Below are 57,671 nucleotides of genomic sequence, written 5' to 3' on the forward strand. Positions count from 1 at the left end.
TTATTAGCTTTCGAGACTTTGGAGCTTGTCTGCATAGACAGCCGCTCTGACGTCCCAACTGTTCTGATCAGCCAAGGTACGTAGCCGCTCACGATATGCCTGATCGTTGCAGACGTTAAGGGCTTGGCGGATCGCCACGGTGAGCCCGGCGGCGTCGCCACCGGAGAAAACCTCTGGATAAACCGTGCACTCGTTCATATCGGCAGTCACGACAACCGGCTTCTCAAGCGCAAAGTACTCATAAAGCTTCAGAGGAGATGTAGAGCGCGCGACATCGCCAGGCTTGAACGGAATGAAGCAGGCGTCAAACAAGCGGGCGGACGCAGGTAGCTCGGCATAGTTGACCGGGCCAAGATAAAGCACATTCGCGCGCTGCGGTAACAACGGGACGCAACCGCTGTAGTCTGGTCCGATAAACACGAACCCCACATCCGGCATGTCCGCGCACACCTGCTCCACTACTTCATACCAGAGCCAAGGGGCAATGGCCCCGAAGTAGCCGACGATGTGCTTGTAACGGCCTCTGAATTGGGTGAGTGCCGGGGGGACAGAGACGTCTTGTTGTGCAGCACGATAATGCGCCACATCTACGCCGTTGGGGACGCACACACAACGTTTGTCCCCGCACTCCGCCAGCGCCTCCTTGTGGAGTGCCGTAGCCGAGGACACGATGACATCGGCCTCCCCTTCAAATGCTGCAGCTTTCAGGTCAAGCAGTCGACGGATAGCGCCCTTGCCACCGGAAATCGAGGCGTCTATATGGTCGATGTACTCGTAGACCACCCGACCCCGAGTACGCGCAGCCGCCATCGCCTCACGCGTGGCCAAAAGCGATGTGCTGTAAAAGCAGCGCACCGCATCGGGAATGGCATTCACGCCCGCATCATTTGCGATCCATACATTCTCGGCCACTTGCCTGAAACCGAGGACGTCATCACCCATGGTCCGAAAAACCACCAGACAGTTGAGACGTCCCATTGCCATTGCCATGTGATGAGGACGCTGAAAAAGCGTTATCCCCCAATCGACATTCGCTTCGAAAATGATAATAAGACGATCACTGGCCGCGCTCAGCACCTGGCTCTGAAACTCGGCGCCCGTCAGATCTCCGGCTCGGATCGACGTGCGAACGCTACGGCTGCGCAGCCAGCGAACAATCGCATGCCGGGCACCATGCAGCCGGTTACGCAGGGTAGCCGGCAACAACCAGAAACAACGGCGAGCCAGTGAGTGCACTGAAATTCGGGAACGATTGGCCATTTAACCGAGCTTCACCGCGAGAGATTCAGTCACTTGGAGTGTTTGATCACCGATCAGTCGCTGGACCAGGTTCACATAACTTTGATAGGTGCGCTCTTTGTCAAGTGCGCCAAGCTCTGCTCCCGACAGTTGCGGACGAGCGCCATTGTTCAACACACGCAACATGGCATCGGCCAGACGCTGTTCAAACTGCGCGCTGGAACGCATCTCGGTAACGCTTCCGGTGAATCGCGTCATGTCATAAACAGGATCGACAAGCTCAATACCAGCATGCTTTGCAAAGTGCGACGCACAGCCAACGCTGGACATGGCAACCGGGATATCCGCCTTGATCGCCTCAAGCAAAGTCAGTGGCCCCCCTTCGAAAAAGGTTGCTGAGACAAAAGCATCAGCCATGGCCAAGTACTCAGGAATATTGTCCGTCGTACCGACATATGTCACGCGATTGTGCAAACCATGCGCCTCGATATAAGCGACCATCTCGGCGAGCAACTGTGGTTCGTAAACCGGCCCCAGGATGAGCAGGCGGAGCTTGTCACTCGAATGTGTCGCGATCTCGAAGGCCTTGATCGCACCCAGATGATTTTTCTGGTGGTTGATCGACCCAACGTCGATGAATGCAAATTCATCGTCAGTAATACCATACTGTGCACGCAAGCGAGCACGGGGGGCGTCCCGATTGAGTTCTTCGAATGGCTTGAAGTCAATGCCGTTAGGAATGACCACGCAGCTCTGTGCGGGCACGCCCAGACGCGAAACGCTGTAGTCCTTCACTTGCTGCGATACCGCCACAAAGGCACGGGTCTTCTGCGCTACCGAAGCGAACTCCTGACGCTGCTGATCGTTGAACCACATGTAGATATTGTGGATGACCTGCACAAAACCGATGCCTTTTTCGCGATAGACATCCGTACCGCTAAAAGAGTAATGAGCCAAAACAAGTTTGGGTTGCAGCTGATCGATCAACTCACTGTGGGATTGCGCTGAGTAAGGGCAACACACCACCACCTGCCCCATATCACGAGCCCGCTGGACCGCAGCGCCCTGTGTGCCCTGAACGAGCAGCACAACACGCAGTCCGGCCTTGATCATTGTCTCGTTCAAATCAAGTACAACATTTTCCAGTCCGCCAGCCTCAAAGTTATCAACTTGAACCAGGACGTCGCAGGTTGGCAGCGTCTCATGCGCAACGTCGTACGCACGATTAACGTCTACTGTCTGGACCAGCGGTTGGGACTTTCCCAGCATTGGACGCAAAACGCGCCACCCCTTGCGTGCGGCACGCCCCCGAAGGGTGCCTGCTGGCAGCACGCGGCGCGCAATGTCGGCAACGAACTGGCGCACATTCAACGTTCCAATATTCAACTTGCGCGTGTTACTGACCGGTGGAGTGAAATAGCTAAAGATTTCATCAGCACCGGTCTGGCGCACTTCCTTCAATCGATCGTAAACAGATAGGTTGGCTTCTGCCAACGCCACACGCTGTGCTTCATCAGGCAAGTTTCCGGCGAGGAAATATTCCAGGGTGATGTAGCGCATACCGAGCGCCTTGAAATCGCCGATATCTTCGCAGTCGACGATCGGCACGATACCCATTGCAAGATATTCAACAAGCTTCGTCGGGCAGGCCGCGCGGTTGACGATGATGTCTTCCCGAAGAATAAAACCGTAGTGACATTGCGGATAAAGCGTCATCAGTTCAGCATGGGTTTTGCCCTCCACGATCACAGACCCCAGCAGCTCTGCCGGCAGCATGTCTTTGACGATCTGAGGTTCTGGGCAGTAAAACCGATGATTGCATTGGTCGGCAGTGCGGATGATTGCATCAATCATCTTCGGAACCTGCTGCCACTTGTGCAGGCCACCCGCGTAAACCACAACCGGCTTGCCATCGATGAGCGGACGGGTCGCGTGTGTCGGAGTAAAGCGAGGGAAGATCGGGAAAGAAACCGAACGAGCTTTCAGCGCCCCGCGAAACTTCTGCTGGAGATAGTTCTTCATCGCTTCAGTTACAACGATGACGATACCCGCCTTCTGCACAGCAAGTCGCTCTTCCTTCTCATAAAGAACGGCACTGAAGAAATCGTTGTGCATGCGGAACTCTTCAGGCACAACACCGTGAATATCCACAGCCTTGCGAATGAATGGCAGATGCAGAAGTTGGCCAAAGCGGTTGTCGTACATGCGCAATACGCTGTGGAAATAAATCTTCCGACAACGTAAAACAGCCATCAAGGCCAACATGCGCACCAGCATTCTGCGCTTCTTGGACCCGTTGATACGCAGGACCAGCACATTCGGTTCAGGCCGATCAAACCAGATGTTGCGCCCTTTCAGCTCGTCACTTTCGACATAGACGCGCCACCGATCGGCAAACATACGATCGACAATCTGGATACGCTGGAAATAACCGTCGCTTTGACGCTCAGGGTAGAAGTACCCTCCGAAGAAAACGATGCCATCGAATTTCAGTATAAAGTCCAAACTGCGGCGTACGAACCACAGCAATCTGGCCAGCCGTGTTTCCGGGCGCGCAGAAAATGCTGCAGAAGTAGCAGGCGGCGGGATGTCGACACCGCTGGTACCGTCCTCGGCAGGGGAAGTGATGAACGTGTGAATAGCGAAGTTGCAATCAACCCGTTCGTAGACACCGCTCGTGATCGTACCCAAGTCCGATTTGAGTGCCACAGCCTCGTCGGCGTCGACGACCCCACCCGTCAATGCACGCTGTATACGTGCGACGACTTTATCCCAGAGCGAGATCAAATCCCCATAGGAACGTGCAGAAGACACGGCCTTCAGGAGCGTCTCAGGCACAACACGCCCCTGAGCGGCCAACGCCTCGGTCAGTTTGCTGAATTCTGACTCAAAGTAGCTGATCTGTTTGCCAAGACTGTCTACATACAGCTCAAGAAAAGGAGCCTGCAGAGAAAGCAGCTCTTGATGCGACAGCGCGAATTCGACGTCCATTGCAAAAGAGACAATCGGTTTCTCCGGTCGGCGGCGCCAGGTTATACCGTGTTTCTGCTCGAGGTATGCCTTGTTGCGCTGTGCTCTCTCGCTGAAATACTCATATTGCAACTGGCCGAAAGATGCCGATCCCCAGTGGTGGATAAACACATCTCGGGCCAAATGAATTTCGTAGCCGGCGTTCCGGGCGCGCAGGCAATAATCGTCATCTTCAAATCCGCCCGGGAAGAACGTATCGTCAAGCAGACCGATTTTTTCAAAGGCGGCCTTGGACACCAGAACGCAAAAGAACGTTACGTCCGTTTCAACCAGATTGCCTTTCCAGGCTGCATTCCAGCGCTCGGCAAAATTGGAAACGCGCTGATATACCTTATCGTGCAGAGCCTCTGTGCGATGATCTAAACACTCAGCAAACTCCAACTGATAGTCGACAGGAACACATTGTTCGCCGTCAGCCTTGTTAGTGACCGCACTGATAAGGTCCGAACCGCTTGCCAGCAGATTGTCCAGCCAGAAATCCGTAACGATGACGTCGCTGTTGAGCAAACAGATATGAGTAATTTCTTCGTCGGCAAGAAACTCGGAAATACCGACGTTGTTCCCGCCGGAAAAGCCCAGATTGGTATCTTGCTCGACATAGCGCCACGAGGGGCCTACTTCTGCAATGTGATGGGTCATCGCTTCGCGAATCTTGTCTCGCTCGCCAGACTCCGAAGCGTTATCGACCAGTAATACTTTGTAGGCGGATTCGTTATAGGCGCGTCGCATGCTCGCCAACGTGATCCTGACTGCCTCGGAGGCATTGTAGGAAACAATGACAATCCCGGTTTTCGTGACTTTGTTACTCATTTCCCTACTCTCCGAACAGTCCCACGCAGGACTCTCTTCCATAACGACCGCAACGAACCTTGGCTGCTCAGCCTCAGCAGACGATTGATCTCGATATCTCTTTTCGTAATTTCCTGCAGAAGATCCCGCGAAATTGGTCCCTCATCTACATTGGCCTCAGTCAGCAGATGAACTATTTCTGCATCTCTTTTGACAACTTCTTCTGCAAGCATCTGGGCGTGGGCATCTAGCTTTCTCACTTCCTGAGCAAGACTTTGGGCACTGGCATCTTGCTGCATCACTTCCTGAGCAAGGCTCTGGGCATGGGCGTCCTGCTTGATGACCTCCAGAGCTAGACTCTGAGCATGCGCGTCCAGCCTCATCACTTCCTGAGCAAGACTCTGGGCGTGTTTGTCTTGTGCGACAACTTGCCTGGCCAGCTCGTGAGTTCGGCTTTCCAACGTGTTGACCTGCTCAACCAGCACCCTGCACGCGGCATCTTTCTCCTCCAACGCAGCAAGGAGGCTATTAACGGAGTCGCCGACATCGTCCAGCTTCTGATCACGCTCAGCTAGCTGGCGCTCAAAAAAGCCGCTGGATTCCTGGTAAACCATGCCAGGGCGTAGCGCAACACTGTCCAAAACGGACAGCCTGTAAGCCGCTCGCGACGCCTTGTCCAATAATTGAGCCGCTTCAGCCAAACCAAAGGGCAGCGGCGACCGCGGATCACCACTGATATTCAGCCAGGTGCCGCTGACTAGACGTTGCACCTCGGCTACCGCGCGAACCAGATAGGCTCGTGCCGCGAGCTCATCGCCGCTTGCGACGGCAAAATCCGACAACCAGTGCAATGCATCGACGATTTTGTTGCCCAGCAATGGGCTGTAAGCGAGTACATCAATGCCGGCACAAGCCGTGAAGCACTCGATCGCATCCTCGAAACGACCGTGGATCCGCGCAAGCTCACCGCCGGCAAATAGCAAGGAGACCTGCCAACGCAATTGGTGTGGCGACGGATTGGCAATCGCAGCGAAGCGTCGAATTTCGGCCAAAAGCGCCTGGTAGCGCTCGATGGGCAGATCAACCGCTTGGGACTGGATATAGACCTTTCCGCACAGCGCTGCACCGTAATCAACCGAATCAGGGGCAGCCGTGGCCAACACCCGATCCTGCATCGACTGCAACAAAGACGCCGAACGCGCGCGCTGGCCCTGAGCAACCATTCCCCGTATCAGCCACGGATTCTGGTAGTCGCGGGCAAATGCACTGACCGAGAACTCTGGCGAGTCCGGCAGTTGCCATTGAGTTTCCTCGTACGGCACCGACACCCCTTCAAGCGGATCGGCCATACCTAGCAGCAGGACCCACTCCGCTTCCTGTTCCGGAGTGCGATCGACCGGCACAGTCTCCCACTTACGCGGTGAGTGGTGGCACTTCATGGCGCCACCCGCCGTTTGCAACATGCCTTGCTCCAGAAGGAAATGCGTACCGCACTCCTCTACCAGCCGATCCCAGGTATAAACATGCAAATGGTGCGGGTTAGGATCTTTACCGGTTTCGTCCGCCCAGTTATTCGGTGCGCAGACCATCACGCGACCACCCGGCTTGAGCACGCGCTTCAACTGGAGCAGATATTCCATTGGCTCGGGAACATGCTCGATGGTTTCGAATGCGGCAATGAAGTCGATGCTATTGTCTGCAATCGAACTGAGCGCCTGAGCGTCACCAACCTCGAACTCGACCTTGCCAGGGCGACCGTAATGGGCATTCGCATAAGCGATACCAAAATCACTCAGGTCAACGCCTAATACCGATTGGGCCTGCGAAGCCGCGTACAACATGTAACTGCCGTAACCAAGGCCGCACGCAACATCCAGCACACGATCGCCCGGGCGCACGAACTCGGCGGCCTTCTGATACCGAATACAGTGCGCGTCACCGCGTCGCCCGACTTCACGCAGCATGTCCGTATGGAGCAGCCGCTCTTCAACCAGAACCGACAAATCGTAGTGGCGCAACGCCTCGACAGGCACCTTCTCCAGCAATACGAATATCTGCCGTCCGTCTTCGTTCAATGCTTCATAAGGATTGATCTGGTAGTACAACTCATGCTTTCGAAAGCCGGCCTCGAAACACTGGGCTTCCCACCAGTCACGCTTGGCCGTCGTCAATAGCGAAGGCTCGCCCGCTTCAGCAGATGTCGTTATCTGCAGAAAAACGTACCGGGCTGATACGCGGTACATCTCGCGCAAGGCTTGCGGCACATCTTCAGGATCAAGATGTTCCAGACAGTTAGTGGAGACGACGGTGTCAAACTGGCCGTCAGCAAAGGGCAACGATACCGCGGAGCCTCGGCTGAAACGACCAGGAAAGCGTTTGTTGGCAGCTTCCACGGCAAGGGACGAAACGTCCACCCCTACTGCATTGATGCCCAACGACAGGAGTTCTGAAACCAGTCCGCCCAGACCGCAGCCGATATCCAGCACCGAGCCGGTACCGCAGGTTTTGGCGACCCATCTGGATGTCTCGCGAAAATCGCCATTGCTCTCACCCGATGCAATGACAGCTTTCCAGTAATCGTTGTTGAGCAAGCTGTAATCAATCGAATTGATTGGACTCATCGTTACCACCTGGCAGCCATATGTAAGTCGGCTATTCCACCGAAAAAGTATTCATCCTGCCGCACCAGTGTCTGGAAAAATGCTGCTTCATCTTTCCAGTGCAAAATTCTTTGGGCGGTATAGTCAGGCTTGCCTTCATAGGAAATGGATGCCTGAATCTCATAGAGATTCGAACCCAGGGAGCAGTCGCATTCCAGCCAGACATGGAATTGTTCTCCGGCCTTGAGCTGGCGCTTCCAGAACAGTTCGCCTTCACGCAGTCCGGCCAGAATCTGCATATCCTGGTTCAAGGTGCCCCAAGAATATATTTTTATCCCTTCACGACTTCGGATACGCACACCGACGTTGATGCTGTCGGTATCAATGTGTGAAACACAATTGACCCGGATGCGAATGACGTCGCCCGGATAAAAAACCGCGCATGGTTCGTCATCAACACCAAACGTACCGACGGACAACACTTCAACACCACCATCACCGAAAGACATCTGATCAGCGCGTCCCGAGACGGCAGGCGCCTGGCTTTGTTCCGAGACTTCGCTCGACTCAGGTACGGTGGCTCCTTCGCTGGAAGCGTCAGAGTCAGCGGACTGAGGAGCCGAAGCCGGAGCGGGAGCCTTGTCTGCAGCAGGCTGCATCAGCTTGGAGAAATAATCCGACTCTTCCTGATGCAGCAGCTTGCGGTAATCGAGCAGGACCTGGGAGGCAGACCCCATCGAAACCTCTCGGCCACCCTTGAGCAGGATCGCCCGATTGGTCAGCGTTCGAACCGACTCCTGATCATGGGAGACAAACAACAGGGTCACGCCATCAGAAAGCAGCTTTTCGATCCGGCCGAAGCAGCGTTTCTGAAACAGCGCATCACCCACAGCCAACGCCTCGTCGACGATCAGAATGTCTGGCTCGATTTGAACCTGTACTGCGAACGCCAAACGCACCAGCATCCCGCTGGAGTAGGTCTTGACCGGCTGATCGAGGTAGTCGCCGATATCGGCAAAGGCGGCAATCTTGTCAAAGCGCTCGTCGACCTCATCATGGGTCATACCGAGCAGCATCGCATTCAGATAGACATTGTCACGGCCGGTGAACTCGGGGTTGAAGCCCGATCCCAGCTCAAGAAGTGCGGCGACTCGGCCACGGGTTTCAACAGTACCTACCGTCGGCGCGATGGTTCCTGTGATCAACTGGAGAAGCGTGCTTTTCCCGCTGCCGTTGCGACCGACAATACCAAAAGCCTCGCCTTTGCGAATATCGAACGAAATGTTCTCCAGAGCCCAGTACTCGCGGCAAAACGATGACGGCTTACATCCTGCCAACCGTTGAATCGGAGGAATAATGAACTGCTTTAAGCGGTCACGCGGCGTCGCATAAATCTCGTAGCATTTACCAAGACCATTTACGCGGATCGAGTACTCATCAGAGGACATCTGCAAACCCCTTTCGTGTCTTCTGGAACCAAACAAAACCAAACCATGCAATTGCGCAGGAGATCAACAGATAAAGCCCCCAAACCCGCCAGTCCATAGACTCTCCCCAATACATGAGGCCTCGTGTTTGCTCTACCGCGACAGTGATGGGGCTGACTTGCACCACTGCCTGGAATCGCTCAGGCAGGCTTTTCAGCGGATAAAAAACCGGCGACAGAAACATCAGGACGGGAACAAGGGTACTGATCACCTGCGCCACATCACGCAGGTATACCCCCAGGGAAGCCACGAACCAAGTGACCCCGAGCGTCAAAAGGGCCAGCGGTAAAAGTATCAGCGGGAAGAACAGCACACCCAGATGAGGCACGCCGTAGAAGATCACATAGAAAACCAGCCAAACCACAAAGTTCACCATCAGGTGAAAAAGTGCAGACCCGAGTGTAACAATGGGCAATATTTCCAATGGAAATATTACTTTTTTTACATAGTTGACATTCGACAGAATCAAACTTGGCGCGCGATTGATACACTCAGAAAACAAGTTAAAAACCATCAGACCTGCAAACAAAACAAGTGCAAACTCAGCTTTTGAATCACTTCCACCCACCCAACGAGCCTTGAATACAACACTAAATACAAAAGTGTAAACAGCCAACATAAGCACAGGGTTAAAGAAAGACCACAACAGCCCCAGAACCGAGCCACTGTATCTTCCGGCGATGTCTCTTTTAATCAGGCTGTATATCAAACCGCGATTTTGACGGATAGACCGATACAATGTAAGGGGGGATGTTGAGCGAACAGCGTGCGGGTTCATGCGTAGCCCTTTGTGTTTTCTGTCAATTTCATTTTTCTTTCGACCATCGAGGCAGGTTAACAGCAGCAACCGCTACGCAAACACACCGAAATCGGGGGGCTCCTGGAAGCCATTCCCTGCATGGGAACCGGCCCCGGACATAAAATGTGACCGATATTAGCTTCCTTGACCAAAATCGAACATCCTACAACTTTAACGACAAGACTCATGAGCAACAGGATCAACCTCGCCGAAACGTTTCCACCGCACGCCCTTGCGATGCGAGCAGAAAAGAGAACCCGGGAATATTCGTGCAAAAACGCCGATAAACGGGGCCATCCACAGCAGCAAAATAGTCGTCAATCCTAACAGGTTTGGCCGTCTCCGGACAATGGCAGGACGGCAGTGGTCGCCGACTTGGCATAATCATTATTCCGTGACACAGACGAGCCCCGCAGGAATTCATTTCTGTAATTCGGTTTTCCCGGCAGTAAATCGGAAAGCGAGAAAAACCAATGGCAAATAGGCTGCAACCAGACCTGTGAGGCCATCGAGGTAGCCATTCACGACAAGAACCGCCACGGGAAATACCCAGAAAACATTTATACAAGTCACACCCAATGTAACAACCTTATGGCTGGAAAAATGCCGGGCTGCATATTGATAAGCGTGACTACGATGAGCCTGGTAGATCTTTTCTCCTTGCACCAGCCGCCTCAACAAAGTAACAGTTGAGTCCACCGTAAAAACGGCCAATAAGATAAGCCAACTCCATAGCAACGCAGAATTACCCCACGCGGCATAAAGCGAAAAAATCCCCAAGACAACACCCAGGAATCCGCTTCCTGCATCCCCCATGAAGATGCGGGCAGGTGGAAAGTTCCAAAGCAGGAAACCCGCCACCGCGCCGGACAAGAACAAACTCACCCATAAAACAGATTGATTTCCAGCTATCAGGGAAATAAGACTACCTGCCAGACAGACAAAAACAGCCTGAGCACTTGCAATCCCGTCGATGCCATCCATGAAGTTGTATAAGTTCAGCATCCATACGAGATAAATCGCCGCCAGCACACTGCCTGCCCAGCCAAGCTGGAATTCCATGCCAAACATGGAGACAGGCGCTATGCCTCCCATCCAGTACAAAGCCCAGACAGCCGCAACGAAGTGCCCCAACAAACGCCATCTGGCCGCGATATGCCCATGATCATCGGCAAAACCAATAAGCGCCACCAACAGACCAGAGCCAAGCAAAGCGCAAAAGAGATTGAGGTCAAGCAACCCTGAACTGTAAAGCGGGGGAAGAGCCAGAATAAAGGCAACTACAATTGCTACTCCTCCTCCGCGAGGAGTAGGAACCGCGTGAGAACTACGCTCGTTGGGAATATCCATCAAACTCTTGGCCAGCGCATAACGGCGCAAAACGAAGGTCAGCCCCCAAGAGAGAATAAATACTGCCGCCAACAGCCACCACACATTCATTGGGTGTTTGCATCCAGATAATGATTAACAGTTTGGCGCATCGCACGATCTACACTGACCGGGGGCAGCCAACCCAACAACTCACGATTTTTGTCGATATCGACCTGCAATGACCCACACAAGCGCTGAGCAACTGCCTGCATGCCGAACATTGAAGCCGCAAGCCTGAGCAACCATTCAGGGATGGGCATCAGTCGGGTCCTCCCCCCGAACGCCCGGGACAATCGATTCAACAGCTGCGTGGTGGACAGATCTTCCCCATCACTGACGAGAAAAACCTGATTGGCTGCCGCCGGATGATCGATACAAGTGACGATGAGACTGATCAGATTACCTATCGACACCAGACTTCGCCGATTCCGCACAGCCCCCAAGGGCAGCGGAATCCCCCTGCGCAGCCACCCCAACATACTCATGAAGTTGGCCTTTACGCCCGGCCCGTACACCAGCGGTGGACGAATGACGACGATCTCCATACCCGTTTCACGCGCCAGCAGCTTCAACGCCTCCTCGGCCTCGCACTTGGAGATACCGTAGGGATCTATGGGAGAAGGAAGATCATCCGCCCTGAAAACGCCCCCAGGCGGCGTGCTCTCACCATTCACCTTGATTGAGCTGATGAAGATGAAGCGCTTGACCCCCGACTCCGCAGCCTGCTGGGCCAGCTTCAACGTTCCCTGCACATTGACGTGGCGAAACTCAGCCAGCGCATCAGCAACATCCTCACGCATGACGTGCACCCTGGCCGCCGCATGAACCACAACCTGGATATTTTCAAAAGCAGGCAAGACGTTGCTACGAGTCAGATCGAAGGGCAACACGCGGCACAGTCCCTGTAAGCGAGTAGCACCACGCGCTGCCGCCACAGGACAAAAGCGCTTGCCTACCAATAAATGCAAAACCAGCGCCTCGCCCACAAATCCGCCGGCCCCAGTCACCAAAACATTCAGGGGCGTCATCTGACCTTCGTTCCTATGAGAGCTGTTGCCCAGCAAATACAGAAGAAAAACACCTTGTCACGCCGCCGTCGGCGGCAACGCCAGGCACTAAATGACAGACGCAACATTTGTGTGCGACGCAATCCCAGCCACCCCCGCACAAATGGATCAGCTTCCCGCCCCACGAGCCGAGCTATCAGTTGAACCTGACTGAACCACCATCCGTCATGAATCGTTTTGTAACGAGATATCAGGGAGTTAAGCCCCTTATTGGCACCAACCTGGTTACGCTCGTGCTGGCGATACTCCATGGACGGCTCGGGATCGATAAACCAGCTGAAACCATGACTGCGGGCAAAAGCATAGCAATACCAATCGTGCAGACTGACATTTTGCAGCTGCTGCCAATTGGTACGCATGGACGACTTGAGCGCTTCGATGACTTTTTTGCTCATCACGTAAGTACATCCAGGCCCGGCAGCCTCGAACAGGAAGTCCCATTCGACCTGCGGCTGAGCCTTGTTCAATAGATGAGTGCTGCCATTCGACCAGAATGCCGTGACGTTGCTGGAATAGGCATCAATGTGGCAGTTACGGATGATAGAAGTAGCACGCATCAACTTATCTGGATGCCAGATATCATCTTGATCAGCAAACGCCACGAAGTCGAAGCGCTCCAGCTCGACATCGCGAACCAAGCGAAAAAAGTTGCGAGCAGCCCCCCCAAAAGTGCCCGCTGGCGGTAAAACGATCACAGACGCGTGATCGCTCGCATATTGCTCGCACCAGATTTGCGTACCATCTGCGGAAGTATCCACACTGATAAAAACAGTGAGGTCGACGCCTGTCTGAGCAAGGATGGAAGCCAATTGCTCTTCGATCCAATGCATACCGTTGTAGGCCGCCAGTAAAACCGCAATTTGAGGAAGTTTTACTGACATGCAGTTCCTGCCGCAATTGAGCGCTTCATCTTGAAGGGGTCTCTCTTCCAGTCAGCGAGAAGATGAGTCCAGCAGCTTCTTCAGATATTGCCCATATCCGGTCTTTTTCAACGCATCAGCCTGGGAAGCCAGCTGCGACGCAGTGATCCAGCCAGTGTGGAAGGCGATTTCTTCCAGGCACGCCACCTTCAACCCCTGACGCTGCTCAATGGTATGCACGAAGTGACTCGCCTCCAGAAGCGAGTCATGGGTCCCCGTATCCAGCCAAGCAAAACCACGCCCCAACATTTCGACGCTAAGCATCTTCTTGTCGAGGTAAGCCTGGTTGATGTCGGTGATTTCCAGTTCGCCGCGGGCCGAGGGCTTTATACTCTTGGCAATATCAACTACTTGGTTGTCGTAGAAGTACAGCCCTGTAACGGCGTAGTTGGACTTCGGCTTCAATGGTTTTTCCTCGATGCTCAAGGCTCGCCCTTGCGCATCGAACTCGACAACACCAAAACGCTCCGGATCGGAGACGTGGTAACCAAAAACCGTCGCCCCATCAGCCTGATTGCTTGCTGCTCGCAGGTTATCCGAGAAGTGCTGACCATAAAAGATGTTGTCGCCCAGAATCAGGCAGCACGGATCATTGCCAATGAACTCTTCACCAATTATAAACGCTTGCGCCAGACCATCAGGACTCGGCTGTTCAGCATACGTCAGTTTTATGCCGTACAGACTGCCGTCGCCCAGTAGCTTCCTAAAACAAGGTAAATCTTCCGGCGTGGAGATGATCAGAATTTCACGCATCCCCGCAAGCATCAACACGGACAAGGGATAGAAGATCATCGGCTTGTCGTAGATCGGCAGCATCTGCTTGGAGACGCCTAACGTCAGCGGATGCAATCGGGTCCCCGAACCACCCGCGAGGATGATGCCTTTACGATTTGTCGTGGTCATTTGTTTAGAACTTCCCTAAGCATTCGGGTTACGCCACTTTGCCAATCCGGCAAGTGTAGAGAGAAATTGTCGCGCAGCTTCTGAGTATTCAAGCGGGAGTTCAGAGGGCGACGTGCAGGTGTCGGATAGGCAGTAGTTTCGATAGGATTAACCGTTGTCACCGCTAACTCCTCGCCTTGGGCTTTTGCGAAGTCAATGACGTGACTGGCATAGCCATGCCAAGACACTTGGCCCGCAGCAGCCAAGTGATAAAGGCCAGCTAACTCCGGTCGCTTGGTAACTTGCTGGATAGCCAACGCCGTTACGTCTGCAATCAGATCAGCCCCGGTCGGCGCTCCGATCTGATCCGCAATCACGCTCAACGTTTCGCGATCTTTGGCCAAGCGCAGCATGGTCTTGGCAAAGTTATTGCCGCGAGCACCATATACCCAGCTGGTGCGGAAGATCAGATGCTTACAACCCGATGCGATGATTGCCTGTTCGCCGGCGAGCTTGCTGGCGCCATAATGGTTCACCGGCGCAACAGGGTCTGTCTCCTGCCATGCCGTAAAGCCTTGGCCGCTAAAAACATAATCCGTTGAGTAGTGAACCAGCCATGCGCCCAGCGATGCGGCTTCTTCCGCCATCACGCCACTCGCAACGCCATTTACGCGATCCGCCAACTCGGTTTCCGACTCAGCTTTATCAACCGCAGTGTAGGCGGCAGCATTGACGATAACGTCAGGCCTTACCTGACGAATCGTTGCACACAAGGATTCAAGATTCGACAGATCACCGCTGAGGCCATCAACAAGGTGACGATCAAGAGCGACCAGTTCGCCAAGCGGAGCCAGGGAGCGTTGCAGCTCCCAGCCCACCTGGCCGTTCTTTCCTAAAAGCAGGATCTTCATGCTTTGCTCGAACGATCTGCATAGTTCTGATCAATCCACTGCTGGTAGCTGCCGCTCTTCACGTGCTCAACCCACTCAGTGTTATTCAGATACCACTCGACAGTCTTCCGAATACCAGTCTCGAAAGTCTCTTCCGGAGTCCAACCCAGCTCACGCTGAATCTTGCTGGCGTCGATTGCATAACGCACATCATGACCAGGGCGATCCTGAACATAGGTAATAAGGCTGGCGTGCGGGCGATGGGCAGAATCTGGACGCAACTCATCGAGCAACGCACACAGGGTATGCACCACTTCGATGTTTTGTTTTTCATTATGACCGCCGATGTTGTAAGTCTCACCGATAACACCTTCGGTCACGACTTTGTACAACGCTCGCGCGTGATCTTCGACATACAGCCAGTCACGAACCTGGTTGCCTTTGCCGTAAACCGGCAGCGGCTTGCCTTCCAGTGCATTGAGGATAATCAGCGGGATCAGCTTCTCAGGGAAGTGACATGGGCCGTAGTTGTTCGAGCAGTTGGTGACCAGTGTCGGCAGGCCGTAAGTGCGCGCCCAGGCACGAACCAAGTGATCCGAACTTGCCTTGCTCGCCGAATAAGGCGAGCTTGGCTGGTAAGGTGTGGTTTCGGTGAAGAGGTCTTCCGGACCTTCGAGGTCTCCGTAAACTTCGTCAGTCGAGATGTGGTGGAAGCGGAAATTGGCTTTGCGGGTGTCGTCCAGAGCAGCCCAATAATGGCGTGCAGCTTCGAGCAACGTGTAGGTGCCGATGATGTTGGTCTGGATAAACTCGGACGGGCCGGAGATCGAACGATCGACGTGGGACTCAGCGGCCAGGTGCATGATTGCATCCGGTTGGTGTTCACGCAGAACGCGATCGATCTGATCACGATCGCAAATATCGACGCGCTCGAAGGCGTAACGCGAATTCTGGCTGACTTCTGCCAGGGACTCCAGGTTGCCGGCGTAAGTCAACTTATCGACGTTGACGACCGCATCGGCAGTGTTGGAGATGATGTGACGGATGACTGCCGAGCCAATGAAGCCGGCGCCGCCGGTAACTAGAATTTTCACGCGAAACGATACCCTTGAGCTGCGGACAGCGCTGCGATCGAGCGCGGTCTAATCCATGAATGCAGAGGCCACTATCATTTGGCATCCGTCAGAGCAGTCTGAATCGACATGCATTAAGGCACGATCGAACAAGGGACGCATTTTACAGCTTAATGATGCTTTTACTAATGGATAAAGACAGGCTGAGGCGCAATTTCGACAGATGCCGTGCGCCTGACATTTTCAGATCAGTCGTTTGCGAGTCGCTCTGGTCGTACGCCCCAGAAACCAGCCCAATAGAGGTCCGATCAGCATACCAATCAGCAACGCCAATACGGTAATAACCGACACCGGCAACTGCGGGCCGGAAAAACCCAGAAACAAAAGCGAAACCGATTGCTGGTTTTCAAGCACAAACGCCAGAACAATCAGAACCATCAGCAGAAGAAAAACGCCAAGCAGTATGCGTTTCAGGTTACGCATTCACGCCCCCTTGAATTTGAATAGCGAAGATCAAGCGCCCTCCTCCTCTTCCTCATTCACGCGGTCACGCAATTCCTTGCCCGGCTTGAAATGCGGAACGAATTTACCGTCCAGACTGACAGACTGACCAGTCTTTGGATTGCGGCCGACACGTGGTGCGCGGTAGTGCAGGGAGAAGCTGCCAAATCCACGGATCTCGATACGATCACCGGTGGCGAGGCACTGAGACATTTGTTCAAGCATGGTCTTGATGGCCAGCTCCACATCCTTGGATGAGAGTAGCCCTTGATGGGTGACAATTCGTTCGATCAACTCCGACTTCGTCATATTTTTCCCTTCTTTTTCAAGCAGCTAGATCAGCGCTTGAAAGGTTTTAGCATGCCCGGAAGATTTTGAACAGCCCAGGGATTGACATATCTTTCCTGTCGTCAAAACGCACATTTTCAGGGCACTTCATTGGCGAGTCGGATAGCCGCTGTCCTAACGACACATCACTAACATGGTCCGGGTTACGAAGCCTGCGGGATTGAAGCCGAACGGATAGTCGTCTTCATCTTTCGCATCATCCGACCGAGTGATGACCTTGTAGCCCTTGCCTTTGCACTCCTTCGCTGCACGCTTCTGGCACTTTTCCCAGCCGGAGCCCAGCCCGGAACAGTCGACCTCGATACCACTGACGCCGCGCACCGCATGGGTTTTCGCACTGGTGGTACACCCTGCGAGCGCCAAGACCACTGCAACAACAAGTAACTTGTTCATCCACTTCCTTATGCCAGGCAAGCCTGGCGACTAATGCTCAAGACCAAGCTTAGTCGCGAATAGGCGATTGATCCGATTAAAGAAACAGACCCGCAAGCGAAGCCATTGGTTTCATGCACGAACGTACAAGAGGCAAATCGCAGGCACAAAAAAGGGCGACCGAAGTCGCCCTTTTTAATGATCAAGCAGAACTCAGTTCTGTTTGGCCATTGCTTGACGCAGCAGTGCCGCCATAGTGGTGTCAGCTGCTTCGCCTTCCGGAGCTGCTTTCAGGCTCTGGATGGCTTCTTTCTCTTCAGCATCGTCTTTCGACTTGATCGAGAGCTGGATTACGCGGCTCTTGCGATCAACGCTGATGATCTTGGCTTCAACTTCCTGGCCTTCTTTCAGAACGTTGCGCGCGTCTTCAACGCGGTCACGGCTGATTTCGGAGGCTTTCAGGGTAGCTTCGATGTCGTCGGCCAGAACGATGATGGCGCCTTTGGCGTCAACTTCTTTCACGGTACCGGTCACGATAGCGCCCTTGTCGTTAACCGAGACGTACTCGGAGAACGGATCGCTTTCCAGTTGCTTGATGCCCAGGGAGATGCGCTCGCGCTCTGGGTCAACCGACAGGATGACGGTGTCCAGCTCGTCGCCCTTCTTGAAGCGACGTACGGCTTCTTCGCCCACTTCGTTCCAGGAGATGTCGGACAGGTGAACCAGACCGTCGATGCCGCCGTCCAGACCAATGAAGATACCGAAATCGGTGATCGACTTGATGGTGCCGGAGATCTTGTCGCCCTTGTTGAACTGGCCAGAGAAGTCTTCCCATGGGTTCGACTTGCACTGCTTGATGCCCAGGGAGATACGACGACGCTCTTCGTCGATGTCCAGAACCATGACTTCCACTTCGTCGCCGACTTGTACGACTTTCGAAGGGTGGATGTTCTTGTTGGTCCAGTCCATTTCCGAAACGTGTACCAGACCTTCAACGCCTTCTTCCAGCTCAGCGAAGCAGCCGTAGTCGGTCAGGTTGGTTACACGAGCGGTAACGCGAGTGCCTTCTGGGTAACGGGCTTTGATAGCAACCCATGGATCTTCGCCCAGTTGCTTCAGGCCCAGGGAAACACGGTTGCGTTCGCGATCGTATTTCAGAACCTTGACGTCGATTTCGTCACCAACGTTGACGATCTCGGAAGGATGCTTGATGCGCTTCCAGGCCATGTCGGTGATGTGCAGCAGGCCGTCCACGCCACCCAGATCGACGAATGCGCCGTAATCGGTGAGGTTTTTGACGATACCTTTGACTTGCTGGCCTTCCTGCAGGGATTCCAGCAGAGCTTCACGCTCGGCGGAGTTCTCGGCTTCGAGGACGCTACGACGGGAAACGACAACGTTGTTGCGTTTCTGATCCAGCTTGATGACCTTGAATTCCAGCTCTTTGCCTTCCAGGTGCGTGGTGTCGCGCACTGGACGAACGTCAACCAGGGAACCTGGCAGGAACGCACGGATGCCGTTAACGTCGACAGTGAAGCCGCCTTTAACCTTACCGTTGATAACGCCCTTGACCACTTCCTCGGCTGCGAAGGCTGCTTCCAGAACGATCCAGCATTCAGCGCGCTTGGCTTTTTCACGGGACAGCTTGGTTTCGCCAAAGCCGTCTTCAACCGAATCCAGAGCAACGTGAACTTCATCACCAACGTTGATGTTCAGTTCGCCAGCATCGTTGTAGAACTGCTCAAGCGGGATGAGTGCTTCAGACTTCAGACCAGCGTGAACGGTTACCCAGCGAGCCTGGTAATCGATATCAACGATAACACCGGTGATGATGGAGCCTGCCTGAAGGTTCAGGGTTTTCAGGCTTTCTTCAAAGAGTTCCGCAAAGCTTTCGCTCATTTTAATTCCTGTAGATGAGGGCGAAGAAAACGCCCATCTCCACACCCCAGACGGTGTGGGTTAGTTTCATTTAAAAGAAGCACCGCAGGACTATGACTGGTCCCCTGCGGCCCTCTTGGTCACCCGGCGATATCGCGAATGGCGATCTCGCTCATGATGCGTTCAAGCACCTGATCGATGGAAAGCTCCGTGGAATCCAGCTGAATCGCGTCGGCCGCCGGCTTGAGCGGGGCTACTGCGCGCTGGGTGTCACGCTCATCGCGCGCACGGATCTCATCTAGCAGACTCGACAGACTAACACCCTCGACTTTGCCCTTCAACTGCAAATATCGACGGCGCGCCCGCTCCTCGGCACTGGCGGTGAGGAAAATCTTCAGCGGTGCGTCCGGAAAAACCACCGTGCCCATGTCGCGACCGTCGGCCACCAGGCCCGGCGCTTCCTGGAACGCACGCTGGCGCTGCAGCAGCGCCTCGCGCACGGCGGGCAGCGCAGCCACTTGCGAAGCGCCGGAACCGACGCTTTCGGTGCGGATGACATCACTGACTTCGTCGCCTTCCAGAATGATCCGCTGCAGCTGACCTTCGGTCGCCGCGATGAACTGCACATCCAGATGAGCGGCCAATGTCTTCAGCAACTCTTCATTGGTCAGATCGACGCCATGGTTGTGCGCAGCAAACGCGAGCAATCGATAAAGCGCACCGGAATCCAGCAGGTTCCAGCCCAGACGCTTGGCCAGAATCCCGGCGACCGTGCCTTTGCCGGAGCCGCTTGGCCCATCGATGGTGATGACCGGTGCAATGTTTTTCACGACTGAGCCTCTTGTGCCACACGAATGCCGACTTGCCCGCACAGCGCGAGGAAGTTGGGGAACGAGGTCGCGACGTTGGCGCAATCATGGATGCGGATCGGTGCGTTAGCGCGCAACGAGGCGACGCTGAAAGCCATGGCGATACGGTGGTCGCCGTGACCGTGCACTTCCCCGCCGCCGATCTGGCCGCCGTCGATGATGATGCCGTCCGGAGTCGGTTCGCATTTGACGCCCAGCGCCAGCAAGCCGTCCGCCATGACCTGAATCCGGTCGGATTCCTTGACCCGCAGCTCTTCAGCGCCGGTCAGCACGGTACGCCCTTCGGCACACGCAGCCGCAACGAACAGTACCGGGAATTCGTCGATGGCCAGGGGCACCAGTTCTTCCGGAATCTCGATACCTTTGAGTCTAGCTGCCCGTACGCGCAAGTCAGCCACCGGCTCGCCGCCAACCTCGCGCTGGTTTTCCAGAGTGATGTCAGCGCCCATCAGGCGCAGGATGTCGATGACGCCAGTACGGGTCGGATTGATGCCGACGTGCTCGAGCACCAGCTCCGAACCCTCGGCAATCGAAGCTGCGACCAGGAAGAACGCCGACGACGAGATATCGCCCGGCACTTCGATGTGGGTCGCGGTGAGCTTGCCGCCAGACTCGACCGAAGCCGTGGCGCCGTCGACACTGACCGGGTACCCGAAGCCACGCAGCATGCGTTCGGTGTGGTCGCGGGTCGGTGCCGGCTCGGTCACGGTGGTCTTGCCTTCGGCGTAGAGACCGGCGAGCAGCAGGCAGGATTTCACCTGGGCGCTGGCCATCGGCATGGTGTAAGTCAGGCCCTTGAGCTTGTGGCCACCGCGAATGGTCATCGGCGGACGACCTTCGGCGGCGGTCTCGATCACGGCGCCCATTTCCCGCAGCGGATTGGCCACGCGGTTCATCGGGCGCTTCGAAAGCGAGGCATCACCCGTCAGGACACTGTCGAAGTTCTGCGCAGCCAACAGGCCGGAAAGCAGACGCATCGAAGTGCCCGAATTACCCAGATAGATCGGGCCCGGCGCAGGTTTCAGGCCGTGCAGACCGACACCATGGATGGTCACGCGGCCGTGGTGTGGGCCTTCGATAACCACGCCCATGTCGCGAAACGCCTGCAAGGTCGCCAGGGCGTCTTCGCCCTCGAGGAAGCCTTCGACTTCGGTGACGCCTTCGGCCAGCGAGCCGAGCATGATCGAACGGTGGGAAATCGATTTGTCACCCGGTACGCGAATCCGACCGGACAGGCGGCCACCAGGTTGAGCCAGGAAGATCAGATCGTTGGAATTCATAGCGTCCACATAGGCCCTGCGGGCCAGGATTTTACTGAAATGCTCGCGGGCAACCCGGGCGCGCGTGAAAACGCCCAACAATTGGTGCCCATCCCCTGCATCGACCGCGTCGCGCAAGGCGTCGAGGTCGCTGCGAAATGTATCGAGTGTGCGCAGGACAGCCTCGCGGTTGGCGAGGAAGATGTCGTGCCACATCACCGGGTCGCTTCCGGCGATTCTTGTGAAATCGCGAAAACCACCGGCAGCGTAACGGAAGATCTCCAGATTTTCATTGCGCTTGGCCAACGAATCGACCAGACCGAAGGCCAGCAGGTGCGGCAGATGACTGGTCGCGGCCAGCACTTCGTCGTGCCGCTCGACCTGCATGTGCTCGACATCGGCGCCCAGTTCGCGCCACAGGCGATCGACCACCGCCAGCGCGGCAGGATCGGTTTGCTCCAGCGGCGTCAGGATCACCTTGTGCCGGCGGAACAGCTCGGCGTTGGAGGCTTCCACCCCGCTCTGCTCGGAACCTGCAATCGGGTGCCCCGGGACGAAACGCGCCGGCATGCCGCCGAACGCTTCGGTCGCGGCGCGCACGACGTTGCCTTTGGCGCTGCCGACATCCGTAAGAATCGCCTGCCCCAGATCCATACCCGCCAGACGCGCGAGCAGTTTTTCCATGGCCAGAATCGGCACCGCCAGCTGAATCACATCGGCACCGACGCAAGCTACGGCCAAATCGTCTTCACAGCGATCAACCACACCCAACTCGACAGCCAGTTTGCGCGATTGCGGATCCAGATCGACGCCGACCACTTCACGGCACAGGCCGCTTTCACGCAAACCCTTGGCAAACGAACCACCGATCAACCCCAGACCGACCACCACAAGGCGACCGATCATAGGTGCAGCAGGTTGCAGCGCAGTGACATCAACCACGAGCCAGAACCTTGCGCAGCGCCTCGAGGAAACGGCTGTTTTCTGCTGGCAGACCGATGGTCACGCGCAAGTGGTTCGGCATGCCGTAATTGGCCACCGGACGCACGATCACGCCTTCGCGCAGCAGGCCCTGAAAAATCGGCGCCGCGACCTGGCCAAGATCGACGCAGATGAAGTTGCCTTTGGACTCGATCCAGCCCAACCCCAGCTCGCGGAAACCCGCCTGCAACTGCTGCATGCCGGATTCGTTGAGCTGACGGCTTTGCGCCAGATATTCCTCGTCCTTCAGCGCCGCACACGCCGCCGCCAGCGCGAGGCTGTTGACGTTGAACGGCTGACGAACGCGGTTCAGCACGTCCGCCACCACAGGTGTCGACAAGCCATAACCGACGCGCAGCGCGGCCAGACCATAGGCCTTGGAGAAGGTGCGCGACACCAGCAGGTTCGGGTATGCGGCGAGGAAGTCGAGACCGTCCGGCAAGTCGCTGCCTTCGGCGTACTCGATGTAAGCCTCGTCGAGGACTACCAGCACATGCTCGGGAACGTCCTGCAGGAACTCGTCCAGCGCTTCAGCGCCGAACCAGGTGCCGGTCGGGTTGTTCGGGTTGGCAATGAAGACCACGCGGGTGTTGGCATCGATTGCCGCGAGCATTGCTGGCAGATCGTGCCCCCAATCCTTGGCCGGAACCACTTTGGCTTGCGCGCCGACCGCTTGAGTCGCGATCGGATATACCGCGAAAGCGTGCTCGCTGAACACGGCATTCAGGCCCGGCGCCAGATAGGCACGGGCGACCAGCTCAAGAATGTCGTTGGAGCCATTGCCCAGCGTGACCTGATTCAGCTCGACGCGGCACTGTTCGGCGAGCAGCGATTTCAGGGCGAAACCATTGCCGTCCGGGTAGCGGGTCAGCTCGGCCAGCTCTTCGCGAATCGCCGCCAAGGCTTTTGGGCTGGCGCCCAGCGGATTTTCGTTGCTCGCCAGTTTGACGATTTTTGCCGGATCCAGATCCAGCTCGCGCGCCAGTTCGTCCACGGGCTTGCCCGGAACGTACGGCGAAAGTTGTTGCACGCCCGGCTGTGCCAGAGCGAGGAAGTTGCCACTCATTTGCTACCGCCCTTAGAGAACTGCTTTCGGGTAGGAACCCAGCACTTTGAGTGCTACTGCTTCCTGACTGATCTTTTCCAGCACACCTTTGATCAACGGATCGCGGTGGTGGCCGACGAAGTCGATGAAGAACACGTACGTCCATTTGCCGCTGCGCGACGGACGGGTTTCGATGCGGGTCAGGTCGATGCCATTGTCGTGGAACGGCACCAGCAGCTCGTGCAGCGCGCCGGGTTTGTTGCTCATGGACACGATGATCGAGGTCTTGTCGTCGCCGGTCGGCGGCACTTCCTGGTTACCGATCATCAGGAAGCGCGTGGAGTTGTCCGGGCGATCCTCGATTTTCTCGGCCAGTCGCGTCAGACCATACAGGCCCGCTGCCATGTCGCCAGCAATCGCCGCCGAATTCCACTCGCCCTTGACCCGTTTGGCCGCTTCGGCGTTGCTCGACACCGCGACGCGCTCGACATTCGGGTAATGCGCGTCCAGCCACTTTCGGCACTGGGCCAGCGACTGCGCGTGGGAATAGATGCGGCTGATACTGTCGGTCTTGGTGTTTTCGCCGACCAGCAGATGATGGTGGATGCGCAGCTCGACTTCGCCGCAGATCACCATGTCGTGTTCAAGGAAGCTGTCCAGCGTGTGATTGACCGCACCTTCGGTGGAGTTTTCGACCGGCACTACGCCGAAATTCACCGCACCGGCCGCCACTTCGCGGAACACTTCGTCGATCGCCGCCATCGGCTTGCTGATCACCGCGTGGCCGAAATGCTTCATCGCTGCCGCTTGAGTGAAGGTGCCTTCAGGACCGAGGTAAGCCACTTTCAGCGGCTGCTCCAGCGCCAGGCACGAGGACATGATTTCGCGGAACAGCCGCGCCATCTCCTCGTTACCCAGCGGCCCCTGATTGCGCTCCATCACCCGCTTGAGCACCTGAGCTTCGCGCTCGGGACGATAGAACACCGGCACTTCGCCTTCGGCCAGCGAGGCCATCTTCACGCGGGCGACTTCCTGGGCGCAACGCGCACGCTCACTGATCAGCTCGAGGACTTTGGTGTCCAGAGCGTCAATGCGAACGCGCAGTGCCTTGAGTTCTTGCTCGGACATCAGCCGTGTTCCTTCTCGAATTCCGCCATGTAGGCCACCAGCGCGTTGACCGCGGTGATGTCGACGGCGTTGTAGATGGAGGCGCGCATGCCGCCCACCGAGCGGTGGCCTTTGAGGTTGAGCAGACCGCGCTCGTCGGCACCGGCGAGGAACGGCTTGTCCAGACGATCGTCAGCCAGACGGAACGGTACGTTCATCCACGAGCGATCCGACTTGTTGATCGGGTTGCTGTAGAGGCCGCTGGCGTCGATGAAGTCGTACAGGGTGCGTTGCTTGACGTCGTTGAGTTTGGCGATTGCTTCGACACCGCCCTGCTCTTTCAGCCACTGGAACACCAGACCGGACAAGTACCAGGCCAGGGTCGGCGGGGTGTTGTACATCGAGCCGTTATCGGCCGCGACCTTGTAGTTGAGCATGGTCGGGCACAGCGAGCGGGCCTTGCCGAGCAGGTCTTCGCGGATGATGTTGACGACGATGCCGCTCGGGCCGATGTTCTTCTGCGCGCCGGCGTAGATCATGCCGAAACGCGAGATGTCGACCGGGCGCGAGAGGATGTCGGAAGACATGTCGGCCACCAGCGGCACGTCACCGGTTTGCGGGATCCACTGGAATTCCAGGCCGCCGATGGTTTCGTTCGGCGCGTAGTGAACGTAAGCGGCGTCTTTGGACAGATTCCACTCGTTCTGGCCGGGAATGGCGAAATAGTCGTAAGGCTTGGCGGTGGCGGCAACGTTGACGTGACCGTAGCGCGAGGCTTCTTCGATGGCTTTCTGCGACCAGATACCGGTGTCGATGTAGTCGGCCGAGCCGCCCTCAGGCAACAGGTTCAGCGGGATCTGTGCGAACTGCTGGCTGGCGCCGCCCTGCAGAAACAGCACTTTGTAGTTCGACGGGATATTCAGCAGGTCACGCAGATCCTGCTCGGCCTGGGTGGCGATGGACACGAACTCATCACTGCGATGGCTCATTTCCATGACCGACAGACCCTTGCCGTGCCAATCAAGGAGTTCAACCTGGGCGCGCTGCAGGACAGCTTCAGGCAGCGCCGCCGGACCGGCGCAGAAGTTATAGGCTCGCTTGCTCACATCCAATCTCGCTCTGATTTGGTGGTAACGCATTACATCATCAGCCAACACGGATTCAATGCGGGAGCGGGCTTGCTCGCGAAAGCGGTAGATCAGGCGACATCGTCATCGGATGTCAGTCCGTCTTCGCGAGCAAGCCCGCTCCCACACCGAGTCCTGTGGGTGATTCAAATTTCAAACAGGACAAATAACAAGGGGGCGAATTCTCATCCGCCCCCTCGTTTGTCCGCTTATTCCTGCGGCTCTTCGTCAGCTGCGGCGTCGAGTTGCTGGTCGTCTGCGGCGTCGTCGATACCGACGGTGCCTGCGAACTCCTCGCCCTCTTCACCTTCGAGCTCTTCTCCTTCGATTTCCGAAGGCTCCTGAACCCGCTCCAGCCCGACCAGCGTTTCATCCTTGGCCAGTTTGATCAGCGTTACACCCTGGGTGTTACGGCCCAGGCTCGACACTTCGTCGACACGGGTACGCACCAGGGTGCCCTGATCGGAGATCAGCATGATTTCTTCGCCGTCGAGCACCTGTACCGCGCCGACCAGACGGCCGTTACGCTCGTTGCTGACCATGGCGATCACGCCCTGACCGCCACGCTTGTACTCAGGGAACTCGGTGATCGCGGTGCGCTTGCCATAACCACGCGCCGAAGCGGTGAGGATCTGGCTGCCTTCTTCCGGGATCAGCATGGAAATCAGCTTCTGCCCTTCCGGCAGACGCATGCCGCGCACGCCGCGAGCGGTACGGCCCATGGCACGTACGTCGGACTCTTTGAAGCGGGTGACCTTGCCGCCGTCGGAGAACAGCATCACTTCACGCTCGCCATCGGTAATGGCTGCGGAGATCAGCACGTCGCCTTCGTCCAGCTCCAGCGCGATCAGGCCAACGCTGCGCTGACGGCTGAAGGATTCCAGCGGGGTCTTCTTCACGGTGCCGTTGGCGGTGGCCATGAAGATGTAGTGACCTTCGGTGTATTCCTCGACCGGAAGCATGGTGGTGATGTATTCACCGTCATCCAGCGGCAGCAGGTTGACCAGCGGACGGCCACGGGCCGCGCGGGAGGCTTCCGGAATCTCGTAGGTCTTGAGCCAGTACACCTTGCCCTTGCTGGAGAACAGCAGCAGCGTGGTGTGGCTGTTGGCGACCAGTAGGTGAGCGATGTAGTCCTCGTCCTTGACGCCGGTAGCCGATTTGCCTTTGCCGCCACGACGCTGAGCCTGGTACGCAGCCAGCGGCTGGGTCTTGGCGTAGCCACCGTGGGAGATGGTCACGACGCGTTCTTCTTCCGGGATCATGTCACCCAGGGTCAGGTCGAGACGGGCATCGAGAATTTCGGTGCGGCGCACGTCGCCGTATTCGGCGCGGATCACTTCCAGCTCTTCGCGGATCACTTCCATCAGGCGCACGGCGCTGTTGAGAATGCGGATCAGCTCGCCGATCTGGTTGAGGATCTCCTGGTACTCGGCCAGCAGCTTCTCGTGCTCCAGGCCGGTCAGACGGTGCAGGCGCAGTTCGAGAATCGCTTGTGCCTGTTCCGGCGAGAGGAAGTACTTGCCTTCGCGCAGACCGTATTGCGGATCGAGGTTTTCCGGACGGCACGAATCGGCACCGGCACGTTCAACCATCGCCACCACAGCGGAGGATTCCCAAGGCGTGCTGATCAGCGCTTCCTTGGCTTCCGACGGCGTTGGCGAAGCCTTGATCAGGGCGATCACCGGGTCGATGTTCGACAGGGCAACGGCCTGGCCTTCGAGAATGTGCCCACGCTCGCGCGCCTTGCGCAGTTCGAACACGGTACGGCGGGTAACCACTTCGCGACGGTGACGGACGAAGGCTTCCAGCAGATCCTTGAGGTTGAGGATACGCGGGCGGCCGTCGATCAGCGCGACGATGTTGATGCCGAATACCGATTGCAGCTGGGTCTGGGCGTAGAGGTTGTTGAGGATCACCTCAGGCACTTCGCCGCGACGCAGTTCGATCACGACGCGCATACCGTCCTTGTCGGACTCGTCGCGCAGCTCGGTGATGCCTTCGAGCTTCTTCTCCTTGACCAGCTCGGCGATCTTCTCGATCAGACGCGCCTTGTTCAACTGGTAAGGCAGTTCGGTGATGACGATCTGCTGACGGCCACCGACCTTGTCGATGTCTTCGATGATCGAGCGGGCGCGCATGTAAATGCGTCCGCGACCGGTACGGTAGGCTTCGATGATGCCTGCGCGACCGTTGATGATCGCGGCGGTCGGGAAGTCCGGACCGGGAATGTATTGCATCAGCTCATCGACGGTCAGCTCGGGGTTGTCGATGAGGGCCAGGCAACCGTCGATGACTTCACCGAGGTTGTGCGGCGGGATGTTGGTCGCCATGCCTACGGCGATACCGCTGGAACCGTTGACCAGCAGGTTCGGTACGCGGGTCGGCATGACCGCCGGGATCAGTTCGGTGCCGTCGTAGTTCGGCACCCAGTCCACGGTTTCTTTATGCAGGTCAGCCAGCAGCTCGTGCGCCAGCTTGGTCATGCGCACTTCGGTGTATCGCATGGCCGCGGCGTTGTCGCCGTCGACCGAACCGAAGTTGCCCTGGCCGTCGACCAGCAGGTAGCGCAGGGAGAAAGGCTGGGCCATACGAACGATGGTGTCGTACACGGCAGTGTCACCGTGCGGGTGATACTTACCGATCACGTCGCCGACGACACGGGCAGATTTCTTGTACGGCTTGTTGTAGTCGTTGCCCAGCTCGCTCATCGCGAACAGTACGCGACGGTGCACGGGCTTGAGGCCATCGCGCGCATCCGGCAGTGCACGGCCGACGATCACGCTCATCGCGTAGTCGAGGTAGGACTGTTTCAGCTCGTCTTCGATATTGACCGGGAGGATTTCTTTGGCCAGTTCGCCCATGAGAAGCCTGATTCCTTTTTCTGGTGAAACTTCGTCATTTCCATGTGGGAGCAACGAAGCTCGTCGGGGCCGGCCGAGTGCCATGCGCCGACTTACGACAAATCAACATTGGATCGCGGATTTGCGCAGTGAAGACAGCTCCGTGGAGCCGCCTCGGAAAACGCCGGATGTTATCACAAAGGCCGCCACGCACCTATCCCCCAGATGCGCATGGAGCATAGTTAGTTGACTGATGACAGGCTTGAGGGGGACGAGAGAGGCTCAGAGCTTCGTTGAATGCAGATTTGTGGCTTGGATTAGCGATGTTTATTGACTTTTAGGGGGACGCACACTTGTAGGAGCTGCCGAAGGCTGCGATCTTTTGATCCTGACCTCTAAAAAGCAAGATCAAAAGATCGTCCGATCGCGGCCCGAGCCTTCGGCAGCTCCTACACTGAATATCACCGCATCAATGCAGGCGCTTGCGGCACATCAGTTGGGCCATTTTCGCGGTGTCCGGGCGTTCGACGATGCCTTTCTCGGTGACGATCGCATCGATGAGGTCAGCAGGCGTTACATCAAACACCGGGTTGAACGCCTCAACGTCCGCACCGACGCGCTTGCCGCCGACTTCCAGCAACTCGGCGCCATCACGCTCTTCGATCGGAATGTCATCGCCGCTGGCAAGATTCATGTCGATGGTCGAGCTCGGTGCCACCACCATGAAGCGCACGCCGTGGTGCATGGCGTTCACTGCCAGTTGATAGGTGCCGATCTTGTTGGCGACATCGCCGTTGGCGGTGATGCGGTCAGCGCCGACGATCACCCAGGTCACGCCTTTGGTTTTCATGATGTGCGCGGCGGCGGAGTCGGCGTTCAGGGTCACCGGGATGCCTTCGTTGGCCAGCTCCCATGCAGTCAGGCGCGAGCCCTGCAGCCACGGCCGGGTTTCGTCGGCGTAGACGCGTTCGACCATGCCTTCTATATAAGCCGCGCGGATCACGCCCAGCGCGGTGCCGAAACCGCCGGTGGCCAGGGCGCCAGTGTTGCAATGGGTGAGAATTGCTTGAGCATTGCCCTGATGTTTGCGGATCAGGTCGACGCCGAGTTGCGCCATGGTCAGGTTGGCTTCGCGATCGCTTTCGTGAATGGCGACGGCTTCGGCTTCCAGCGCCGCCAGCGGATCGGCATTGCTTTTCAGCCGATCCAGACGATCGTGCATGCGGCCCAGCGCCCAGAACAGATTCACCGCGGTCGGACGGGAATCGGCCAGCAAGGCGAAATCCTCTTCCAGCGCCGCGTACCAGTCGCCGCCCTCGGCAATCCGCGCTCGCGCCGCGAGGACGATGCCGTACGCTGCGCTGATGCCGATGGCCGGCGCGCCACGCACGACCATCGAGCGAATCGCCTCGGCCACGCCGGCGGCGCTGGTGTAGGCGATCCAGGTTTCCTCGAACGGCAAAATACGCTGATCCAGCAGGTGCAGCGCGCCATCACGCCAATCGATGGCCTTTACTTTCTCCGCAGCCAACAGTCGATCGCGCATCCCACACCCCGCACTCATGAACAAAAGCCGCCGATTATAGCGATCCCCCCGCGAAGACGCTCGGGTATACTTCGCCATCCTTTACAAAAGCACTGGAACCGACCCTCGATGCCGAAACCTGCCATTGCGCTCGACCTGTTATTGCTGCCGACCTGGCTGGTCCCCGTCGAACCTGCAGGCGTGGTACTCAAGGACCACGGTCTGGGCATCCGTGATGGTTGCATCGTGTTTATCGGCCCGCGCGCCGAAGCGCTGAAGTGTAACGCGACTGAAATCCGTGAATTGCCGGATGTGCTGCTCGCCCCCGGCCTGATCAACGCCCACGGCCACGCGGCGATGACGCTGTTCCGTGGCCTGGCCGATGACCTGCCGTTGATGACCTGGCTGGAAAATCATATCTGGCCGGCCGAGGGCAAATGGGTCGATGAAGCGTTCGTCCGCGACGGCACCGATCTAGCCATCGCCGAGCAGATCAAGGGCGGGATCACCTGTTTCTCGGACATGTACTTCTTCCCGAAAGTCGCCAGCGAGCGCGTGCACAACAGCGGCATCCGCGCGCAAATCGCCATTCCGATTCTCGATTTCCCGATCCCCGGCGCCAGCAGCGCCGACGAAGCCATTCGTCAGGGCGTCGAGCTGTTCGGCGATCTCAAGCACCACGAGCGCATCAAGATCACTTTCGGTCCTCATGCACCCTACACCGTCGGCGATGAGAACCTTGAGAAAATCAGGGTGATCGCCGAGGAGCTGGACGCCGCGATCCACATGCACGTGCACGAGACCGCTTTCGAAGTGCAGCAGGCCGTGGAGCAAACCGGCGAGCGGCCACTGGCGCGCCTCGCTCGTCTTGGCCTGCTCGGCCCGCGCTTCCAGGCCGTGCACATGACCCAGATCAGCGATGACGACCTGGCGCTGCTGGTAGAAAGCAACAGCAGCGTGATCCACTGCCCGGAATCCAATCTCAAACTGGCCAGCGGCTTCTGCCCGGTCGAGCGTTTGTGGCAGGCTGGGGTCAATGTGGCCGTCGGTACCGATGGCGCGGCGAGTAACAATGATCTTGATCTGCTCGGCGAAACCCGCACCGCCGCTCTGCTGGCCAAAGCCGTCGCCGGTTCCGCCACCGCGCTGGACGCCCATCGCGCCTTGCGCATGGCCACCCTCAATGGCGCGCGTGCGCTGGGGATCGAAGCGCAGGTCGGCTCGCTGGAGATCGGCAAAGCCGCGGACATCGTCGCCTTCGACCTGTCCGGCCTGGCGCAGCAACCGGTGTATGACCCGGTGTCGCAGCTGATCTACGCCACCGGTCGCGATTGCGTGAAACATCTGTGGGTCGCCGGCAAGCAACTGCTCGACGAGCGCCGGCTGACCCGCATGGACGAACAACAGCTGGGCGAGACCGCCCGCCACTGGGGCCAGCGCATCAGCGGCCACACCGAATCGTAAACACCGCGGCGCAATATTCGCGGCTACAGCCCTTTTCAGGTTTTTCGAGGAATTGAACATGAGCAACGTCGACCACGCCGAAATCGCCAAATTCGAGGCCCTGGCCCATCGCTGGTGGGACCGCGAAAGCGAATTCAAGCCGCTGCACGACATCAACCCGCTGCGCGTCAACTGGATTGACGAACGGGTCAATCTGGCCGGCAAGAAAGTCCTCGACGTCGGCTGCGGCGGCGGCATCCTCAGCGAGGCCATGGCTCAGCGCGGCGCCACGGTGATGGGTATCGACATGGGCGAAGCGCCGCTGGCGGTTGCACAACTGCATCAGCTGGAATCCGGGGTCAGCGTCGAATATCGCCAGATCACCGCCGAAGCCCTCGCCGAAGAAATGCCCGAGCAGTTCGACGTCGTAACCTGCCTGGAAATGCTCGAGCACGTGCCGGATCCATCCTCGGTGATCCGCGCCTGCTTCCGCATGGTCAAGCCGGGCGGCCAGGTGTTCTTCTCGACCATCAACCGCAACCCGAAGGCGTACCTGTTCGCAATCATCGGCGCCGAATACATCATGAAGCTGCTGCCGCGCGGCACTCACGATTTCAAGAAGTTCATCCGCCCGTCCGAGCTCGGCGCCTGGAGCCGCATGGCCGGCCTGACCGTCAAGGACATCATCGGCCTGACCTACAACCCGCTGACCAAACACTACAAGCTGGCCAGTGACGTCGACGTCAACTACATGATCCAGACCCTGCGCGAGGAATAAGCCGATGGCCATCAGAGCGGTACTTTTCGACATGGACGGCACGCTGCTCGACACCGCGCCGGACTTCATCGCCATCTGCCAGGCGATGCGCGCCGATCGTGGTTTGCCGCCGATCAACGACAAGCATATCCGCGACGAGATTTCCGGCGGCGCCAAGGCGATGGTTGCAGTGACGTTCTCGATGGACCCGGAATCGCCAGGCTTCGAAGAGCTGCGCCTGGAGTTTCTCGAGCGTTATCTGGTTGGTTGCGCGGTGCACAGCAAATTGTTCGACGGCATGGGCGAACTGCTCGCCGATATCGAGAAAGCCAACCTGATCTGGGGCGTGGTCACCAACAAACCGGTGCGCTTCGCCGAGCCGATCATGCAACGCCTGGGGCTGGCCGAGCGTTCGGCGCTGCTGATCTGCCCCGATCACGTGAAGAACAGCAAGCCGGATCCGGAGCCATTGATCCTCGCGTGCAAGATGCTTGATCTGGATCCGTCGACGGTACTGTTTATCGGCGATGATCTGCGCGATATCGAGTCGGGTCGCGACGCCGGCACCAAGACCGCTGCGGTGACCTACGGCTACATTCACCCCGACGACAACCCGCGCCACTGGGGCGCGGACGTGGTGGTGGATCACCCGCTGGAGTTGCGCAAGGTGCTCGACAGCGCGCTGTGCAGCTGCTGATCAGAATCAAAAGGACTATGAGGGTTTTATGTTTGATTACACCGCTCGCCCTGAACTGCTGAAGGATCGGGTCATTCTGGTTACCGGTGCCGGGCGCGGCATCGGCGCGGCTGCAGCCAAGACTTACGCCGCTCACGGCGCGACCGTGTTGCTGCTGGGCAAGACCGAAGCCAACCTGACCGAGGTCTACGACGAAATCGAGGCCGCCGGCCATCCACAACCGGCGGTGATACCGTTCAACCTCGAGACCGCCCTGCCCCATCAGTACGATGAGCTGGCAGCGATGATCGAAACCGAGTTCGGCCACCTCGATGGCCTGTTGCACAACGCTTCGATCATCGGTCCGCGCACGCCAATCGAACAGCTCTCCGGCGAAAACTTCATGCGCGTCATGCAGGTCAACGTCAACGCAATGTTCATGCTGACCAGCACCCTGCTGCCACTGCTCAAGCTCTCGCAGGACGCCTCGGTGGTATTCACTTCCAGCAGCGTCGGGCGTAAGGGTCGTGCGTACTGGGGCGCTTACGGTGTGTCGAAATTCGCCACCGAAGGCCTGATGCAAACCCTTGCCGACGAAGTCGAGGGTGTTGCGCCGGTGCGCTCCAACAGCATCAACCCAGGCGGCACTCGCACCAGCATGCGCGCCCAGGCGTATCCGGGGGAAAACCCGCTGAGCAACCCGACGCCGCAGGAGATCATGCCGGTCTATCTGTACTTGATGGGCCCCGACAGCGCGGGCGTTAACGGCCAGGCTTTCAACGCCCAATAACGCCATACGTCGCATTTGTTGCCGCGGCAGAATGCTGTCGCGGCAAGTCATTGTTGATCATTAGCTTCGCGCCGCCGCCAATTATCCAGCGCGGCAGTTCCGCAGCCGCCAGCAAGTCATTGATTCAAAAAGCTTTAAATAAAATCGAACCGAATGGCACGTGTTTCGCTCTAAATTCCCTCAAAACATGCCGTGTGATGGCCATGGGGCAACGCCGATTTCGATAGCTGACTGATCGTCTTGCGGCAGACTAAACTTAGGCCAAACGTCCTACGGGACTGATGGATCAGTACGACGCGCAGCCCATAGCCGCTCTCACCCAGCCTGTAAGACAGACTTACTGCTTAGGGGCTCACGCCATATGAAATCGCCTTCCCAGACCCATGCAATTGACTTTGACAGTGCCAAATTGCAGCGCCTGGGCTTCGGTCAACTGCCGGCGCGGATCGAGCGCCCGACCAGCCTGGCGCAACTTCGTCAGCAAATGAGCCTGCAGCTGCAAACCAGCCTTGAGCCACAACGCATCCTTGGCCTGTTCTTTCGTGAAATCCAACGCCTGGTGCCGCTGGATGCCCTCAGCTATGTGCATCAGGCCAGTGACCTGCGTCTGGAGTTCGGCACGCGCGGCCATCATCCGGTCAGCTACACCCTGAGCCACGAAGGTGAGCACATGGGCGAGCTGGTGTTTCGCCGCAATCAGCGTTTCAACGACAAGGAACAGGGCGAACTCGAGTCACTGCTGTCCTGCTTGCTGTACCCGATGCGCAACGCCCTGCTCTATCGCGCCGCAACCCAAAGCGCTTTGCGCGATCCTCTGACCGGCGCCGGCAACCGTGTGGCCATGGAGCAGACCTTGCAGCGCGAGATCGACATGTCGCGCCGGCATGCGCAGCCGCTGTCAGTGCTGATGCTCGACATCGACCACTTCAAACGGGTCAATGACGAACACGGTCATGGCGCTGGTGATGATGTGCTCAAAGCTATTGCAGCATCGATCAAGGCGCAGCTGCGCAACGTCGACATGGTGTTTCGTTATGGTGGCGAGGAGTTTCTGATCCTGCTCTCCAACACCGGACGCGAAGCGGCGGCGATGGTCGGTGAGCGTTTGCGCCAGGCGACGCAGTCAGGGGAATATTTTGCCGATGGCCAATTGATCGAGATCACCGTAAGCCTGGGATGCTCGACGCTGTTGCCGGGCGAGTCGGCGGACAGTTTGCTGCGCCGGGCCGACAGTGCGCTCTATGTTGCAAAGCGCGAGGGGCGTAATCGGCTGGCAATGGCTGGCTGAAAATAATCGTGGGAGCGGGCTTGCTCGCGAATGCGGTCTGCCAGACAACGAATCCGTTGAATGACCTTACGCATCCGCGAGCAAGCCCGCTCCCACATTTGCTACATGTTTTTCCTGAGATCAGCTCTCGACGACGGTCCTGCGCTCGCGGTTGACCATCAGCCGCTCCGAGGCCTCAAGCTGCATGCACCGCTCCAGAAACAGGTACATATAGTCATAGCTCTTGCAGATCGCCTGCCGCAGCTCGGCCTGCAAAGCCTTGCTCGGATTCATGCCGGCCAGGGTGCAGATGATTTCCAGCGCTTCCCACGGATGGGCATCGTCGTACTGGGCATGCATCTTCAGCCATTTCATTGCGCGTTTGCGAACCTCTTCCGGGAACGCCGCCGCGTAGACGCCGGTCGAGCAGACCACCGCAGACCACTCCCCGGTCGCGCCCTCGATCGCATAGTTGGTCGCGGCAATCGCCACGATCAACGAATCCGCCGAGCTGGTGTGCCAGCACCAGTGACTCAGCGCGTGCAACTCGGGCGGCACTTGCTGGGCCTGGAGATCTTCGAGGCTGACGCCATGGGCGCGGCTCCAGTGCATCCAGTAATCGGCATGGTTGAGTTCGACGCGGATGTTGCGCATCAGCCAGCGCCGCGCCATGTCTTCGCCGGGATGGCGGGCGAAGCGGGTCTTGGTGAGGTTCTGCGCCATGTACAAGGCAAACTGCTCGACGACCGGCCAGCCCCCGATCAGGTACTGGCGCATGGTTTTTGCGCTGAGTTTGTTGTCCCGCATGCGCTGATAAAGTTCATGTTCGACAACCCGGCGCTTGCTCTCGCTGCAGTCCTGAATGAGCTGTTGTGCCCAGACAGGATAACTTGCAGCTTCCATGAGGGGTCCGGTTCGGTTGAATGTGTCGATCACTGTTCGGCTCCTTTTGATTTGTGATGGCAAGGATCGGCGAGAGACTTCAACGGAACGTGCCAGGCGCTTTGAACAACAACGGCTGCGGTCTGGCAGGGCGACTTTGCAAACTGTCACAGGTAAACAACTGCGGACGCTCGATAACATAACCCTGAGCGTAATCCACACCTATTTCAAGCAATGCCTGTTCGATCTGGTTAGTTTCAACAAACTCGGCAATTGTCTGCTTACCCATGACGTGGCCGATGTGATTGATCACCTCGACCATTGCCCGATTAATCGGGTCGTCCAGCATGTCCTTTACGAAACTCCCGTCGATCTTCAGGAAGTCTACAGGCAAATGTTTCAAGTAAGCGAATGAAGACATTCCGGCACAAAAGTCATCTAAGGAAAAGTGACAACCTAAACCTTTGAGTTCATTGATAAAACGGATTGCGCTGCCTAGATTCGCGATTGCACTGGTTTCGGTAATTTCAAAACAAATCATTTCAGGCGGTATAGCGTAGTTAACGAACTGGTCCCTGAGGAAGTGCAAAAAGTCGTCATCTCCGATAGTAATGCCTGACAGATTAATCGCACACATGGCTAAAGGAAGTTCATGTTCCTGCTCAATACACTGAGCAATAACCTTGAAAACGTTCTGCACTACCCAGCGATCTAACTGAGTCATCAAACCGTACCGTTCCGCCGCCGGGATAAAGCTGTCAGGCAAAATCATCCGCCCGGACTCATCATGCAAACGCAGGAGGATCTCGATGTGTCCGGCCTCGCCGGGTTGCGGTTTTAGCGGCGCGATCTGCTGGGCATACAGGCAGAAGCGGTTTTCCTCCAGCGCCATGTGCAGGCGCTGCACCCAGGCCATTTCACCGAAGCGCATGGAAAGTTCGGAATCGTCAGCGTGGTAGACCTGGACGCGGTTGCGTCCCTTTTCCTTGGCCATGTAGCAAGCCATGTCCGCCGCACGCAACGAGGCCTCGAGGGTGGTTGGATTCTGCGCCACATGCACTAGACCGATACTGACCGTGGTCAGGAACGGCCGCCCTTTCCAGACAAAATGCAGGTTCTGCACCGTCTGACGCAGGCTCTCGGCAATCTTCTCCGCGACCTCCGGCGCGCAGTTCTCCAGCAGGATACCGAACTCATCGCCACCCAGCCGCGCCAAGGTGTCGCCCTCGCGCAGGCCCGATTGCAACAGCGTGCAGATATGCCGCAACAGCTCATCGCCTGCCGCATGGCCGCAGGTGTCGTTGACCAGTTTGAACTGGTCGAGATCGAGGAACATCAGCGCATGCCGCCCGGGCTGGCGAGTGAGGTTGTGCAACGCCTGTTCGAGGCGGTATTCGAATTCGCGACGGTTGGCCAGCCCGGTCAGCGCATCGTGGGTCGCCTGCCAGGACAGATTGGCGATGTATTGCCGCTCCTGCGTCATGTCATGCAGCACCAGCACCGTGCCGCTGACATTGCCGGCGTTGCGGATCGGTGCACCGACCAGAGTCACCGACAGGGTGCTGCCATCCAGACGCTGGATCAGCTTGGAATGTTCGCTACCACCGCTGAGCTGGCCGCTGAGAATGTGTTCGATCAGCGTCAGCCCTTCGGTCTGGGCGTTTTCGTCAAGCAGGTTGAACAGCGCCGACAACGGCAGGCCCGCCGCCTGCTCGGCCTTCCAGTGAGTCATGGCTTCGGCGGCCGGGTTCATGTAGTCGATCGCGCCGTTGACGTCGGTAGTGATTACGCCATCACCGATCGACTGCAGGGTGATGTGCGCGCGATCCTTCTCAAGTTGCAGTGCCTGGGCAAATTCATGACGCTGCCTGAGCAGTTTGTGCGTGCGCCACAGCGCCAGCACGATCAGGCCCAGCGCAGTGGCCAGGTTGGTAAACAGCAACAGGCGCATGATCACCCGCGAGCCTTCGCCCAAGGCATCACTGAAGGCTTTCGCCGCTGGGGTCACGGCATCGTTGATGGCAAATATCTGCACTTTCCAGCGCTGCACATCGCCGGGGCTGGCCTGGTTGCGGGCAATGCCTTGGTGCATCTCCTGCGCTACTTCGTGCAGTCGGTCGAGGTAGGCATCGCCGATTGTCCAGCGATCAATCGCGGTTTCGAGATAACTGAAGTGGCGAAAATTCAGATACAGCCAGATCAGGCTGGAGACGTCGTCGGGGTGATTGCCACCCTGCAGAATGCCTTCGCGCGCCGCTTGCAGATCCGGCGGTTGACGATCGAGCGCCAGACGCAATTGGTGACCGCCCTGAGGCACGGCAATAGCCGTCAGGTATTTGCGGTAGATCGCCTCGTCACGGCTGTCGGCGTAGAGATTGAGGTAATAGATGGCATCCTTCTGGCCCTTGGACCACAGGCTTTCGCCGGCCACGTAGCCACGCACGGCCGAGAGCACGTAAAGGCTCACGCCCCCCAGTAATGCCTGGAACACCACGACAGCAATAAAGGGCCAGACGATACCCAACAACCGTGGCGTTCCCAGAGTCTGCTTTTGCTTCATGAGATTCCTTGCATGAGCACTGCCCGCTCGCCTTCCGGGCGAATTCGCTATGACGAGACTAGGTGGGGTTCTCGTTCAAGGCAAGGCGCGGCGTTACACCGCACGCAGAACCTCTGACAGGTCGGCGAGGGTTTCGATCAGTGCTGTTGCAAGTTGCCGTAAAGCTTGGCGTAGAGACCGCCGTCGGCGATCAGTTGGCGATGATCGCCGTCCTCGGCGATCTGCCCGCCGTCGAACACCAGCACCCGGTCCGCCTGTTTCACCGCCGACAGGCGATGGGCGATGATCAGTGTGGTGCGGCCGTTGAGAAACTTCGCCATCGCTTGATGCAGGTTGTACTCGGTAGCGGCATCGAGGGCCGAAGTGGCTTCGTCGAGAATCACCACTTTCGGCTCGGCGAGAATCATCCGTGCGATCGCCAGACGTTGGCGCTGGCCGCCGGACAAACGCACGCCGGAACGCCCGACGATGCTGTCGAGGCCGTCGGGCAGCGCGCGGATGGTCGCGGCCATTTGCGCGATTTCCAACGCCTGCCAGCAGGCTTCGTCGCTGCGCATCCTCCCCATGGTCAGGTTGGCACGCACGCTGTCGTTGAACAGCGCCGGATGCTGCAAGACCACGGCGACATTCTCGCGCACCGTCTCCAGACCGATCTCCTGCTGGGTCGATCCGCCGAAGCGAATGCTCCCGGCCGCTGGCGTGTACAGCCCCAAGAGCAACTGCACCAAAGTACTTTTGCCACCGCCGCTGGCGCCGACGATCGCGACTTTTTCGCCGGGCAGGATCGACAGGTTCATCTGATCCAGCACCAGTTCATCGCCATAACCGAAACTCAGGCCTTGCACCTCGATGCCGACGGTGTCGCGCCCCTTGAATGGATCAACGCCACCGGGATACTGCGGCTCGTCGGCGCGCGCCAGCAGTTCGTTGATCCGCGTCAGCGCACCGCCCGCCGCGTAATAGGCGTATTGCAGATTGAGCAGCTGTTCGACCGGGCCGATCATGAACCACAGGTAACTGAACACCGCGAGCATCTGCCCGATCGACAGGTCGGAAAACAATACGGTGAGCATCGCTGCGGCACGAAAGATGTCGATGCCGAACTGGAACAACAAACCACTGGCGCGGTTCGAGGCGTCGGTTTTCCACTGCGAGTTGACGGCGTAATTGCGCACTTCCTGCGCGCGCAAACCGAGGCGCCCGAGGAAATAGCCCTGGCGATTGCCGGCGCGCACTTCCTGAATCGCATCGAGCGTTTCGCTCAGCGCCTGAGTGAAGCGTGAGGTGCTGTCGTTCTCGAGTTTCTTCAGGTGTTTGACCCGTTTGCCCAACTGCACCGTGGCGTAGATCACCAACGGGTTGAACAGCAGAATCAGCAGCGCCAGCTTCCAGTGCATCCACATCAAAATGCTCGCGGTGCCGACCAGCGTGAGCATGGCCACGAGGAAACGGCTGAGGGTTTCTCCGACGAATTTGTCGAGGGTATCCAGATCGGTGACCAGATGCGTGGTCACCGTGCCGCTGCCCAGGCTTTCGTATTCGCCAAGGGAAATGCGCTTGAGCCGCTCGATCAGACGCACGCGGATGCGGTAGACGATGTCCTTGGCCAGCCGCGCAAACAGCCGCGACTGCAACACACCAAAACACAGAGCGCTGCAGCGCAAGGTGAGGGTCACCACCAGCATCAAGCCGATATAACCCGCCGCCTGCTGCCACATGCTCGGCAGGAAGTGGTTCATGACTTTCAGTGCGGCATCGCCGTGGCCAAGCAGGACTTCGTCCACCAGCAACGGCAGTAGCAATGGAATCGGCACACTGCACAGCGTCGCCAGCACGGCCACGCCATTGGCGATCCACAGGGATTTTTTGTGATGCAGTGCCAGACGCCGGACTTCAGCCCAGCTCAGCCGGTCGACACGCTCTACGGCTGGCGTGTCATCGGCAAGGTCAGACACAGGCCGCACGCTCCAGCCAGCGGCCGAGCAACGGCGACAGCTCGCTGAGCGGTTGATAGCCATTGGTCAGCAGCGCCAGTTGCCCGTTGCGCTCGGCCAGCAGGGTCGGGAAACCGGCGATGCCCAGATCCTGCACCCACGTGAAGTCGGCCTGGGTCGCCTTGTGCTGATCGGCATGATCGAACAACGCGGCGAACTCGATACGCGGCACCCCGGCCTGCTCCGCCAGTTCGACCAGCACGCTGGCCTGGGTGACATCGCGACCCTCTGCGTAAAACGCCTGCTGGATCAGCCCAACCAATGTCCAGGCGCAATCCGGCGCCAGACTGCGCGCGGTAACGATGGCGCGACAGGCAGGCTCGGTGTCGTAGACAAAACCGTCGGGCAGCGCACCGTCAAGTTTGAACGGCTGGCCGGTGGCCTCGGTGACGGCTTGCCAGTGCTCAAGAATGTAACGCCGGGTGGTCGGCTCCAGCGCCGAGCCGCTGCCGGTGCGCAGACCGCCAACCACCAGATGCAGCTCGACCCCGGCTGCCTGCGCCTGCTCGACCAGTGCCTTGGCCACCGGAGCAAAACCCCAGCACCATGAACACATCGGATCCATCACATAGAGCAGGCGCGCAGACATGGTTAAGCCTCGGTGGATGCTTGCTTATAGTTGTAGCCGATCGGGTGCGGCTGGTTGCGCGCCTTGGCCAGTTCGATCTGCTTTTGCCGATCAATGGCGCTGCGCCGGGTTTTCTCGCTGAGCTTGTCCCAGCAGTGCGGGCAACTGATGCCGGCGACGTAGTGCTCGGAGGCGCGATCTTCAACGCTGACCGGGGTGCGGCAGGCATGACATTGATCGTAGTCGCCTTCCGTCAGGTCGTGACGCACGGTCACGCGGTTGTCGAAGACGAAGCAGTCGCCGCGCCACTTGGTTTCTTCCTGCGGCACCTCTTCGAGGTACTTCAGGATGCCGCCCTTGAGGTGGTAAACCTCTTCGAAACCTTCGCCGAGCATGTAGCTCGAGGCTTTCTCGCAGCGGATGCCGCCGGTGCAGAACATCGCGACCTTCTTGTGCACGGCCGGGTCGAAGTGTTCTTTGATGTAGTCGGGAAACTCGCGAAAACTGGTGGTTTTCGGATCGATGGCGCCTTCGAAGGTGCCGATCGACACTTCGTAATCGTTGCGCGTGTCGATCAGCAGCACTTCCGGATCGCTGATCAGCGCGTTCCAGTCCTGCGGCTCAACGTAGGTGCCGACCTTCTTGTTCGGGTCAACGCCTTCGACGCCGAGGGTGACGATCTCTTTCTTCAGCTTGACCTTGGTGCGGTAGAACGGCTGCTCGTCGCAGTACGATTCCTTGTGGTCGATGTCGACCATGCGCGGATCGTTCTTGAGCCAGGCGAGCAGTCCGTCGATGCCTTCGCGGGTGCCGGAAACGGTGCCGTTGATGCCTTCTTCGGCAATCAGCAAAGTGCCTTTGATACCGTTGTCGACCATCGCTTGCAGCAGGGGCTCGCGCAGGTCAACGTAATCTTCGAGGGTGACGAACTTGTACAGTGCCGCCACGACAATCGGTTGTGTCATGGGTATTTCTCCAGGTGGCTACCCTCGCAAAGGGTGAACCGGATTCAAAAAAAACGCGCCGGCTAAGCGGCGCGTTGCGGATTCTAGCAAAAAAGATCGCAGCCTGCGGCAGCTCCTACAGGGGAACGCATTCCAAAGCAGGTGCTGCCGAGGGCTTGGATCTTTTGATCTTAATGTTTGCTGCCGCCGGCACAGGTCGGCGACGCCGGAGCGCCATCGATCTCTGCCCACTCCTGCGGGGTGTAGGTGTGCAGCGCCAACGCATGGAACTCGCCCATCAACTCGCCGAGCGTACCGTAGACCTTCTGGTGGCGCTTGACCCGGTTCAGGCCTTCGAACTGCGCGCTGACCACCACCGCCTTGTAGTGGGTCTGTAACCCGCGACTGTGCATGTGGCTTTCGTCCAGCACTTGCAGGTGCTCAGGCTGTAACAGGGCCAGCGTCGATTCGATGCGTTGTTGCATGGTCATCACGAACTCCGCTTACTTCTTCTTGGCCGGCGCAGCGGCGCCTTTCGGGTCCAGCTCTTTGGTCATGTCGTCGAGCAGCTTGTTGACCACCGGCACTGCGCTTTCCAGCTTGCCCTGGGTCATCTGCGCCGACTGCTGGGTCAGCTGCGGCATTTTTTCGAGGACTTTCTTGCCCAGTGGCGATTTGTAGAAAGCAACCAGATCTTTCAGCTCGGATTCGCTGAAGTTGCTGGTGTAGAGCTTGACCATGTCGGGCTTGAGCTTGTTCCAGCCGATGGCCTGGTCCAGCGCGGCGTTGGCCTTGGCCTGGTAGGTTTCGAGCACGGCTTTCTTCGACTCCGGGGCTTTGGTCTGTTCAAAGCGCTGGGCGAACATTTGCTGCACTTGCATGTACACCGGGGTGCCCAGCTTGTCAGCGTGAGCCAGCGTCAGGAAAGCTTCGGCACTGGCGTTGTGGCTGGCGGTATCGGCAAGCACCTGGCCGCTGGCGCAAACCAGTGCAACCGCGGTACAGATGGCGCGAAGACGAGTCATCGAGTTTCCTTTAAGCAAAGCGAGGTCGAACCCCAAGGGCGACCATTCTGCGCCTAACAATCGCTGTGGCTCAACCCCCGACCCTTGCCACGCTTGATTGGCGGGGTTTTGCGGTCAACAATCGAGCCGATGGAACCACCCGGGGCGACACCGGCCTAAATTGCGCCAACAGACCAACAGGAGTGTGCACGATGAGCCGTATCGAAACCGACAGCCTGGGCCAGATCGAAGTCCCGGACGACGCTTACTGGGGTGCTCAGACGCAACGCTCGCTGATCAACTTCGCCATCGGTCAGGAGCGCATGCCGCTGCCGGTGCTGCATGCCCTGGCGCTGATCAAGAAAGCCGCCGCGCGGGTCAACGACCGCAACGGCGATCTGCCGGCCGACATTGCCCGCCTGATCGAACAGGCCGCCGATGAAGTCCTCGCCGGCGAACATGACGAGCAGTTCCCGCTGGTGGTCTGGCAGACCGGCAGCGGCACCCAGAGCAACATGAACGTCAACGAAGTGATCGCCGGTCGTGCCAACGAACTGGCCGGCAACCCGCGCGGCGGCAAATCGCCGGTGCACCCGAACGATCACGTCAACCGCTCGCAAAGCTCCAATGACTGCTTCCCCACCGCCATGAGCATTGCCACCGCCAAAGCGGTGCAGGAACAACTGCTGCCGGCGATTGCCGAGTTGTCCGGCGGCCTCGCTGAACTGGCGGCGCGGCACATGAAACTGGTCAAGACCGGACGCACGCACATGATGGACGCGACGCCGATCACCTTCGGTCAGGAGCTGTCCGGCTTCATCGCGCAACTGGATTACGCCGAGCGTGCGATTCGCGCCGCGCTGCCGGCGGTCTGCGAGCTGGCTCAGGGCGGCACCGCAGTCGGTACCGGGCTGAACTCGCCACACGGTTTCGGTGAGGCGATTGCCGCCGAGCTCGCTGCGCTGTCTGGCTTGCCGTTCGTCACCGCGCCGAACAAGTTCGCCGCGCTGGCCGGCCATGAGCCGCTGGTAACGCTGTCCGGTGCGCTGAAAACCCTCGCCGTGGCGCTGATGAAAATCGCCAATGATCTACGCCTGCTCGGCTCAGGTCCCCGTGCCGGTTTCGCCGAAGTGAAGCTGCCGGCGAACGAGCCGGGCAGCTCGATCATGCCCGGCAAGGTCAACCCGACTCAGTGCGAAGCGTTGTCGATGCTCGCCTGTCAGGTGCTCGGCAACGACGTGGCGATCGGTTTTGCTGCCAGCCAGGGGCATTTGCAGTTGAACGTGTTCAAACCGGTGATCATTCATAACCTGCTGCAATCGATCCGTTTGCTGGGCGATGGCTGCAGCAACTTCCAGCAGCACTGCATTGCCGGGCTCGAGCCGGATGCCGAAGCGATGGCCCAACATTTGGAACGTGGGCTGATGCTGGTGACTGCGCTCAACCCGCACATCGGTTACGACAAGTCGGCAGAGATCGCCAAGAAGGCCTACAGCGAAGGGCTGACCTTGCGTGAGGCGGCGTTGCAGCTGGGTTATCTGACTGATGAAGAGTTCGATGCGTGGGTGCGGCCGGAGAACATGATCGAGGCGGGTGCCAAGGGTTAAGATTTTTAGCGCCTGTCAGTCCGCCTTCGCGAGCAAGCCCGCTCCCACATTTGGCCGCATTCTCATGTTGCAAATGCGCTCAAGTGTGGGAGCGGGCTTGCTCGCGGAGAACGATGACTCGATCAACCTGCTGCTATACGCATCCGCCGCGCCCTGAGCCCGGCAATCAACGATGGCCCCAACGCGACCAGTGCCGAACCCAGCACCACCAGCACCGCCCCGCCATAGCCCAGCGCATTGATCTGCTCGGCATGCACAAACTCGGGCCAGACCCGCGCCGCGATTGCCACAGCCACAAACGTCACCAGCGGCGTGATCGCCAGTGTTGCGCTGACCCGCGATGCTTCCCAATGTGCCAGTGCTTCGGCGAATGCGCCGTAGGCGATCAAGGTATTCATGCAGCACGCCAACAGCAGCCAACCCTGCAGCGGGCTGAGGTTCAGCGCTTCGAGCGGATGCACCCACGGCGTCAGCAACAGCGCGCAGAACAGGTAGATCACCATCATTACCTGCAATGAATTCCACACCGTGAGCAATTGCTTCTGCCCCAGCGCATAAAAGGTCCAGACCGTCGATGCCAGCAAGACCAACAACACGCCGGCAGTGTAATCGGACAGCGAGGTCAACAGCTCGGCCAGGCGCTGGTTGAAGAACAGGCCAAAGCCGATCAGCAACACCAGCAAGCCGATGCCCTGGCCGATGCTGAAGCGTTCCTTGAACACGAACAGACTGGCGATCAACAACATGATCGGTCCCATCTGCACCACCAGTTGCGCGGTGCCGGGGCTGAGCAGGTTGAGGCCCATCAGGTACAGCACGTAATTGCCGACCAGCCCGAGCACCGCCATCAGCACCAGCCAGCCGCCCTTGGGGCCCAGCACTTTGCGACTCGGCAGGCGTTTGACCGAAGCCAGATAGATGAACAGGCAGCCACCGGACACCGTCAGGCGAAACCAGGTCACCGTCACCGGGTCCATCACCTGCAGCACCTGTTTGAGCTTGATCGGCAGGATGCCCCACAGAAACGCGGTCAGCAGCGCCAGGAACAGTCCGTATACCCAGCGCCCCGATGAAATGTGCATGCGAACCCCAAAATCCTGCTGACAAGAACACTCATTCTAGGCGCCCGACCGCGTGCAACACAGGGACAGTTGCCGGCAGGCCGCGAATGAAACTGTGCAGGTCGCAGCCGTAAACCGACGCTTCGCCGTTGATCGGCCGGGCAGGCGCACCAAGTGCTTCAGGCATAAGCTGGTTGCAGACTTTCGAACGCATTGATCAGGGAGACCGACATGTACGCCATGCGCGCCGAGGACAGCGCCCCCGCCACTCGTTTTCGCAGCGACCGCGTGTGTAGGGTCAATGGCGAGCTGTATTTCAGCACCCGGGAAAATACTCTTGAGGGGCCGTTTGACAGTCAGGTTATAGAGAAGGAAATTCAGGCTTATATAGCGCGGATGCAGCGGCAGGATTCCAGGCGCTGAACCGAGGTGATTCCTTCGCGAGCAAGCCCGCTCCCACCGGGGAATGCGATCACCTGTGGGAGCGGGCTTGCTCGCGAAGAGCCCTGTACAGGCAACCGATCCTTTATCGAACCGCCTCAAACAACCCACTCGCCCCCATCCCGCCGCCCACACACATGGTGACGATGCCGTAGCGCAAATGGCGTCGCTGCAATTCCCGGATCAAATGCCCGACCTGGCGCGAGCCGGTCATGCCGAACGGGTGGCCGATGGAAATCGAACCGCCGTTGACGTTGTACTTTTCGTTATCGATCTCCAGGCGATCGCGGCTGTACAGGCACTGCGAAGCGAACGCCTCGTTCAACTCCCACAGATCGATATCCGCCACCTGCAAACCTTTGGCCTTGAGCAGTTTCGGCACCGAGAACACTGGGCCGATGCCCATTTCGTCCGGCTCGCAACCGGCCACAGTGAAGCCCCGGAAAAATGCTTTCGGCTTGAGTCCCAATTCCAGGGCTTTATCCAGGCTCATCACCAATGTCATCGAGGCGCCGTCGGACAGCTGCGATGAATTGCCCGCCGTCACCGAGCCATCTTCGGCGAAGACCGGTTTCAATCCGGCAAGGCTTTCGTAGGTGGTGTCCGGACGGTTGCAGTCGTCGCGCTCGACCACGCCATCGAGAATCTGCACTTCGCCGCTGTTCTTGTCCTCGACGCGGTATTTCACCGCCATCGGCACGATTTCATCATCGAACAGACCGGCCGCCTGAGCGTGAGCCGTGCGAATCTGGCTTTGCAGTGCATAGCGATCCTGCGCCTCGCGGCTGACCCCGTAACGTCGTGCCACCACTTCGGCGGTCTGGCCCATGGTGAAGTAGATGCCGGGGGTCTGTTGCTGGAGCAATGGGTTGATCAGGTGATCGGTGTTGACGCTTTTCAGGGTCAGGCTGATCGACTCGACGCCGCCGGCAACGATGATGTCGCTGCAACCGGAGGCGATCTGATTAGCGGCAATCGCAATTGCCTGCAAACCCGACGAGCAGAAACGGTTGAGGGTCATGCCGGCGGTGCCGGTGCCCAGACGCGAGAGCACCGCGACGTTGCGGCCGATGTTGTAACCCTGCGCGCCTTCGTTGGAGCCGGCGCCGACGATGCAGTCCTCGACGCTCGCCGGGTCGATATCGTTGCGTGTCAGCAGCGCATTGACGCAGTGGGCCGCCATGTCATCGGGGCGGGTCTGGTTGAACTTGCCGCGAAAGGATTTGGCCAGGCCGGTCCGCACGCTGTCGACGATCACCACTTCACGCATGGCATACCTCATTGTTGTTGTCGGTTGAAAGTGGGCCTGAGCATAAGTCCACCTTCTTGCCGACCGCGAGGATCATTCACCCGGCGTATGCGCGGCCATCGCTTCAGTCCTTGTGCTTCCTGGCCTTTTTGTCGGATTTCTCGAATGCGTCTTCCAGCGCACGGTTGATCGTGCGCAGCACTTTTACCCGTGCCCAGCGCTTGTCGTTGGCCTCGACCAGCGTCCACGGCGCGATTTCGGTGCTGGTGCGGTCGACCATGTCGCCCACCGCTCTACGATAGTCGTCCCACTTTTCCCGATTGCGCCAGTCGTCCTCGGTGATCTTGAAGCGCTTGAAGGAGATCTCTTCGCGCTCCTGAAAGCGCTCCATCTGGGTGTCTTTATCGATGGCCAGCCAGAACTTCACGACAATCACGCCGGCGTCGGCCAGTTGCTCTTCAAAGTCATTGATCTCGCCGTAAGCGCGCAGCCAGTCCGCCGGTTTGCAAAAACCCTCGATCCGCTCGACCAGTACGCGGCCGTACCAAGAGCGATCGAACACGGTGAACTTGCCGCGCGCCGGCAGGTGCCGCCAGAACCGCCACAGATACGGGTGCGCGCGTTCTTCTTCGGTCGGCGCAGCGATCGGGACGATGCTGTATTGACGCGGGTCGAGCGCCGCTGCAACGCGCCGGATCGCGCCGCCCTTGCCCGCCGCGTCATTGCCTTCGAACACCGCGATCAGCGCATGGCGGCGCATGCGTTTATCGCGCATCAATCCGGACAGGCGCGCTTGCTCGGTGATCAGTTGTTCTTCGTAATCCTTCTTGTCCAGACGCTGGCTGAGGTCGAGGCTGTCGAGCAGGTTCAATTGATCGACCGGCGTACCCAGCGGCGCGGCACTGACCTGGCGCGGATTGACCTCGGCCCGTTCGAGCGCACTTTGCAGCCCTTCAAGGAGAATCTTGCCCACCGCCAGGCTGCGGTAGTTGGCGTCGGCGCCTTCGATGATGTGCCACGGCGCGTAATCGCGGCTGGTGCGGCGCAACACGCGTTCGCCGTATTTGACGAACTTGTCGTAGGTCTGCGATTGCTGCCAGTCCAGCGGACTGATGCGCCAGCTGTGCAGCGGGTCGTCAGCCAACGACTTGAGCCGTGCTTTCATCTGCTTCTTGGACAGGTGAAACCAGAACTTGAAAATCAGCGCGCCTTCATCGCAGAGCATTTTTTCCAGACGCTCGGCACCGGCGATGGCCTGGTCCAGACGCGGATCCTTGAACAGCCCATGGACCCTGCCTTGCAACATCTGGCTGTACCAGTTGCCGAAGAAAATCCCCATGCGCCCCTTGGCCGGCAGCATCCGCCAGTAGCGCCACGCCGGTGGCCGCGCGAGTTCTTCATCGGTTTGCTGGTCGAAGGTGCGTACTTCGATCAGGCGCGGATCCATCCATTCATTGAGCAGTTTGACCGTCTCGCCCTTGCCCGCACCTTCGATGCCGTTGATCAGGATGATCACCGGAAAGCGCTTCTGCTGCTGCAACTCGAACTGCGCTTCCAGCAAGGCTTCACGCAGCGCAGGAACCGCCGCCTCATAGGTGTCTTTGTCGATGGCGTGACCGATTTCAGCGGATTCAAACATGGGACGGCTCCTTCCAGGGTTCAGCAAGACTAGCGGATTGGGCACGGACGCGGCGCATAAATTCCCTGCGTGCAACCATTGTTCCCGAGCGGTCGACGCTGGACCTTGCGCTGGATCAGGCAGCCCCCGCGCGATCGGCTAGAATGGCCGCCTTGTGTTCGCCGAGCCTGCCATGAAAGCCGAAATCCCCCACGCCCAACTCGACTGGGATGACCACGGACGCCCACGTTCGCGGGTGTTCGATGACGTGTATTTTTCCGACCAGTCGGGGCTGGAGGAAACTCGCTATGTGTTCCTCGAACAGAACCGTCTGGCCGAGCGTTTCGCTGCGCTGCCGGCGGATGGGCGTCTGGTCATTGGCGAAACCGGTTTTGGCACCGGGTTGAATTTTCTTTGCGCCTGGCAGTTGTTCGAGCAACACGCGGTGGCGGGCGCACGTCTGCATTTTGTCAGCGTCGAGAAATACCCGCTGGCGCCTGCGGACCTGCACCGGGCCTTGGCCCTGTGGCCGCAACTCAAATCCCTGGCCGATCAACTGCTCAAGCACTATGTGGCGATTCATCAAGGCTTTCAGCGCATCACGCTGGCCGACGGTCGCGTGACGCTGACCCTGCTGATTGGCGATGCACTGGCGCAACTGCCACAACTCGACGCGCAGATCGACGCGTGGTTTCTCGACGGTTTCGCCCCGGCGAAAAACCCCGACATGTGGACCGCTGAGCTGTTCGTCGAGCTGGCGCGTCTGGCCGCACCGGGGTCGACTATCAGCACGTTCACCAGCACCGGTTGGGTCCGGCGTTTGCTCAACGCGGCCGGGTTCAAGATGAAGCGCACGCCGGGCATCGGCCATAAATGGGAAATCCTGCGTGGCGAATTTCTCGGCTGGCCCGCCGAGGTGGCTGCGCCAGAGCCGGCCAAACCCTGGTTCGCCCGCCCTGCGCCGCTGAGCGGTGAACGCCGGGCGCTGGTGATCGGCGCCGGCCTGGCCGGTTGCGCAACGGCGTCGAGTCTGGCGGCGCGCGGCTGGCAGGTGAGCCTGCTGGAACGTCACGCGGCCGTCGCGCAAGAAGCTTCAGGCAATCCGCAAGGCGTGCTTTATCTCAAGCTTTCCGCCCATGGCACCGCGTTGTCGCAGTTGATCGTCAGCGGTTTCGGTTACACCCGGCGCCTGCTGGAAACCCTGCAACGCGGCAGCGACTGGGACGACTGTGGCGTGCTGCAACTGGCGTTCAATGCCAAGGAAGCCGAACGTCACGCGCAACTGGCGGCAGCGTTCCCCGAAGATCTTTTGCAGTGCCTGGAACAGCCAGAAGCGCAGGCCCGCGCCGGTGTTGGCGTGGCCCATGGCGGTTTGTTCTATCCCGAGGGCGGCTGGGTGCATCCGCCGGCGCTGTGTCAGGCCCAGGCGATGCACACCCATATCGAACTGCTCAGCCATCACGACGCCCTGCAGCTGCGCAAAGTCGCAGACCAGTGGCAAGCCTTCGACGGCGAACGTTTACTCGCCAGCGCACCGGTTGTAGTGCTGGCCGGGGCTGCCGAAATCAAACGTTTTGCCCAGAGCGCCGAATTGCCGCTCAAGCGCATTCGCGGGCAAATCACGCGTCTGGTTGAAACCGCAGAAAGCCAAGCCTTGGCCACGGTGGTGTGCGCCGAAGGCTACGTCGCTCCGGCGCGCTTGGGCGAGCACACGCTGGGCGCGAGTTTCGACTTCAACAGCGACGATCTGACCCCCACGACTGCCGAGCATCAAGGCAACCTGGCCATGCTGGAAGAGATCTCCGGCGATCTCGCCGCCCGTTTGCACATTGATCAACAGTCGGTCGACGGCCTTGAGGGGCGCGCCGCGTTTCGCTGTACCAGCCCTGATTACCTGCCGATTGTCGGCCCGCTCGCTGATCTGCAAAGCTTCAATCAAACCTACGCGGCATTGAGCAAGGATGCCCGGCAGGTGCCGGACAGCCCTTGCCCATGGCTTGACGGCTTGTATGTCAACAGCGGCCACGGCTCGCGCGGACTGATCACCGCGCCGCTGTCCGGTGAACTGCTCGCCGCGTGGCTGGACAACGAGCCGCTGCCGCTGCCGCGCAGCGTGGCCGAAGCCTGCCACCCCAACCGATTTGCCTTGCGCAAACTGATTCGCGGCAAGTGAATATCAGATGTCCGGCATCACACAGAAGCCGAGATCCATCAGGCGGATCGACTCTTCGGTCAGGCGCTTGATCACTGCCTCTTGCGCCTGCTCCTTTTCCAGCTGGAGGGCATTCGCCTGACTCACATAGTCGGCACTGAGCAGCGTGTCCGCCTGCTCATCGAGGGCACTCATGCGCGGCGCGAACGATTCGTCGATCATTGAAAATTTGCGTGTAAACGTACGCTTCAGATAATCACGCCAGAACGTTCGCTCCTGCATGAACTTCAGCCACTGGGGCGAGAGTTCGGCCTTGGTGATCCGGTGTCTCGCCGCGTCCAGGTCAGCTGCGGTGACGCCACTCTGCTTGTTGAACAGCATGCCTTGCGGCTGACCCGGCAGTTCCAGCACTTTGGCCAGCCCGACGCGATAAGCAAGGTTCACCTCCAGCGGGTCAGACTTCGCAGCCTTGACCGCATGTTCTTGGGCAATCGCGTTCAACTGATCCAGCCGGAACAGACCACGTCCCAGATTAAGCAGCGGCTTGGCAGTGACTCGTCCGCCAGCCCCTTGGGTCACCCGATCAACTTCAACAGCGACTTCCAGATGACTGAAATTGACCGCCGCGCTGTCAGTGCAATTGTTCGGATTGGCGGCTATGTCCAGCAGTTGGTCGCAGAGGGTCTCGTCGGTTTCCGCCGCTTTGAGTACTGCCCAGACGCGCCGCTGCATGTCCGCGCTGCCCTTCGTCGCGTCGGCAGTATCGCCCAGTTGCGCGAGCAAATGAAACAAGCCCTCGGCGCGCGTATCGTCGCGAAATGCCGCCCAGGTTCGCGACTGCTCGGCCCAGTCTTCACCGTCGACTTTGGTAAACCATAACGATCGCGCGGTCTGCTCGTTGAGGCGGGGAATGTCATCGGCGGGATAACCCATTCCGATACCGAAATTCTTGCGGTAGTTATCCAGATACGTCTTGGTGGTTTCGTTGAATGGATTGAGTCCGAGATTGAGCGCCTCCGTGAATCGTCGCGTTTTCTGAAATAACCAGTCAGGCAATTCCTTGATCTCGTTCTCGCGCAGGTCTATCCATTCAATATGCGCACAATTGTTCAGGCCTTCTGGCAGTTCGGTGAGTCCCGTATCGCGTAGCAACAACCGACGCAGATTGCTCATCAGACTGACATCAGGCGTTGCACCCAAAGGGTTGTTGCTCAGATTCAGATACCACAGCGTGCGCAGCCGATTGAGCTTTGCCAGTGTCTGCTCGGTCAGTTTCAATTGATTGCCCGCCAGGCTCAAACGCTTGAGCCTGGGCATGTTCGACAGTACTTCAGGCAGACGCGTGACTGTGTTGCTGTCGAGTTCGAGCGACTCGAGCTGTTTGAAGGATTTGAGGAAGTGCGCGACATCGTCATCCTGCGCCATGTTCTTCATCGACAATTGCTGAACATGGTCAAAGTTCAAGCCAGGCGGCAACGCCGGCAACTTGCCGATGCGCATGCCGTCAAGATTGAGCGCGCATACCGATTTGCCTTGGTCATCAGTCAGCCAGTGAAATCGCCGAAAACCTTCTTCGATCAGTTCGGCCGCCATTTTCCGACTGTGCCGCGCTTCTGCCAGGTCGCCGCCCATTGCTTTCAAGGCAGCGCCATCCTCAGCCCAGGTAAACAAGACATCGCGCAGGGTTTTCAGCTCCTCGCGCAAGGCTTTGACCCGGGTCGCCCGGCTCAGAGCATCGTCGCCCAGCTCATCAAGCAATTGGCTGGCCTGTGCCTCATCCAGGCGCGGAAACAGTTTGCGCACCTTGCGCAGCAACTGGCGCGGATGAGAGGTCACGGGCGCCTGATCGCCTTGCACACAGGGCGGCTCGACGATCACCGGTTCAGCATTGCCGTCGAGCAATGTCCGCGCAGTAACTTCGCGGTCGTCAAGTGCGACGTCCAGCAATTTATTGCGTAACTGTTGCGCGCTGGCCTGCTCGGCATCAGCAAACCCGGCCGCCGTCCGTTGACGTGACGGTAGCGCCTTGAGGATGGCCAGATATAACGCGTTGGGGCCCGATTCCACTTTGCCCAGCGATTTGCGGTCGCCGCCAAATGCCTCATAACCGTCACGGGCCTTCACCAGATAACCCGTATTTTCCGTGGTCGTCGAGGCATCACCGAGCGCCTCGAGCAACGGTCCGGTCAACGTCTTGTCGCGTACCTCCAGGCGTAATTTTGCATCCCAGCCAGGGAGGCGCGGCAGCGACGCGATAGCCAGCTTGTCGGTGTCGGCAGTGGCCAGTCGCGGCCAGTGCAAGCCTGCCAGCGCGCGGTCAATGCGTACTTTTGCGGTGCTGGCCCGGACACGTTGCCCGAGTCTCAAGGGCACGCGTGCGGTGGAGCGCAGGTGCAAGCGCTCGACACTCGGAGCGCGGTCAATCAGCCTTTGACCATGGCGCGCCGGAATGTCGGCGAAGACCTGGCGCAATTTGCCGAGGTCCTGCGCGTCACTCTGGTCAAAGCGCTTGTACATCCGCGCGAACGCGGTGCGGTAATCCGCCGTGAGCGCGGCAGCCAGTTTTTTTGCCAATGCCGCTGCTTGCGCAGGTTTTGCGACTTTGCCGCCGAGCAAGGCATCGACTTCATGCTCGTAAAGACCGTCAATGACGGTCTGCAGCAAGCGTCCGAGTGCCAGCTGGCCCTGCGTGACCGGCACACCCAGGGTGTCGTCGATAGCAGTGTCCGGCGGATAGGTGGTTTCGAGGTCGCCCTCATGCCCGGTGACCTCGATGTATCTGTCAGTCGGCCAACCCGGCAGTGTCGTCAAGGCATGCATTTGTTCCTCGACAGGTTGTCCGGAGTGGATCTCGCCGCCCGCCAGCTCTGTGGTCAGCTCCCGCAACTGGCGCCCGATGCGTGCGCGCTCGACGGTATCGCGCAGGCGCACAGGCAGTTTCAGATTGTCATTGAACGTGTCGAGCAGGGTCTGCTGGGAGGTGCCGCTCAGCCGGCGGATCATGTCCAGATCGCTGTCGGCGAATTCGCTCAACTGCGGGTCGATGCGCTTGAGCGCGTACGCAGAACTGCCCCACTCTTCAGGCTCTTCAGCAGGGAGCCGCCAGCCACCTTCGACGTGGCGGATCAGTTCAGGCGCATAGGCCTGTGCACGTTCGGCGTGCTCCAGACGCCAATGCTGGGTGACGGGATCAAAGTCGCCGGCCAACAGGCGGTGGTCAACGCGAGCGATGGTCTTGCGGCCAATCTGATAGAACTCCCTGGAGCCGGCATCGATAGTGAAACCGGCGGGCAGAGAATGCTCGTAATGGCTGAGATCAGCCTTCCACAGGCGCGACTTGCCGGCCCGATTGACAATGGCGGTAAATGGCGCGAAGAACTCCGGGTGCGTGCGCAGCAATTTGCTGCCCAGTGTCCCCAGCACTTTCTGGCCACCGGCAAAGGCCCCCATCAACGCTATGTTTTCGACCACACTGAGCAGATGTGACAGCGCCTGTTGATGATCACCGCGCCGCCAGTCCTCGACACCTTCATACACTTCACCGAGCAATTGCCCGACTGCGACACCCATCATCAATTGCCCGAGAACCGGCACGAAAAGCCCGGCCACCGACGCCACCGTGACGCCCCGCTGAAGAAAATCCAACAGGCGTTTGTTTCGTGCGTCTTCATCGATATCAGCGGTGGGCACTGCCAGTTTGCGCGCGTCGATCTGCAACTTGCCGACATGGCTCTGCACCATGAAATCAAAGAGCGGGACATCGATGGCCCATTGCTTGACGTCCCCCAGATCGCTTTTCTCGGCGAAACTCTCGAAGAAATCGGCCTTGTCGTCTTCATCGAGGCTGTGGCCGAACCAGTCCTGATACTCGGGAGTTTTCAGTTGTTGCGCGAGGTAGCGCTTGAACGCATTGAAACTCGGGTATTCGTACACTGCCCGGGCAGGCTCACCGGGCATGTACACCATGCATCCGTCCTCAGGATGCTGTTGCACGGAGCGTTTGGAGAATACGACAACGCCCCACACGCAGCAGTCGAGGATTTTGACACCCTGCATGATCAGCGAATCCTTGCCGTAGCGCAGGGTCTGCGCCGACACCACGCCCCCGGCCACCATCAGATCCTGCAACATGCGCAATCCTGCCGCGGTGATGTCCCCCTTGAGCGCGGCCAGATGCGCGTCGAGTTCCAAAAGCGACTGTTTCAATGTGGCGATATCGCGGGTCATCGCGCTGGTCGCCACGACTTTTGCGCTGTCATCACGCAGACCGAACACTTGCTGCAGATGCTCCTGGTATTTTTTGCCCAGATCCAGCTGTCGACAAAACGCGGCGAATGCCGCCGGGGTCAGGCCGCTCACACCCTGCGGCGCGCTCGTGATGCGTACCTGGCTGCCTTCGGGAAATGCGTCAGCCTGCTCTTCGTCTTCGGTGAAGTTCTGCATGGCTGCCTGCAAGAGGGTTTGCGAAGCATGTTTGACCTTGTCGATCCCGGCCTGATCGGTCGCGGTGGCTTCGCAGCCACAATCAACACCCGGCAGACTGACCTGATCAGTGCATACGTCATAAAGCGCTGGCCATTGCTTGCTCAGCGCCGCCTCGAGCTCGCTGATGCAAAAGCTCTGCAGCGGTTTGAGCCGGCCCAGGTTCTTATCGACCTTCTGCTGCACGGCATGCAGTTCACGGTTGATTTCATCCAGCCTGGCCAGGCTGGTGGTCGAAGCCTTGAGCAAATGCGCCGGCAGGTTTTTTTCCAGGGCTTGAGCGGTGTCGAGGTCGCCGGTCGCGTCGAACAAGGTGCTTAGGGTCGATGCCTTGATCGCGGTTTTTTTCTTGTCGAGGGTGAGCATGGCAATAGTCCTTTATTGCGGTTTGTACCCTCGAGCCTATCGGTACCAGGCAGCCGTTAACAGTTCAAATTCCTGGGCAAAACCGAGGCAGATCAAGCACTTTTTGTCATGAATAAAATAGCCCTGCACCACCCGCGTCAAACGTCTGCGCCGGAGCGGGCTTATTCAAAAAAAGCGTAACGGCATAGCGTGCAAATCCAGCCCGACTTCGGCGCTGATAGCGTTAGGGCACAACGCCGCTTAGCCGCCTTATAACTTATCGATCTAAAACTCCCCCTACCGAGACAGGTCAGTTTCTGAGTACCCGCACTTTTCGCGCGGTACGGCTTGACCTTCCCCAACGGAAAAACCGGTAAGGACTTTATGTGCGGATTAGCTGGCGAGTTACGTTTTGATCAACAACCTGCAGACCTTGCAGCGATCGAGAGAATCACCCATCACCTGGCCCCTCGCGGCCCTGACGCGTGGGGCTTCCATGCCCAAGGGCCGATTGCCCTGGGCCATCGACGCCTGAAAATCATGGACCTGTCGGACGGCTCGGCGCAGCCGATGATCGACAGCCAACTGGGCCTGTCCCTGGCGTTCAACGGCGCGATCTACAACTTCCCCGAACTGCGCGAAGAGCTCGAAGCCCTGGGTTATGCCTTCTATTCCGGTGGCGACACCGAAGTGCTGCTCAAGGGTTATCACGCCTGGGGCGAGGCGCTGCTGCCGAAACTCAATGGCATGTTCGCTTTTGCCATCTGGGAGCGCGATGCCAAGCGCCTGTTCATCGCCCGTGACCGTCTCGGCGTCAAGCCGTTGTACCTGTCGCGCACCGGTCAGCGCTTGCGTTTTGCCTCGGCTCTGCCTGCATTGCTCAAGGGCGGCGATATCAACCCGATCCTCGATCCGGTGGCGCTCAATCACTATTTGAATTTCCATGCGGTCGTACCTGCGCCGCGAACCTTGCTGGCTGGCATCGAGAAACTGCCGCCGGCCACTTGGATGCGCGTTGAAGCCGATGGCCGCACCGAGCAGAAAACCTGGTGGACCCTGCCCTACGGCCCACGTGAGGACGAAAAAAACCTCAATCTGGAAGACTGGGTTGATCGCGTCCTCGACAGCACCCGCGAAGCGGTGGCGATTCGTCAGCGTGCGGCGGTTGATGTGGGTGTGTTGCTCTCGGGTGGCGTCGATTCGAGCATGCTCGTCGGCCTGTTGCGCGAAGTCGGCGTAGAGAACCTGTCGACCTTTTCCATCGGTTTCCAGGATGCCGGCGGCGAGCGCGGCGACGAGTTCCAGTATTCGGACCTGATCGCCAAACACTACGGCACCCGCCATCACCAGTTGCGCATCGACGAGAAGGAAATCATCGAGCAACTGCCCGCCGCGTTCCGTGCGATGAGCGAGCCGATGGTCAGCCATGACTGCATCGCGTTCTATCTGTTGTCCCGCGAAGTGGCCAAGCACTGCAAAGTGGTGCAGAGCGGTCAGGGCGCGGACGAGTTGTTCGCCGGTTATCACTGGTATCCGCAGGTCGACGGCGCGGCAGATCCGTACGCCGCTTATCGCGATGCATTCTTCGATCGCAGTTACGACGACTATGCGGCGACGGTTCAGCCCAAATGGCTGGTCGATCACGATGCGGCCGGCGACTTCGTCAAAGAACACTTCGCCCAACCCGGCGCCGATGCCGCGGTGGACAAGGCGTTGCGCCTGGACAGCACGGTGATGCTGGTCGATGACCCGGTCAAACGCGTCGACAACATGACCATGGCCTGGGGCCTGGAAGCGCGCACGCCGTTCCTCGACTATCGACTGGTCGA

The 57,671-nt window shown here is 58.6% G+C and carries 43 protein-coding genes (1 of these 43 running past the window's edge); 9 read left to right on the forward strand and 34 right to left on the reverse strand.

The features are described 5' to 3' along the window. Nucleotides 1-3: 3 nt before the first annotated feature. The 22 genes from ACP7D9_RS22000 to mtnA form a co-directional block, all read right to left on the reverse strand. Nucleotides 4-1,260: a hypothetical protein gene (locus ACP7D9_RS22000; protein WP_426159605.1), complete on the reverse strand. Its 1,257-nt coding sequence runs from the start codon at nucleotides 1,258-1,260 to the stop codon at nucleotides 4-6. Beyond that, nucleotides 1,261-5,079 (reverse strand): glycosyltransferase, encoded by a 3,819-nt coding sequence (locus ACP7D9_RS22005; protein ID WP_426159606.1) that lies wholly within the window; start codon nucleotides 5,077-5,079, stop codon nucleotides 1,261-1,263. Beyond that, nucleotides 5,076-7,679: a methyltransferase domain-containing protein gene (locus ACP7D9_RS22010; RefSeq protein ID WP_426159607.1), complete on the reverse strand. Its 2,604-nt coding sequence runs from the start codon at nucleotides 7,677-7,679 to the stop codon at nucleotides 5,076-5,078. The genes ACP7D9_RS22005 and ACP7D9_RS22010 overlap by 4 nt, the downstream gene beginning before the upstream one ends. Before the next feature lie 2 nt (nucleotides 7,680-7,681). Further along, complete coding sequence (locus tag ACP7D9_RS22015) at nucleotides 7,682-9,106, reverse strand: ABC transporter ATP-binding protein (protein WP_426159608.1); 1,425 nt, start codon at nucleotides 9,104-9,106, stop codon at nucleotides 7,682-7,684. Next, on the reverse strand, nucleotides 9,096-9,923 hold the full coding sequence (locus tag ACP7D9_RS22020; RefSeq protein WP_426159609.1) for an ABC transporter permease: 828 nt from the start codon (nucleotides 9,921-9,923) through the stop codon (nucleotides 9,096-9,098). The genes ACP7D9_RS22015 and ACP7D9_RS22020 overlap by 11 nt, the downstream gene beginning before the upstream one ends. A gap of 441 nt (nucleotides 9,924-10,364) precedes the next feature. Beyond that, the gene (locus ACP7D9_RS22025) at nucleotides 10,365-11,384 is read right to left on the reverse strand and encodes an MraY family glycosyltransferase (protein ID WP_426159610.1); all 1,020 of its coding nucleotides are present in this window, start codon (nucleotides 11,382-11,384) and stop codon (nucleotides 10,365-10,367) included. Then, a complete protein-coding gene (locus tag ACP7D9_RS22030; protein WP_426159611.1) occupies nucleotides 11,381-12,343 on the reverse strand; it encodes a UDP-glucose 4-epimerase family protein in 963 nt (320 codons plus the stop codon). Before ACP7D9_RS22030 ends, ACP7D9_RS22025 begins: the two co-directional genes overlap by 4 nt. After that, the gene (locus ACP7D9_RS22035) at nucleotides 12,340-13,263 is read right to left on the reverse strand and encodes a glycosyltransferase (RefSeq protein ID WP_397479201.1); all 924 of its coding nucleotides are present in this window, start codon (nucleotides 13,261-13,263) and stop codon (nucleotides 12,340-12,342) included. The genes ACP7D9_RS22030 and ACP7D9_RS22035 overlap by 4 nt, the downstream gene beginning before the upstream one ends. Nucleotides 13,264-13,314: 51 nt before the next feature. Next, nucleotides 13,315-14,205, reverse strand: coding sequence for a glucose-1-phosphate thymidylyltransferase RfbA (rfbA, locus tag ACP7D9_RS22040; RefSeq protein ID WP_101155403.1), 891 nt, complete (start codon nucleotides 14,203-14,205; stop codon nucleotides 13,315-13,317). Continuing rightward, nucleotides 14,202-15,095: a dTDP-4-dehydrorhamnose reductase gene (rfbD, locus tag ACP7D9_RS22045; RefSeq protein ID WP_426159612.1), complete on the reverse strand. Its 894-nt coding sequence runs from the start codon at nucleotides 15,093-15,095 to the stop codon at nucleotides 14,202-14,204. Before rfbD ends, rfbA begins: the two co-directional genes overlap by 4 nt. After that, the gene (rfbB, locus tag ACP7D9_RS22050; RefSeq protein ID WP_312999882.1) at nucleotides 15,092-16,168 is read right to left on the reverse strand and encodes a dTDP-glucose 4,6-dehydratase; all 1,077 of its coding nucleotides are present in this window, start codon (nucleotides 16,166-16,168) and stop codon (nucleotides 15,092-15,094) included. The genes rfbD and rfbB overlap by 4 nt, the downstream gene beginning before the upstream one ends. A gap of 222 nt (nucleotides 16,169-16,390) precedes the next feature. Then, a complete protein-coding gene (locus tag ACP7D9_RS22055; RefSeq protein ID WP_312999881.1) occupies nucleotides 16,391-16,630 on the reverse strand; it encodes a LapA family protein in 240 nt (79 codons plus the stop codon). A 30-nt stretch (nucleotides 16,631-16,660) separates the two neighbouring features. After that, complete coding sequence (gene ihfB, locus ACP7D9_RS22060; protein WP_007950920.1) at nucleotides 16,661-16,957, reverse strand: integration host factor subunit beta; 297 nt, start codon at nucleotides 16,955-16,957, stop codon at nucleotides 16,661-16,663. A 153-nt stretch (nucleotides 16,958-17,110) separates the two neighbouring features. Next, nucleotides 17,111-17,389 (reverse strand): hypothetical protein, encoded by a 279-nt coding sequence (locus tag ACP7D9_RS22065; RefSeq protein ID WP_101155395.1) that lies wholly within the window; start codon nucleotides 17,387-17,389, stop codon nucleotides 17,111-17,113. A gap of 192 nt (nucleotides 17,390-17,581) precedes the next feature. Beyond that, complete coding sequence (gene rpsA, locus ACP7D9_RS22070; RefSeq protein ID WP_016770920.1) at nucleotides 17,582-19,267, reverse strand: 30S ribosomal protein S1; 1,686 nt, start codon at nucleotides 19,265-19,267, stop codon at nucleotides 17,582-17,584. Between the two features lie 119 nt (nucleotides 19,268-19,386). Beyond that, nucleotides 19,387-20,076, reverse strand: a complete 690-nt coding sequence (cmk, locus tag ACP7D9_RS22075) for a (d)CMP kinase (RefSeq protein ID WP_024013869.1) — start codon at nucleotides 20,074-20,076, stop codon at nucleotides 19,387-19,389. After that, on the reverse strand, nucleotides 20,073-22,280 hold the full coding sequence (locus ACP7D9_RS22080) for a bifunctional prephenate dehydrogenase/3-phosphoshikimate 1-carboxyvinyltransferase (RefSeq protein ID WP_426159654.1): 2,208 nt from the start codon (nucleotides 22,278-22,280) through the stop codon (nucleotides 20,073-20,075). Before ACP7D9_RS22080 ends, cmk begins: the two co-directional genes overlap by 4 nt. Nucleotides 22,281-22,308: 28 nt before the next feature. Beyond that, nucleotides 22,309-23,421 (reverse strand): histidinol-phosphate transaminase, encoded by a 1,113-nt coding sequence (hisC, locus tag ACP7D9_RS22085; RefSeq protein WP_016770923.1) that lies wholly within the window; start codon nucleotides 23,419-23,421, stop codon nucleotides 22,309-22,311. Between the two features lie 12 nt (nucleotides 23,422-23,433). Next, nucleotides 23,434-24,528, reverse strand: a complete 1,095-nt coding sequence (gene pheA, locus ACP7D9_RS22090; RefSeq protein ID WP_016770924.1) for a prephenate dehydratase — start codon at nucleotides 24,526-24,528, stop codon at nucleotides 23,434-23,436. After that, nucleotides 24,528-25,613 (reverse strand): 3-phosphoserine/phosphohydroxythreonine transaminase, encoded by a 1,086-nt coding sequence (gene serC / locus ACP7D9_RS22095; protein ID WP_426159613.1) that lies wholly within the window; start codon nucleotides 25,611-25,613, stop codon nucleotides 24,528-24,530. Before serC ends, pheA begins: the two co-directional genes overlap by 1 nt. A 230-nt stretch (nucleotides 25,614-25,843) precedes the next feature. After that, on the reverse strand, nucleotides 25,844-28,498 hold the full coding sequence (gene gyrA, locus ACP7D9_RS22100) for a DNA gyrase subunit A (protein WP_426159614.1): 2,655 nt from the start codon (nucleotides 28,496-28,498) through the stop codon (nucleotides 25,844-25,846). Between the two features lie 448 nt (nucleotides 28,499-28,946). After that, the gene (gene mtnA / locus ACP7D9_RS22105) at nucleotides 28,947-30,023 is read right to left on the reverse strand and encodes an S-methyl-5-thioribose-1-phosphate isomerase (RefSeq protein WP_039760044.1); all 1,077 of its coding nucleotides are present in this window, start codon (nucleotides 30,021-30,023) and stop codon (nucleotides 28,947-28,949) included. A gap of 108 nt (nucleotides 30,024-30,131) precedes the next feature. On the opposite strand from mtnA, the gene ACP7D9_RS22110 reads away from it, so the two are divergent. The 5 genes from ACP7D9_RS22110 (at nucleotide 30,132) to ACP7D9_RS22130 (ending at nucleotide 34,956) form a co-directional block, all read left to right on the forward strand. Then, a complete protein-coding gene (locus ACP7D9_RS22110) occupies nucleotides 30,132-31,466 on the forward strand; it encodes a TRZ/ATZ family hydrolase (RefSeq protein ID WP_312999878.1) in 1,335 nt (444 codons plus the stop codon). 58 nt (nucleotides 31,467-31,524) lie between these two features. Then, on the forward strand, nucleotides 31,525-32,223 hold the full coding sequence (gene ubiG / locus ACP7D9_RS22115) for a bifunctional 2-polyprenyl-6-hydroxyphenol methylase/3-demethylubiquinol 3-O-methyltransferase UbiG (RefSeq protein ID WP_093435309.1): 699 nt from the start codon (nucleotides 31,525-31,527) through the stop codon (nucleotides 32,221-32,223). A 4-nt stretch (nucleotides 32,224-32,227) separates the two neighbouring features. Beyond that, nucleotides 32,228-32,899 (forward strand): N-acetylmuramic acid 6-phosphate phosphatase MupP, encoded by a 672-nt coding sequence (gene mupP, locus ACP7D9_RS22120; protein WP_016770929.1) that lies wholly within the window; start codon nucleotides 32,228-32,230, stop codon nucleotides 32,897-32,899. 28 nt (nucleotides 32,900-32,927) lie between these two features. Then, complete coding sequence (locus ACP7D9_RS22125) at nucleotides 32,928-33,668, forward strand: YciK family oxidoreductase (RefSeq protein WP_426159615.1); 741 nt, start codon at nucleotides 32,928-32,930, stop codon at nucleotides 33,666-33,668. Between the two features lie 361 nt (nucleotides 33,669-34,029). Continuing rightward, entirely contained in the window at nucleotides 34,030-34,956 is a 927-nt protein-coding gene (locus ACP7D9_RS22130; protein WP_426159616.1) for a GGDEF domain-containing protein, read from the forward strand. A gap of 120 nt (nucleotides 34,957-35,076) precedes the next feature. Here ACP7D9_RS22130 and ACP7D9_RS22135 read toward each other — a convergent pair whose 3' ends face one another. From ACP7D9_RS22135 to ACP7D9_RS22165, 7 genes are all read right to left on the reverse strand, one after another. Beyond that, the gene (locus ACP7D9_RS22135) at nucleotides 35,077-35,838 is read right to left on the reverse strand and encodes a TenA family transcriptional regulator (protein ID WP_426159617.1); all 762 of its coding nucleotides are present in this window, start codon (nucleotides 35,836-35,838) and stop codon (nucleotides 35,077-35,079) included. A gap of 79 nt (nucleotides 35,839-35,917) precedes the next feature. Beyond that, the gene (locus ACP7D9_RS22140) at nucleotides 35,918-38,377 is read right to left on the reverse strand and encodes an EAL domain-containing protein (protein ID WP_426159618.1); all 2,460 of its coding nucleotides are present in this window, start codon (nucleotides 38,375-38,377) and stop codon (nucleotides 35,918-35,920) included. A gap of 137 nt (nucleotides 38,378-38,514) precedes the next feature. Further along, on the reverse strand, nucleotides 38,515-40,332 hold the full coding sequence (locus ACP7D9_RS22145; RefSeq protein ID WP_101156390.1) for an ABC transporter ATP-binding protein: 1,818 nt from the start codon (nucleotides 40,330-40,332) through the stop codon (nucleotides 38,515-38,517). Continuing rightward, a complete protein-coding gene (locus ACP7D9_RS22150; protein ID WP_178081144.1) occupies nucleotides 40,325-40,927 on the reverse strand; it encodes a DsbA family protein in 603 nt (200 codons plus the stop codon). Before ACP7D9_RS22150 ends, ACP7D9_RS22145 begins: the two co-directional genes overlap by 8 nt. Nucleotides 40,928-40,962: 35 nt before the next feature. Beyond that, nucleotides 40,963-41,904, reverse strand: a complete 942-nt coding sequence (locus ACP7D9_RS22155; RefSeq protein ID WP_426159619.1) for a rhodanese-related sulfurtransferase — start codon at nucleotides 41,902-41,904, stop codon at nucleotides 40,963-40,965. Between the two features lie 170 nt (nucleotides 41,905-42,074). Further along, entirely contained in the window at nucleotides 42,075-42,374 is a 300-nt protein-coding gene (locus tag ACP7D9_RS22160) for a BolA family protein (RefSeq protein ID WP_101156381.1), read from the reverse strand. A gap of 12 nt (nucleotides 42,375-42,386) precedes the next feature. Further along, a complete protein-coding gene (locus tag ACP7D9_RS22165; protein ID WP_101156378.1) occupies nucleotides 42,387-42,908 on the reverse strand; it encodes a DUF2059 domain-containing protein in 522 nt (173 codons plus the stop codon). A gap of 191 nt (nucleotides 42,909-43,099) precedes the next feature. Between ACP7D9_RS22165 and ACP7D9_RS22170 the strand changes: the two genes are divergently transcribed. After that, the gene (locus tag ACP7D9_RS22170) at nucleotides 43,100-44,494 is read left to right on the forward strand and encodes a class II fumarate hydratase (RefSeq protein ID WP_101156376.1); all 1,395 of its coding nucleotides are present in this window, start codon (nucleotides 43,100-43,102) and stop codon (nucleotides 44,492-44,494) included. A gap of 122 nt (nucleotides 44,495-44,616) precedes the next feature. Here the strand turns inward: ACP7D9_RS22170 and ACP7D9_RS22175 are convergent, their stop codons facing one another. Both ACP7D9_RS22175 and ACP7D9_RS22180 read right to left on the reverse strand, forming a co-directional pair. Further along, a complete protein-coding gene (locus tag ACP7D9_RS22175) occupies nucleotides 44,617-45,576 on the reverse strand; it encodes a DMT family transporter (RefSeq protein WP_426159620.1) in 960 nt (319 codons plus the stop codon). Nucleotides 45,577-45,607: 31 nt separating this feature from the next. Continuing rightward, a complete protein-coding gene (locus ACP7D9_RS22180) occupies nucleotides 45,608-45,742 on the reverse strand; it encodes a hypothetical protein (RefSeq protein ID WP_256589679.1) in 135 nt (44 codons plus the stop codon). Between the two features lie 44 nt (nucleotides 45,743-45,786). Here ACP7D9_RS22180 and ACP7D9_RS22185 point away from each other — a divergent pair, with 44 nt between their 5' ends. Next, complete coding sequence (locus tag ACP7D9_RS22185) at nucleotides 45,787-45,978, forward strand: DUF6316 family protein (protein ID WP_101156371.1); 192 nt, start codon at nucleotides 45,787-45,789, stop codon at nucleotides 45,976-45,978. Between the two features lie 103 nt (nucleotides 45,979-46,081). On the opposite strand, the gene ACP7D9_RS22190 is transcribed toward ACP7D9_RS22185, so the two are convergent. Further along, nucleotides 46,082-47,266 carry a thiolase family protein gene (locus ACP7D9_RS22190; protein WP_426159621.1) on the reverse strand — a complete coding sequence of 395 codons (1,185 nt, stop codon included), beginning with the start codon at nucleotides 47,264-47,266 and terminating at the stop codon, nucleotides 46,082-46,084. A 103-nt stretch (nucleotides 47,267-47,369) separates the two neighbouring features. Beyond that, nucleotides 47,370-48,884, reverse strand: a complete 1,515-nt coding sequence (gene pap, locus ACP7D9_RS22195; RefSeq protein ID WP_101156366.1) for a polyphosphate:AMP phosphotransferase — start codon at nucleotides 48,882-48,884, stop codon at nucleotides 47,370-47,372. Between the two features lie 172 nt (nucleotides 48,885-49,056). On the opposite strand from pap, the gene mnmC reads away from it, so the two are divergent. After that, nucleotides 49,057-51,036 carry a bifunctional tRNA (5-methylaminomethyl-2-thiouridine)(34)-methyltransferase MnmD/FAD-dependent 5-carboxymethylaminomethyl-2-thiouridine(34) oxidoreductase MnmC gene (gene mnmC / locus ACP7D9_RS22200; protein ID WP_426159622.1) on the forward strand — a complete coding sequence of 660 codons (1,980 nt, stop codon included), beginning with the start codon at nucleotides 49,057-49,059 and terminating at the stop codon, nucleotides 51,034-51,036. A gap of 3 nt (nucleotides 51,037-51,039) precedes the next feature. Here the strand turns inward: mnmC and ACP7D9_RS22205 are convergent, their stop codons facing one another. Next, a complete protein-coding gene (locus ACP7D9_RS22205; RefSeq protein ID WP_426159623.1) occupies nucleotides 51,040-55,863 on the reverse strand; it encodes an NEL-type E3 ubiquitin ligase domain-containing protein in 4,824 nt (1,607 codons plus the stop codon). Nucleotides 55,864-56,226: 363 nt separating this feature from the next. On the opposite strand from ACP7D9_RS22205, the gene ACP7D9_RS22210 reads away from it, so the two are divergent. Beyond that, nucleotides 56,227-57,671: the 5' portion of an N-acetylglutaminylglutamine amidotransferase gene (locus tag ACP7D9_RS22210; RefSeq protein ID WP_101156356.1), read on the forward strand. It continues 328 nt past the right edge of the window; the window shows 1,445 of its 1,773 coding nt (coding positions 1-1,445); the start codon lies at nucleotides 56,227-56,229; its stop codon lies off the right edge, out of view.

The sequence above is a fragment of the Pseudomonas sp. TSRC2-2 genome, assembly GCF_049897785.1.
Lineage (GTDB): Bacteria > Pseudomonadota > Gammaproteobacteria > Pseudomonadales > Pseudomonadaceae > Aquipseudomonas.

Excerpts from the sequence above, each read along its gene's own strand:
- pap (WP_101156366.1), bottom strand. The coding sequence starts at position 48,884 with ATGTTTGAATCCGCTGAAATCGGTCACGCCATCGACAAAGACACCTAT.
- ACP7D9_RS22055 (WP_312999881.1), bottom strand. The coding sequence starts at position 16,630 with ATGCGTAACCTGAAACGCATACTGCTTGGCGTTTTTCTTCTGCTGATG.
- ACP7D9_RS22185 (WP_101156371.1), top strand. The coding sequence starts at position 45,787 with ATGTACGCCATGCGCGCCGAGGACAGCGCCCCCGCCACTCGTTTTCGC.
- ACP7D9_RS22205 (WP_426159623.1), bottom strand. The coding sequence starts at position 55,863 with ATGCTCACCCTCGACAAGAAAAAAACCGCGATCAAGGCATCGACCCTA.
- ACP7D9_RS22170 (WP_101156376.1), top strand. The coding sequence starts at position 43,100 with ATGAGCCGTATCGAAACCGACAGCCTGGGCCAGATCGAAGTCCCGGAC.
- ihfB (WP_007950920.1), bottom strand. The coding sequence starts at position 16,957 with ATGACGAAGTCGGAGTTGATCGAACGAATTGTCACCCATCAAGGGCTA.
- ACP7D9_RS22135 (WP_426159617.1), bottom strand. The coding sequence starts at position 35,838 with ATGGAAGCTGCAAGTTATCCTGTCTGGGCACAACAGCTCATTCAGGAC.
- ACP7D9_RS22000 (WP_426159605.1), bottom strand. The coding sequence starts at position 1,260 with ATGGCCAATCGTTCCCGAATTTCAGTGCACTCACTGGCTCGCCGTTGT.
- mtnA (WP_039760044.1), bottom strand. The coding sequence starts at position 30,023 with ATGCGCGATCGACTGTTGGCTGCGGAGAAAGTAAAGGCCATCGATTGG.
- ACP7D9_RS22160 (WP_101156381.1), bottom strand. The coding sequence starts at position 42,374 with ATGACCATGCAACAACGCATCGAATCGACGCTGGCCCTGTTACAGCCT.
- hisC (WP_016770923.1), bottom strand. The coding sequence starts at position 23,421 with ATGAGTGGCAACTTCCTCGCTCTGGCACAGCCGGGCGTGCAACAACTT.
- ACP7D9_RS22150 (WP_178081144.1), bottom strand. The coding sequence starts at position 40,927 with ATGTGTTCATGGTGCTGGGGTTTTGCTCCGGTGGCCAAGGCACTGGTC.
- ACP7D9_RS22020 (WP_426159609.1), bottom strand. The coding sequence starts at position 9,923 with ATGAACCCGCACGCTGTTCGCTCAACATCCCCCCTTACATTGTATCGG.
- ACP7D9_RS22110 (WP_312999878.1), top strand. The coding sequence starts at position 30,132 with ATGCCGAAACCTGCCATTGCGCTCGACCTGTTATTGCTGCCGACCTGG.
- ACP7D9_RS22015 (WP_426159608.1), bottom strand. The coding sequence starts at position 9,106 with ATGTCCTCTGATGAGTACTCGATCCGCGTAAATGGTCTTGGTAAATGC.
- ACP7D9_RS22155 (WP_426159619.1), bottom strand. The coding sequence starts at position 41,904 with ATGACACAACCGATTGTCGTGGCGGCACTGTACAAGTTCGTCACCCTC.
- rfbD (WP_426159612.1), bottom strand. The coding sequence starts at position 15,095 with ATGAAGATCCTGCTTTTAGGAAAGAACGGCCAGGTGGGCTGGGAGCTG.
- mnmC (WP_426159622.1), top strand. The coding sequence starts at position 49,057 with ATGAAAGCCGAAATCCCCCACGCCCAACTCGACTGGGATGACCACGGA.
- ACP7D9_RS22175 (WP_426159620.1), bottom strand. The coding sequence starts at position 45,576 with ATGCACATTTCATCGGGGCGCTGGGTATACGGACTGTTCCTGGCGCTG.
- ACP7D9_RS22065 (WP_101155395.1), bottom strand. The coding sequence starts at position 17,389 with ATGAACAAGTTACTTGTTGTTGCAGTGGTCTTGGCGCTCGCAGGGTGT.
- ACP7D9_RS22030 (WP_426159611.1), bottom strand. The coding sequence starts at position 12,343 with ATGACGCCCCTGAATGTTTTGGTGACTGGGGCCGGCGGATTTGTGGGC.
- pheA (WP_016770924.1), bottom strand. The coding sequence starts at position 24,528 with ATGTCCGAGCAAGAACTCAAGGCACTGCGCGTTCGCATTGACGCTCTG.
- ACP7D9_RS22080 (WP_426159654.1), bottom strand. The coding sequence starts at position 22,280 with ATGATCGGTCGCCTTGTGGTGGTCGGTCTGGGGTTGATCGGTGGTTCG.
- ubiG (WP_093435309.1), top strand. The coding sequence starts at position 31,525 with ATGAGCAACGTCGACCACGCCGAAATCGCCAAATTCGAGGCCCTGGCC.
- rfbA (WP_101155403.1), bottom strand. The coding sequence starts at position 14,205 with ATGACCACGACAAATCGTAAAGGCATCATCCTCGCGGGTGGTTCGGGG.
- ACP7D9_RS22010 (WP_426159607.1), bottom strand. The coding sequence starts at position 7,679 with ATGAGTCCAATCAATTCGATTGATTACAGCTTGCTCAACAACGATTAC.
- ACP7D9_RS22025 (WP_426159610.1), bottom strand. The coding sequence starts at position 11,384 with ATGAATGTGTGGTGGCTGTTGGCGGCAGTATTTATTCTCTCTTGGGGG.
- mupP (WP_016770929.1), top strand. The coding sequence starts at position 32,228 with ATGGCCATCAGAGCGGTACTTTTCGACATGGACGGCACGCTGCTCGAC.
- ACP7D9_RS22165 (WP_101156378.1), bottom strand. The coding sequence starts at position 42,908 with ATGACTCGTCTTCGCGCCATCTGTACCGCGGTTGCACTGGTTTGCGCC.
- rpsA (WP_016770920.1), bottom strand. The coding sequence starts at position 19,267 with ATGAGCGAAAGCTTTGCGGAACTCTTTGAAGAAAGCCTGAAAACCCTG.
- gyrA (WP_426159614.1), bottom strand. The coding sequence starts at position 28,498 with ATGGGCGAACTGGCCAAAGAAATCCTCCCGGTCAATATCGAAGACGAG.
- ACP7D9_RS22130 (WP_426159616.1), top strand. The coding sequence starts at position 34,030 with ATGAAATCGCCTTCCCAGACCCATGCAATTGACTTTGACAGTGCCAAA.
- ACP7D9_RS22140 (WP_426159618.1), bottom strand. The coding sequence starts at position 38,377 with ATGAAGCAAAAGCAGACTCTGGGAACGCCACGGTTGTTGGGTATCGTC.
- ACP7D9_RS22005 (WP_426159606.1), bottom strand. The coding sequence starts at position 5,079 with ATGAGTAACAAAGTCACGAAAACCGGGATTGTCATTGTTTCCTACAAT.
- ACP7D9_RS22190 (WP_426159621.1), bottom strand. The coding sequence starts at position 47,266 with ATGCGTGAAGTGGTGATCGTCGACAGCGTGCGGACCGGCCTGGCCAAA.
- ACP7D9_RS22035 (WP_397479201.1), bottom strand. The coding sequence starts at position 13,263 with ATGTCAGTAAAACTTCCTCAAATTGCGGTTTTACTGGCGGCCTACAAC.
- ACP7D9_RS22125 (WP_426159615.1), top strand. The coding sequence starts at position 32,928 with ATGTTTGATTACACCGCTCGCCCTGAACTGCTGAAGGATCGGGTCATT.
- ACP7D9_RS22180 (WP_256589679.1), bottom strand. The coding sequence starts at position 45,742 with ATGCCTGAAGCACTTGGTGCGCCTGCCCGGCCGATCAACGGCGAAGCG.